The organism is Brachybacterium hainanense, assembly GCF_042434575.1.
In the GTDB taxonomy this organism is placed as follows: Bacteria; Actinomycetota; Actinomycetes; order Actinomycetales; family Dermabacteraceae; genus Brachybacterium; species Brachybacterium hainanense.
Genome location: NZ_JBHLSV010000010.1, coordinates 111,413 through 166,066 on the forward strand (window position 1 = coordinate 111,413; position 54,654 = coordinate 166,066).

Consider the following 54,654-nt stretch of genomic DNA (forward strand, 5'->3'; position numbering starts at 1 on the left):
GCTGCTCGCCCGCACCGTGCTGGTCCGTCGCGGCCTCGGGATCGGCAGCGGCATCGTGATCGCCGCGCTCTGGGTGGGCGTGGAGACCCTGCGCTCCCACACGCCCTGGGGCGGCCTCCCCTGGGGAGCGACCGCCTTCGCGCTCTCGCAGTCCCCGCTGCTGAACCTGGGGCCGTGGATCGGCACCGCCGGGCTGTCCTTCCTCTGCGCGCTGCTGGCCCTGCTCGTGCTGCGGGGCGTGCTCGCCCTCGCCAGCCGCAGCCGCACCGGCCTGGGCGGCATCGGCGGGCTCGCCCCGATCGCGGTCTCCGTCACCGTGGTCGCCGCCTGCCTCGTGGTGCCGCATCCGGCGAACCCGGCCCCCGAAGGCCGGCCCAGCATCCGGGTCGCCGGGATCCAGGGCAACATGGAGCCGATCGACCCGGTCGCCTTCACCATGCCCGAGGGCGTCTTCGAGAACCATCTGGCCGTGAGCCAGGAGGTGCTCGCCGAGGAGGGGCAGGGGCTGGACCTGATGGTCTGGCCCGAGGACTCCACGAGCGTCGACCCGCGCGAGGACCTGTGGCGCGGCGAGCAGCTGACACGGCTCGCGCAGGAGGCCGACGCCCCGATCATGGTCGGCACGCAGACGCCCACCCAGGACGGGCGCCGCTACAACTACTCGCTGCTGTGGTCGCCGGACGGGGGCGTCGCCTACCAGTACGCCAAGCGCCATCCCGTCCCCTTCGGCGAGTACATCCCCGCGCGCGACCTGTTCCGCCTGGTCACCGACAAGGTCGACCTCGTCTCCTCCGACATGATCGCGGGGGACGAGGTCGGGATCGCCGAGGTCGGCCCGACGCGGGCCGGAGTGCTGATCTGCTTCGAGATCGCCTACGAGTCCCTCGTCCAGGACGTCGTGGACGACGGGGCGGAGCTCATCGTCGTGCAGTCCAACAACGCCCTGTTCGGTGACTCCGACGAGGCGATCCAGCAGCTCGCGGAGGCGCGCGTGCTCGCCGTCGTCAGCGGCCGCAGCGTCGTGCATGTCTCGACGGTGGGGCACTCCGCGATCTACAGCCCCGAAGGGCGTCAGCTCGCCTACGCAGGGCATTGGGAGCAGGGCTCGGTCGTGGCCGACGTCCCGCTGCGCACGGGCCTCACCCCGGCCGTGCGCGCCGGATGGTGGATCCCGCTGGGGATCAGCGCGCTCGGGGCCGCCGGCCTCCTCGCCGCGCTGAGCCGCGGACGACGGGCGATCGCGCGGCGCCCCTGAGCGCCGTGGCGGACCGAGGGCGCCGCCGCATATCCTCGGGGAGCAGCCCTCGTCCCGCGTCCCCGATCCCGTCCTCGCATCCCGCTTCCCCGTGCCCGGGCCCATCCCGTCAGGAGAGACCCCTGTCCGTCCCCGCCCTCGGCCCCAGCCTGGTCATCATCCCCACCTACAACGAGATCGAGGCCCTTCCGGGCACGATCGCGCGTCTGCGCGCGGCCGTCCCCGAGGCCGACGTGCTCATCGCCGATGACCGTTCCCCGGACGGCACCGGCGAGCTCGCCGATCGTCTCGGCGTGCAGGACCCGCGGATCCACGTCCTGCACCGTGCCGGGAAGGAAGGCCTGGGCCCCGCCTACATCGCAGGCTTCCGCTGGGGCCTCGAGCGCGGCTACGAGGTGCTCGTGGAGATGGATGCCGACGCCTCGCATCGGCCCGAGCAGCTTCCGGAGCTGCTCGAGGCCGTGCGCCGCGGCGCGGACCTCGCGATCGGCTCGCGCTGGATCCGCGGGGGCGCCGTGCACGACTGGGCCCCGCACCGGGAGCTGCTCTCGCGCGGGGCGAACATGTACGCGCGGATGCTCATGGGCATCGGCGTGCACGACGCGACGGCAGGCTTCCGCGCCTACCGCGCCCCGCTGCTGCGACGCCTGCTCGAGGCCGATGTCGCGAGCCATGGCTACTGCTTCCAGGTCGACATGACCCGTCGCAGCCGGGATGCGGGAGCGGTGATCCGGGAGGTCCCCATCGACTTCGACGAGCGCCGCGAGGGGACCAGCAAGATGGACTCGTCGATCGTGGCGGAGGCCCTCGTCCGGGTGACACAGTGGGGCATCGCGCACCGGGCACGGCAGCTTGCCAGGGTGCTCGGCTACCGTAGGGGCTGACGGCCGTCGCGGCGGGCCGCACGGCAGGCAGGAGGGTGAGCCCATGACCACGCAGCAGCCCCGGACCCCATCGAGCCCCGGGAAGGGGCGATCGCGCCTGGCGACGCTCGTGCCCGTGGCGATCCTCGTGCTGGGCCTGGCGGAGATCGCCATCCTGGTCGCGATCGGCGTGAACAGCTCACTGTGGTGGTCGGTGCTGATCATCGCGATCGGCTGGGTCGTCGGCATCGCGCTCCTGGTCGCCGCCGGACAGCAGTCCTTCGTGCGCCTGCGCTCGCTCGTGCAGGCTGTGCGGGGCAGGGGCGATGTGCAGGACCATCTCAGCCGCCCGGCCTTCACCCTCCTCGCCGCGCTGCTCTTCTTCTTCCCCGGGCTGCTCACGGACGTGCTCGCGATCGTCCTGCTGCTCACGCCCGTGCAGCGCCGCGCCGTGAGGGCGGCGGGCCTGGGCAGCGGCTCCGAGGCGGCACAGAGGGTGCTCTACCGGCGCACGCGCGACGGCGTGCTGCAGGGCGAGATCGTCATCACCCCGGAGGACTCCGCATCCTCCCGGAAGGATCGCCCCGGCGGCCCCGACGGCGGGTCCGCCCCTCCCGTCATCACCCAGGGGTGAGATCCGCCCTCCGACAGGACGACGCGCCCCCGACCGTGGAGGTCGGGGGCGCGTCGTGTTCCCGCGGGGAACGGCTCAGAGGGTGCGGCTCGAGCTCTGGTGGAGCTTGCCCGAGCGCAGCAGCTCGAGGCGCTGATCGAGCAGGACCTGGAGGTCCTCCTCGCTGCGGCGCTCGAGCAGCATGTCCCAGTGGGTGCGCTGCGGCTTGCCGGGCTTCTCCTCCGGCTTCTCGTGGTCGCGCAGCACCGCGGTCGCACCGCAGCGGCACTCCCAGACGGCGGGGACATCGGCCTCGACGGAGAAGGGGAGCACGATGGTGTGCCCGTTGGGGCAGTCGTAGTTCGCCTCCTGCCGGGGCGCGGCGAGCACGCCGTCATCGGTCTCCATGCTGAGCGATCCCAGGCGGGTACCTCGCAGGCTTCGGCTGTTCATGTCTCTCGCTTCCTCCCGACGGTCGCTGTCAGCGCTCCCCGCACAGGGGCGAGGTGCGCACGATCGTTCACAACGCCGCATGCTCCAGCTCTGTTCCCGGACGTGACCGACCGCCGCCCTCGGGCGGGCAGACGCACCGCGGAGCGCTCGGCACGGCCGAGCATCAGTCACGGGGCGGGGCGGCGTCCTCCAGGAGCTCGGCGAGCACATCGACGCGATTGGTGATAATACCATCGACGCCCAGGTCGAGCAGAGCCCGCATGACATCGCGCTCGTCGATCGTCCAGACGTGCACCTCGCATCCGGCGCGATGCGCCGCGGCGACGGTCCGCGGCGTCACGACCGGGACTCCCCGGTACGAGACCGGCACCTGGAGCGCTCCGTAGGGGGAGAGGAGCCGGCGGACTGCGCGATCGGGCAGCTCGAGGGCACCCGCTGCGAGGAACGTGCCCAGGGCGATGCGCGAGGGGCTGCGCACCGGGGTGATCCCCGTGGTCACGCGCACTCCCGTGGCGGCCCTGCGGGCGACGGCATCGTCGAAGCTCGTCACGCACACCCGCCGCGCCGATCCGGTGCGCGCGATGGCCCGCACGGCCGGGCCCACGGCCGCTGCGTCCTTCACGTCGATGTTGATCGGCATATCGGGGAAGGTCCCGAGCACGTCCTCGAGGCGGGCGATCGGCTCGAGCCCGGCGATCCGGATCGCCGGGAGGTCGGTCGCCGCGAGCGAGTCGACCCGTCGCCGGTCCCCGGCGATGCGGCAGAGGTCCTCGTCGTGGAGAGCGAGGGCCACGCCGTCCGCCGTCGCCCGCGTGTCGGTCTCGAGCATGGTCGCGCCGGCGGCGACGGCGTCGTGGAAGGCGCGCAGCGTGTTCTCGGCGCCGTCCGGGGCGAAGCCGCGGTGGGCGATCCGGCGCGGGCGCAGGCCGGGAAGGAACCGGGAGCGGGGGCCGGGTCCTCGCCTCGGATCGGGTCCCGCGACGGGCCCGGCCCCCTCAGCGGTCGCGGTCGTCCAGGAGCGCATCCTCTTCCTCCTCGTCGAGCGAACGGGCGCGCCGATTGCGGCTCGCCTCAGGGCTGCGGCCCTCGGAGCCGCGGCGGGAGCGCCGCGGCGAGCGATCCGCGGACCCCAGGGCAGCAGACCCCGGGGACGGCGGATCTCCCGGACCGGCTCCGGGCCTCCCGGCGCCGCCTCCGTCCTCGGTCGGCGCCGGGCCGCGGGAGGCATCGGCCTCGGCCTGCGCGGCGCGCTCGTCACGGCGGGTCCGCCGAGCGCGGATGATCAGGGCCGCCGGGAAGAAGAGCGCGAAGATCCACCACTGGAAGGCGTAGGACAGATGGGGACCCAGGCTCGTGTCGGGCTCCTCGAGCGGCTGCGGACGCGCGACGTCGGCGGGGGACTCGGCGATCAGATCCCCGTAGACGCCGGTGTAGACCGGGCCCGCCACGGGCAGCTCGGCGGCGAACTGGACCGGGGCCACGGACTGCACCTGGCCGGGGGGATTGGAGCGGTCCTCCAGGACCTCCTCCGCGGGACGTAGATGCGCGGTCACCGTGATCTCTCCGGCGGGCACCTCGGGTTCGCTCACGGGCGCGGAATCGACCTCGTCGGAGTCGATCCATCCGCGCACGATCAGGAGCGTGCCGGCATCGGTCTCGAAGGGCACCAGCTGCCAGAAGCCCACGGATCCCCCGAGCGGACGGTTGCGCACGTACAGGACGCATCCGGGATCGGTGCAGTAGCTGCCCGTCAGCTCCACCGGCGTCCAGTCCCGGCTCGGGGGCAGGCTCCGATCAGGTCCGTCCAGGACCTGGTCCAGGGCGACGGGATCGGCGTCGATGTTCGCCCGCACGGTCGCGGCGATCTCGCGCCGGTTCTCGAAGCGGTGCCACTGCCACAGCCCCAGACCGATGCACAGGGCGGCGGCGAGGGTCACCGCGAGCACCGCGGTGACCAGATCGCGCGCGGCCGAGCGGGATGCGCCGTCGGGACGGCTCATCGAGAGGCGGCGGAGCCGGCGAGGGCCTCGGGGGCTGCGGAGGGCGGGGCTTCGCCCGCGGGAAGGACGGGAGCGGCGGCCGAGATCCAGCCGGTGGGGGCGCGCGCGGGGAGATCGTGCACGGCGAAGTCGGCGAGACGGACGAACAGCAGCGCGGTCGCCGCCGCCAGGAGGAAGCCGAGCGCGGTCACCGTGATGGTCACGCCCAGGCGCAGACGGGGGCGGGAGCGCCGCTCCTCCTCCGCGGGGAAGCCGTAGTCCTCCGCCTCGAGATGGTTCTGGGACCACATTCCGGGGTTGAGCACCGTGACAGGGTAGTCCTCGATCCTGGGGCGGGGCCGGGCGCCTGTGGCCGGGACCTCCTCGGAGTCGAGGAGCGGTCCGGCGACCGGGCTGACCTGCCCGGTCGGCACCCAGGTCCGCCATCCGGTGGGAACCGGGCCCCACCGGATGTCGGGCCGCCACCCGTCCGGTGGAACCCATCCGTCGTGCGGGGGCTCCGGCCAGGCGGGCGGCGGGTTGAAGACCTTCGTCACGCAGGCACGTCCCACGTGTACTGGTCGGTGAAGTTGTCGTAGACGACGACGAGGCCGCCGCTGCGCGAGACGTCGAAGAGGACCCGGATCGTGTACTCCTCGCCGGCCTTGAAGTCCGAGGGGGCGTCGATCTCGATCCCGGCGTCCGCGAGGCCGAAGGTCTCGACGGCGGAGTCCACGGTGCCGCCGTACGGGGTGCGCACGCTCAGGTTGTACGGGGCGAGGGTCATCGTGCCGTCGGTGACCGAGATCTTCGCGGTCACCACGAGGTACTCGGGGAACTCGCCCTTCTCGACGGTGCCGCCGTAGCTGCTGGGCAGCTTCTCCGCGGGAAGCCATTCCATGGACACCGTCAGGGTGCCCTTGCCCTCGCTCGAGGCGATGGCCACGGGCTTCGCGGCGGGATCGACCGTCGGCAGCACGGACGGCGTGACGACCTCGAGGGTCTCGTCCGTCGCCTCCTCCGTCGGGGTCTCCTCCTCCGTGGTGGTGCCGTCCTCGGTGGACTCGACGGCCGTGGGCGCCGTGGTCGGGTCCTCGGAACCGGATCCCCTGTTCAGGAGGATGATCCCCCCGATGAGAGCGACGACGAGCGCGGCGATGAGCGCCAGCACGATGCAGCCGACCCACCAGAAGCGGGCGACGATCCCCTTCTGCGGCGGCTGACCGTCCTGGCCGGCGCCCTGACCCGTCGCCCACTGGGATCCGGAGCCGCCGGTGGCGGGATCCGGCGCGGAACCCGGTCCGAAGGAGCTCGGCGACGGCTGCCCGTAGCCCTGGCCGTAGGCCGGCGAGGGGGAGCCCTGACCGTACGCCGGGGTCGGGGAGCCCTGGCCGTAGGCGGCGGCGGGGGAGGCCTGGCCGTAGCCCGGTGCGGGGGAGCCGTATCCCTCGCCGTAGACGGGAGCGGCGCTGTCGTGGCCGGAGGACGGGGCGGGCTCGGCGGACTCGTAGGGCGACGGAGCCGCCCCGGCGGGCGGGGACGCCTCGTCGCCGACGGCTGCGGCTCCTGCGGTGCCGGCTGCGGCGCCGTAGACCGGCGCGGCGGGGGCGTCGCCCGCGGGTGCGGCCTCGGAGGACTCGTAGGGCGTCGCCTGCTGCAGGTCGGCCTCGAGATCGGGGCCGCCGTACTCGGCGGTCTCGACGGCGCCCTCCGCGGAGAGCGCCGGTGCCGGCTCCGTGACGGGCAGCTCCGGCGCGGCAGGCTCGCCGGTCATCGGCTCCTCGGGCCCTGCCGATGCGGCAGCGGCGGCCTCGGCCTCCGGGCCCGCGACCGCCTCGGACTCCGCCGCCGCGGCGGGCTCGACCTCGGGGACCGCAGGCGCCGCCTCCGTGACGGCAGGGGCGTCGAGCGGCTCGGAGGACGGGGCACCCGGATCGCCCGCGATGGTCGGGGCCTCCGTGGCGGGCAGGGCGGGATCGTCGACGGACGCTGCGTGCGTGTGCACGGATTCCTCCGACGCCGGTGCGGGTTCCGGTGCCGACGCGGGCTCGGGGGCCGGAGCCGCGGGCGCGATCGGGGACAGGCGTGTCGCGTCGTCCGCAGGATCGGCGGAGGAGGCAGAGGCCCCGGCGACGTGGGTCGCATCAGGGTCCGGGTCCTCGGTCGGCGCGGGCTCGACAGCCGGCTGCGGCGAGGACGCCTCGACCGACGGGGAGGGTGCGGCCTCGTCCTCGACCCAGAAGTTCCAGCCTTCGGGAGCAGGACCCCAGGCCGGGTCGGGCTGCCAGCCGGGAGGGGGCGTCCATGCCGGGTCCTCGACGGGCCAGTTGGGCGGCGGGTTGAAGCGATAGGCCATGAGCCTGTTACCTTCCATCGTCTGTACAGGGCGATGCCGTGGACCCTCCAGGGCGCATCCCAGCGGCACAGCACTCGCCACGTATCGTAGAGCACAGCCTCCCGCCGCCCGCGCGGGACCCGCCATCCGGCGCGCCTGCCGACCGACCTCAAGGAGCATCACCATGGACACGACCGCCCCCGAGCCCCGCAGCGTGCTGATCACCGGCGGCAGCCGCGGAATCGGCCGCGCGATCGCCGAGGAGTTCGTCCGACGCGGGGACAAGGTGGCGGTCACCAGCCGCTCCGGCGAAGGAGGCCCCGAGGGGGCGCTCACCGTGGCCGCGGAGATCACCGACGGCGCCTCGCTCGATGCCGCCTTCGCCGAGGTCGAGAAGGCGCACGGCCCCGTCGAGGTGCTCGTCGCCAACGCCGGGATCACCGACGACCAGCTGCTGCTGCGCATGGACGACGCCTCCTTCGAGAACGTGGTGGACACGAACCTCACGGGCTCCTTCCGCACCGTCAAGCGGGCCATCAAGGGCATGATGCGCAAGAAGAAGGGGCGCATCGTCCTCATCAGCTCCGTCGTGGGCCTGTACGGCTCTCCGGGGCAGGTCAACTACGCGGCCTCGAAGTCGGGCCTCGTCGGGATCGCCCGCTCGCTGACACGGGAGCTGGGCAGCCGCGGCATCACCTCGAACGTGGTCGCTCCCGGCTACATCGCCACCGAGATGACCGACGGGCTTCCGGAGGAGCTGAAGGGCCAGTACCTCAAGGCGATCCCGGCCGCGCGCTTCGCGGAGCCGGCCGAGGTCGCCCGGGTCGTGGCGTTCCTCGCGAGCGACGACGCGGCCTACATCTCCGGTGCGGTGATCCCCGTCGACGGCGGCCTGGGCATGGGACACTGATCCCCGATCGGGGCGCCGCCGTGACGCCCCGGACCTCTGACCCCGACGAAGGTGTGATCACGCCGAATGGCATCCTCCGACCCCGACAGTCGCCTGCTGCTGCTCATGCGCCATGGCAAGGCCGAGACCGTCGCCGAGACCGACCACGATCGGCCGCTGGCCGAGAAGGGACGGGCCCAGGCCCGGCTGATCGGCGACTACCTCGAGTCCCAGGGGGTCCGTCCCTCCCGGGTCCTCGTCTCCGACGCCCGTCGCACACGTGAGACCTGGGAGTCGGTGCTCTCGGCGATGCCGGGCTTCGACGGCCGCGTCACCTTCCACGAGGACATCTACGACGGCGGTCCCGCGGAGGTGCTGCACCTGATCCGCACGCGCAAGGACAAGCATGCGGTGGTCATGGTGATCGGCCACGAGCCGACCATGTCGACGCTGAGCGCGCACCTGGCCGACGAGGAGTCCGATCCCTCGTCCCTGGCGCAGGCCCGCATCGGCCTGCCCACGGGGGCCATGAGCGTGCTGTCGGGCTCGCAGCCCGCGTGGACCGGGATCGACGAGGAGTCGATGACGCTGCACACCATCGTGCGCAGCTGAGAGCCTGAGAACGACGAGGCCCGCCCCGGAACCCCGGGGCGGGCCTCGTCGTCCGTGGGCACGTGGGTCAGCCCCGGCGCGCCGCGGCCTCGAGGTGGGGCCATGCCCCGAGGAGGCTGGGGCCCTCGAGCTCGACATCGGCCGCCTCTCGCAGCGCCGGCTTCGCCCGGAAGGCGATGCCGGTGCCGGCGGCGCGGACCATGAGGGCGTCGTTCGCGCCATCGCCCAGCGCGACGGTGTGTGCGAGCGGGACGTCGTGGAGGGACGCGAGCTCGCGCAGGACCTCCTCTTTGCGGGCGGCCGTCACGACCGGGCCCTCGACCCGCCCCGTGAGGCGGCCGTCCCGGACCTCGAAGCGGTTGGCGACCACGACGTCGATCCCGGCACGCTCCGCGAGCTCGTCGATCGCCTCGTGGAAGCCGCCCGAGACCAGCGCCGTCACCCAGCCGGCGGCACGGGCCCGAGCGATCAGCTCGATCGCTCCCGGCGTCGGCACGAGGGCGTCGCGGACCTGGGCGAGGACATCTGCCGACAGGCCCGCGAGGGTCGCGACCCGAGCATGGAGGGAGGCGGCGAAGTCGAGCTCCCCGCGCATGGCGCGGGCCGTGACCTCCTCCACCTCCTCCCGGGTCCCCGCGTGGTCCGCGACCAGCTCGATGACCTCCTGCGTCAGGAAGGTCGAGTCGACGTCGGAGACGAGGATCCCGGTGACCGGGCCGGTGCGGACCCGGCGGGGAGCGGTCTGTGCGCTGCTCATGCGAAGACTCATTCCGGTGCGATGACCATGCCCTTGCCGATCACGGTGATCCCGGACGGGGTCACGTGGAAGCCGCGGGCGCGATCCCGGTCGGCGTCCAGGCCGATCTGGGTGCGCGGCGGCACCACCACGTTCTTGTCGATGATGGCGCGATGGATCTGGCTGTGTCGTCCCACGATCACATTGTCCATGACGACGGAGTCGGAGACGTGCGACCACGAGTGGAGGCGGGTGCCCGGGGAGAGCACCGAGTTCGACACCTGCGCACCGGAGACCACCACGCCGGGGGAGACGATCGAATCGACCGCGGAGCCCACGCGGCCCGGTCCGGCGTGCACGAACTTCGCCGGCGGCACGTTCCGCAGCCCGGCGAAGGTGGGCCATTCCTCGTTGTAGAGGTTGAACACGGGATGGACCGAGATGAGATCCATATGCGCCTCGTAGAACGCGTCGATCGTGCCGACGTCGCGCCAGTAGTCGCGGTCCCGTTCCGTGGAGCCCGGAATCTCGTTGTGGATGAAGTCGTAGACGCCGGCGTCGTCCTGCTCCACGAAGTAGGGCACGATGTCGCCGCCCATGTCGTGCGAGGAGGTCTCGTCCTGGCCGTCCCGGCTGACCGCCTCGACGAGGGCGTCCGCGGTGAAGACGTAGTTGCCCATCGAGGCGAGGATCTGGGTGGGGTCGTCGGCGAGCCCCTGGGTCTGCTTCGGCTTCTCCACGAACCGGGCGATGGTGCGGGGATCGCCCTCCACGGTCTCGATGACCCCGAACTGGTCGGACTCCTCGATCGGCTGGCGGATCGCGGCGACGGTGCAGGCCTTCCCCGACTCGACGTGCGCGTCCACCATCTGCGAGAAGTCCATGCGGTAGATGTTGTCCGCCCCGACGACGACGACGTAGTCGGGCTTCTCGTCCTCGATGAGGTTCAGGGACTGGTAGATCGCATCGGCGCTGCCGCGGTACCAGTGCTTGCCCATGCGCTGCTGCGCCGGGACCGGGGCGACGTAGTTGCCCAGGAGCGAGCTCATACGCCACGTCTGCGCGATGTGCTTGTCCAAGGAGTGCGACTTGTACTGCGTGAGCACCACGATCCGGAGGAACCCGGAGTTCACGATGTTCGACAGGGCGAAGTCGATCAGACGATAGATACCGCCGAACGGAACGGCGGGCTTCGCCCGATCGAGGGTCAGCGGCATGAGGCGCTTCCCCTCTCCGCCGGCGAGGACGATGGCGAGGACCTTTTTCGACATGGATGAAGGATAATGCCTCTGTGGGACTGGTCACGTCACGGTCCACCACAGCGGACGGCCCTCCTCGTCAGGCGTCGCCCGCGCTCCATCACGACCCGATCCTGGAGGAAACATGCGCGTCGATCTGCTCACCAAGGAGTACCCGCCGGAGATCTACGGCGGCGCCGGCGTCCACGTCGCGGAGCTGACGCGGGTGCTGCGCCCGCTCATCGACGTGCAGGTCCGCTGCTTCGGCGCCGACCGGGACGAGGAGGGCGCGACCGCCTACCGGGCGCCGGCGGAGCTGGCGGGCGCGAACTCGGCGCTCGCGACCCTCGGCACGGATCTCCCCATGGCCGCGGACTGCGCGGGCGCCGACCTGGTGCACTCCCACACCTGGTACGCGAACTTCGCGGGGCACATCGCGTCCCTCCTGCACGGGATCCCGCATGTCCTCTCCGCGCACTCCCTCGAGCCGATGCGCCCGTGGAAGGCCGAGCAGCTGGGCGGCGGCTACGCGCTGAGCTCCTTCGCCGAGCGGACGGCGTACGAGGGCGCGGCCGGGATCATCGCGGTCTCCGGGGGGATGCGCGAGGACATCCTGCGCTCCTACCCGACCGTCGACCCCGCGCGGGTGCACGTGGTCCACAACGGGATCGACATCGACGAGTGGGCGCCGAACCCTGCCACCGACGTGCTCCGCGAGCGCGGCATCGACCCGGAGGCCCCGACGATCGTGTTCGTCGGCCGGATCACGCGCCAGAAGGGCCTTCCCTTCTTCCTCCGCGCCGTGCGCGAGCTGCCCGCCGGCGTCCAGGTCGTGCTGTGCGCGGGCGCGCCGGACACGCCGGAGATCGCGGCCGAGGTACAGGGACTCGTCACGGAGCTGCAGCGCACCCGCGAGGGGGTGCACCTGATCTCCGACATGCTGCCGCGCCATCAGCTCACCCAGATCCTCACGCATGCGACGACATTCGTGTGCCCCAGCATCTACGAGCCGCTGGGCATCGTGAACCTCGAGGCCATGGCCTGCGGGACGCCGGTGGTCGCCTCTGCCACCGGCGGCATCCCCGAGGTCGTCGTCGACGGGGAGACCGGGTACCTGGTCCCTCTCGAGCAGGCCGATGACGGCACCGGCACGCCGCTGCAGCCCGAGGCCTTCGTCGCGGACCTCGCCGCCGCGCTCACGAAGGCTGTCTCCGATCCGCAGCGGGCGGCGGAGATGGGCGAGGCCTCCCGGAGGCGGGCCGCCGAGCACTTCTCCTGGACCTCGATCGCGCAGCGCACCCTCGAGGTCTACCGCAGCGTGCTGGAGGGGTGAGCGCCGCGGCCGCCGCCGGGCTCAGCCGAGCTCGGCGGCGGCGAGCAGGTTGACCTGGTCCACGAGGGCCTCGCGGGCGGCATCGGCCAGATCCCGCAGCAGCTCCTCGCGGGCGAGCTCCCCGCTGAGGCCCGCGGCGGAGGATCCCTCCGCGAGCTCGGCGCGGGTCAGCAGGAGCGTCCGCGCGGCGAGGACGAGCAGATGCCGGGCCGGACCCGGCACGTGCCGCGGCACGCCCGCGGCGGTCCAGTCCGGAGGCAGCGATGCCTGCGGGATCGGCTCCTCGGGGACCAGGTCGAGGTGGGCGGCGCTGTCGGCCGCACGGCGCAGCGCCCGCAGCAGCTCCTCCCGGGCCCCGGCGGAGTACGCGGGCGGTGGGACCTGGGCCCCGGTTCCGGGGATCTGGGTCCAGGTCACCTCGACGCCCCGGGCCGCGTCGGCCCCGAGCACCTCGGTCTGCGGGACGAGGGTGTGCTCGGCCAGTCCCGCGGCGGTCACGACGACGGCCTGCTCCGCGAGGAGGGCGCGGGAGATCGCCGACGGCGGTCCGATGAGCCCGGCGATCCGCCCGGGCTGCGGGAGCACGAGCCGCGCCGAGACCAGCGGCAGCCGTCGCAGCTGCGTCATCCAGTCGAACAGGTCCGCACCGCCGCCCGCGCGGTGCCGGTGCCCGGCGCCCAGACCGATCTCGACGGCGTCATCGGGCCCCACGTCCCCGCGCAGGTAGGCGCTCGCCCACAGCAGCAGCGAGGCAGCGCGCGGGAGCGGCACGAGATCGCGGGGGATCTGCGGAGCCAGATCGGGAAAGGCGGCATCGGAGGCGGGGCTCATGCGGAGTGCGCCATCTCGAGCCGGGGCATCCGGCTGCCGGGGGCGCTCTCGCCCACCAGGAGCAGGATCTCCTCGCCGAGCGGTGCGCTCCCAGGCACCCAGGCGGTCACCGGCGGCTCGGCGAGCTGGACCTCGACGCGGGCCGGAGCGTTCTCCCCGGCCTCCCGCACCTCGATCACGGTCGCCGGCAGCTGCTCCCCGACGAATGCCCGCAGCGCCTCCGCCTCGAGCAGATCGATCGCCGACCGCTCGAGGGATCCGGCGCGGGCGACGGTCTCCTGCATGATCGGGGGGATCTGCGCGAGGGCGGCCAGGAGTTCGGGCTCCGGTGCCCTGCCCTGGGCATGGGCGTGGCACACCAGCAGGACGAAGCGGTCCACGAGCCGGCGCAGCGGCGCGGTCGCGTGCGCGTAGGGGGCGGCGATCGCGGCCTGACGCGGGTCCTCGGGGCGCTCCTCGGGCCGGGTGAAGGCCGCATAGGAGGCGCCGCGGAACAGGGAGGCGGCCTGATTCAGCAGGGCGAGATGCCGGCCCTCCCGCCAGTCGAGGGAGCGCAGCAGCCGCCCGTAGGGCATGTCCTCCGGCCAGGTGACGCCGAGGGCGGTGCACTGGCGGCGGAAGCGCTCGATCGCCGCGGGCTGCGCGGGCGGCATGATGCGCAGGATCCCGCTGCCGCCCTCGAGCATGAGGTCCGCCGCCGCCATGCCGGTGAGCAGGGACAGCTGGGCGTTCGCGTCCTCGACCGGCTGCGGGCGGCGCCAGTCGAGCCGCACGGCGCCCCCGTCCAGGCGCGCCTCCTGCTCCGGGACGCTGAGGCTCGCCCCGCCGCGCTCGGCCTCGCGGGCCGCGCGCAGGGCGCCGATCTCCTGCAGCAGCTGCATCTGCGGATGCCCGGACCCGGCGTCGAGGTCCCGCTGGACGCCCTCGTAGTCGAGCTTCTCCCGGGAGCGGACCAGAGCGCGCACGAGGTCGAGGGAGATGAGCTCGCCTCGCGCGTCCAGATGCATGTCCCAGACGAAGGCGGGGGCGTCCTGCCCGGGCAGGAGGGAGGCGGCGCCCTCGGACAGCACGGGCGGGTGCAGGGGGATGCGCCGGTCGGGCAGGTACAGCGTCGCGCCGCGGCGCCGCGCCTCGGCGTCCAGCACCCCGTCGAGCTCGACGAAGAGAGGGACGTCGGCGATCGCGTACCGCACGCGGAATCCGTCCTGCTCGCGGTGCAGATGCATCGCCTGGTCGAGGTCGGTCGAGGAGGCCGGGTCGAGGGTGACGAAGGGGATGTCCCGCAGGTCCGTGGCGGGCGCGGAGGCGCGGACGCGGCGGGCGGCATCCTCGGCGGCGGCGAGGACCTCCGGCGGGAACTGCGTGGGCACCTCGTCGCGGGCGGTGTCGAGGAGCTCGTCGATGGCGGAGCTGAGGGTCTCGGCGGCCACGGAGCCACGGGGGAGGTCCAGCGCAATCGGACGGTGCATGGGGGCTCCTTCGCGGCTGGGCGGATCAGGCCCAGTCTAGGCGGCGGCACGCCGTCGCCCCGGCCCGGGCGGGAGCGAGGAGCAGATAGGCTCGGGGCATGCCCGAAGCCGCCGCTGAACTCACCGATGTCGTCGTCCGCCGCGCCGGACGCCACCTGCTGGACTCCGTCTCCCTCCGGATCGAGGAGGGACAGCGCTGGGTGGTGCTGGGTCCCAACGGGGCCGGCAAGTCCACCCTCGTGCGACTGCTCGCCGCCCGCCTGCACCCCACCTCCGGGACCGTGGACCTGTTCGGGGCGCGGCTGGGCCGCACCGACATCTTCGAGATCCGTCCGCTGATCGGCCTGGCCTCCCAGGAGCTCGCCGAGACCGTTCCCGTCGAGGAGACGGCGCTGGACGTCGTGGTCACCGCCGGATACTCGATCGTGGGCCGCTGGCAGGAGCAGTACGAGGACGAGGACCTGGACCGGGCGCGGAGCCTGCTGGCCTCCTTCGGGGTCGCGCATCTGGCCGACCGCATGTTCGGGACCCTGTCCACGGGGGAGCGCAAGCGGGTGCTCTCCGCGCGCGCCCTCATGACCGACCCGGAGCTGCTGCTCCTGGACGAGCCCGCCTCCGGGCTGGACCTGGGCGGCCGCGAGGAGCTCGTGCGGAACCTGGGCCGCCTCGCGAAGGACCCCGCGACCCCGGTGACCGTGCTCGTCACCCACCATGTCGAGGAGATCCCGCCGGGCTACACGCACGCCCTGCTGCTGCGCGCGGGAGGGATCGTGGCGGCGGGCCCCATCGGCGAGACCCTCACCTCGCAGAACCTCACCCGCACCTTCGGCCTGCCGCTGGTGGTCGACACCCACGGCGAGCGGTTCTCCGCCCGCGCCGTGCAGCTGGGCTGAGCCGGTGGCGGTGATCCATCGGATCGAGGCGCTCGAGGATCCGCGGCTGGACGACTACCTCCGCATGACCGACGTGCGCCTGCGCTCGCGGCTCGAGCCGGAGCGCGGCCTGTTCATGGCAGAGAGCTACGAGGTCATCTCGCGGGCGCTGGATGCCGGGCACGCCCCGCGCTCCTTCCTCATGTCGCCGAAGTGGCTGGACCGCTTCGCCCCGCTGTTCGACCGCTTCGCCGAGGTCCCCGTCTTCGTGGGGGAGGAGACGATGCTCGAGCAGCTCACCGGCTTCCATCTGCACCGCGGGGCGCTCGCGGCGATGCAGCGACCGGAGCTGCGGCCCGTCCCCGAGCTGCTGGCGGAGGCGGGACGCTCACGGATCGCGATCATCGAGGACGTCGTCGACCACACCAACGTGGGTGCGATCTTCCGCTCCGCGGCGGCGCTGGGCGTGGACGCGGTGCTGGTGACGCCCCGGTGCGCCGACCCGCTGTATCGTCGCAGCATCCGCGTCTCGATGGGCACTGTCTTCCAGGTGCCCTGGACGCGCGTGGAGCCGTGGCCCGCCGGTGTCGAGGACCTCCGGGAGGCCGGATACGTGGTGGCGGGCATGACGCTGGGCGAGGGGGCGATCACGCTGGACGAGCTGGTCGCGGAGGACCACGAGCGCCTCGTCCTGGTGTTCGGCACGGAGGGACACGGGCTGACCGCGGCCGCCGACGCCCGGCTGGACCGGCGGGTCACGATCCCGATGATGCACGGGGTGGACTCGCTGAACGTGGCCGCGAGCTCGGCCGTGGCGTTCTACGCGACGAGGTAGGCCCCCGAGCGGCGGTGCCGACCGTCCCGGGCCGAGGATGATGGCCTGCTGCGGCCCGGTCGCGGGGGGCTCATGCCCCCGCATCATGATGCATGTGCGGCCCGGGGTCTGCCTCGTGCCCGCCCGGTACGCGGTCGAGGAGGCTCGGGGTCGTCTTCTCGACAGGAGTCCGATCGGCCCATGAGGCTGCGTGCCGAGGAATCGGGGCCCGCTCAGCCCGGCATCCCGGCGATCCGCTCCAGGAGCAGTCCCGCGCCCACCAGGAGCATGGCCGCCCCGGCGATCCGCGTGGTCAGCCGGGCGAGTCGGGGCCGCGCGCCGAGGACCCGGTCGGCGGCGTATCCGAGCGGGAGATAGACGACCGCGGTGATGAGGATGTAGACGGCTCCGAGCACGGCGAGCTGCGTCGGCAGCGGCCAGCCGCCGGGGGTCGTCCGCGCGAACTGCGGAAGGATCGCCAGGAGGATGAGGATCCCTTTGGGGTTGAGGCCGCTCACGGCCATGCCGCGCGCGAGGTGGCCGCGGGGTCTGCGGCCTGAATCGTGCTGCGCCGCCGTGGGGACCTGCCCGGCGCCGCGCAGGGTGCGCAGGCCGAGATGGAGCAGGTAGAGCGCCCCGGCGACGGTGATGGCGGCGAGCGCCGGCGGCCAGGCGAGGAGGAGGGGGCCGAGGCCCGCCACGACGGCTCCGGTGATGATCGCGTATCCGGCCAGGATGCCCGCGACGGCCGGGATCACGACATGGTCGCGTGCCCCGGAGACGAGGACGTAGGCCCAGTCCGGGCCGGGGACGGCGATGAGCGCGAGCGCGATCCCGGCGAAGCCGAGCACGGCGGTGATCTCCATGAGCATCTCCCTCTGTCAGAAGGGAACGCTACGCAGGATCGCCCGAAATGTGCTCCCCGATCTGCGGGTATTCGGCGTCATCTGTGGAAGGATCGTCGCCATGGACGGGATCGATCGGAAGATTCTTGCGGAGCTGCAGGTGGACGGGCGGCTGAGCGTCACGGAGCTGGGTGCACGGGTCGGGCTGACGGTGTCGCCGACGCATCGGCGGGTGCGCGATCTGGAGACTTCCGGGGCGATCACCGGCTATCGCGCGGTCGTGGATCCGCGGGCGCTCGGGCTGGGGTTCGAGGCGCTCGTGTTCGTGACGATGACGCAGGAGGACCGGACGACGCTGCTGGCCTTCGAGGAGGCGGTGGCCGCGGTTCCGAACGTCCTGCAGGGCCAGCGGCTGTTCGGCGATCCCGACTACCTGCTGCGGGTGCGGACTGCTGACCTGGATGCCTATGCCCGTCTCGAGGACGATGTGCTGTCCACCCTTCCCGGAGTGCAGCGTCTGAACTCGACGCTGGTGATGAAGAGCTTCGTGCTGGACCGCCCGTATCCGACCGATCTGCGCTGATGCGCTGCGACGTCCCGCCCGGGCTCCTCCCCGTCGAGGCCCGCGTCCTCCGCAGGCCCAGCCCGGTGATCGTGACGATCACGGTCGTGAGCAGCACGGGGGAGAATCCGGCTCCGATGAAGGCGACCGCGATCGGTGCGGCGAAGGAGCGCATGAGCATCGAGAGACCGGATTGCAGCGCGGCGACGGGGATGCTGGCGAGAGCGATGAGCAGGCTGATGAGGACGTATTCGACCGCCAGCGGTCCGGGGAGTCCGAAGACGAGCGTGCCGAGGGCGATCACCGCGACGAGCATGACGAGCTGCATGCACACGTCCGTGCACGACGCCATGCTCCCGGTCGGCAGCCGCCACCGGATCCGGTTCGACCCCCAGAAGCCTCAGCGTCGGTCGACGATCTTCTCGAGTGGAGCGGGGCATGAGGGCGCGTCGTGCAGCGGTCGGCCTGTCGCTCCTGGTGCTCGCTCTCGACTCCCTGGCGGGGTGCTCCCTGGTCCCTGCGCCGGTCACCGACTGCGAGCAGAGCACACCCTCAGCGACCTGCGACCGTCACGAGCGCTTCGAGCTCGCCGGGACGAGTATCATCTCGTCGACGAGCTCGAGAACGTCACGGAGACCGGCGACGAGGGCGGGGACCAGGCCCGCGTCGAGGCACAGCTCAGGCTCGAGGGCGAGCCTGTGGACTCGCTGCAGGTGCAGCTGCACGTCGTCGAGCCGCTGACCGAGGAGACGGTCGTCGCCTGGCCTGATACCTCACCGGTCGCGGGGGAGCAGACGCTCGCATTCGACGTCAGCGGGCAGGGCTACGCCCGGCGTATCCACGCCGGCACCTTCCCGCCCGACGTCGTCATCGTGTTCGATGACGGAGAACGCACGGTGACGGTGCCGGTCATGCAGGTCGAGTTCAGTCAGGAGACGGATGAGTCATGATCCCGGCGCTCCCACGTCCCGACGGCGGCTGGCCGCACCTGCTCCGGCAGGTCGTCGCCGTCGTCTTGCTCTGGGCGATCGCGGCCTTCCTGATCGCTGCAGCTGGCCTGCCGCTGATGGACCCGCAGTGCTACTCGGACTCGCCGAGTGGAGGAGAGGTCTGTCCGCTGGATCCCGACCCCGTGCTCACGCATCTGTTCGATGCCCGCTGGCCCGCGGTACCCGAACCGGTGACCGTGACCGTGAGCCTCGCTGCGGTGTTCGCGGGGATCGGGCTCGCGATCCACCTGGACACCTCCGAGCCATGGTCGGAGCGGGGAGACGCACCCACTGCTGCTGGGCTCATCGCCGGAGTGCTCGGTGCCGGCCTCGGCCTGCTCATCGCGGGTCCCGGCTTCCTCGATCCGCGTGTTGCGATCGGGATCACGGCCCTCGGCGCTCTCCTGCTCCTGCTGGGTCTGCTCGCCCTGCGCGCGTTCCTCCGTGCACTGCGCCGCCGCTACGCGCGTCATCTGCGCCGCGAGCATCTGCGGGGGCGCGGCACTCGCACGATCGCCACGATCACCGGGCTCGTCTGGACCGAGCGCTACCGACGATACGGCGGCCAGGAGGATGACGGCGATCCGATCTTCGCCGTGACCGCCCGGCTCGGTCGGGCCTCTGGCGCCCGGACGGTGGCCGAGGAGCTGGCGGTGCCGCGGGCAGACGCGCCTGTCGTCGGCGGCACCGTGATCGTGATCCATGACGACGAGCACGCCCACGAGACGGGCATCGACGTGCTTCTGGAGCCGGATCCGGACGGCCTGCGCGACCCCGACGCTCTGGTGAAGTACCCGCCCGCGCCGGAGAGCTCGCCGAGCTGAGGGACTCTGGACAGCCGAGAAAGGACACGAGAGACATGAGGACACTCGATCGACTCGCCGGATCATGGGCGTTCACGATGCAGCACTGCGCCGTCGCGGAACCGGTCACCGGCACCCAGACCTACCGCTGGGTGCTCGATGACGCGTTCCTCCAGCAGGACTGGGCCTACGACCGCCCGGACTTCCCCGACGCCGTCTCGATGCTCGCGGAGCATCGCCTGCACTACTTCGACGTGCGCGGCATCGTCCGGGTCTTCGAGCTCGAGCTCGAGGAATCCGGCTGGTCGATGATCCGCCGGGACGACGACTTCTGGCAGCGCTTGAACAGCCGCTTCATCGACGACGACACGATCGAGGGCTCAGGGGAGCTGTCCTACGACGAGGGCGCCACCTGGGAGCACGACTACTCGCTCGTGTGCCGACGTGTGGTGAGAGCGGGCAGGCTCTCCTCGCCGTATGACCCCACGCCGTAGAACGGGATATATGACGGCGCTCCGCCGTGGTGGTCCCGATCGCCGATACCAGGCCTGGTGATCAGGACGATGTCTGAAGCCTCCGTCGTTCGGTGTGCTGCATGGTCGTCTCGCCGACCAGGAACCGCACGGTCCGCTCTTCGTCCCGTGTCGCCGAGATAGCGGTGCTGGCCGAGCAGGATCCAGGCGTTCGCCGTCTCGACGCCCCGGGACGCGGCACTGCTCGCCAACCGCTCAAGGGCGTCCGGCCCGAGGCCACGGATCCTGGCGAGCTCCGCCAGCAGAGCTTCTGCCGGTCGTGCTGCTCGCGCCTTCGGTCCATGGTTTCCCCGGGAATCGCAGGGAAGGCGCATTTCCCAGGCGCTCGGGAAACCGTGTATTGCTGCATGGCGAGCACCCGATGAACCTCTGGTGCGGTGGCACGCAAGAAGGGGTGCCGGCGAGAACGCCACGTACCGTGGACGTATGAAGCGTGCCGAGATCATCACCGCGCTGGTCTGGGGCGTGCTCTCGGCCTGGCTCGGGATCTGGATGATCGAGAAGCTCTTCCTGCCCGATCAGAGCCGCAGCATCCTGCCGCTGCGCGATGACACCGATCTGATCGCGCCGCTCGTGATCGGCGTGCTCTGGGGCTTCACCTCGATGATCCTGGGTGTGCTCGCTGCGACCCGCCGCAACCGCGCCGGCCTGGAGGACGCGCAGCTCGCGCACGCGGTCGGCACCGTCGTCGAGACCCACGATCCGGGTATCTCGCACTGGGACTTCGACGACCGTTCGCACCCCGTCACCTTCCTCATCATCCAGATCGACGCTCGGGACGGAGGCCCGCTCCTCGGTCTCCTGCCCGTCGACGGCGACCTCCCGGACGTGGGCGACACCGTCCCGGTGCGGTATGCGCCCGGAGCGCCGGGCGTCCTGTATCCCGCGTACGAGCAGGTGCTGTGATGACCGGTCTGCTCGACATGCTGGTCTGGTTGATCGACCTGCCGGTCCGGCGCGGCGTCGTCTTCCTCGCCTGGGGATTCCTCGGCGGCCTCGGCGCGCTGCTCCTGCTCCGAGCCACCGGAGCCAGGTCCGACCTGTGGCGGCTGCCGGGCTCGACCCTCGGCAACCGCACGCTCACCGCCGCAGCAGGACCTGTGCTCGCGGCGGCGCGGGAGCGCGCCGGCCTCACGTCGGCCAGCGGCGCGGCGCCGACCCGCAGACGAAGCCCGGGAAGCAGCCTGGTCAGGATCGGCGCAGCAGCGCTGCTGGTCCTGCTCGGTGCGAGCGGTCTCCTCGGGCTCATCGGCATCACCGGGGTTCCGGTCACCCGCGCCTACATCGCAGCTCACGGCGAAGAGACCCCGGGGCAGGTTCGTGACGGCTGGGTCGTCTTCACCGCGTCGGATGGGCAGGAGCACATCCTGCGCAGCGATACGTTCCCTCCGATCACCTATCCGGGCGACGACGCGGTGCTGAGCGATCAGGGCGGACCCGTGACGGTCCGGTACCTCGCGAGCCACCCGCAGGCCTTCGTGATCCTCACCACCGATCGAGCAGCGACCAGCACCCGCTCGCACACTGCTGGGTGCCCGCTGAGCAGCTCGCGCGGCGAGCTGGTGACGCTGCAGCAGGGCGACGGGCCCGCCAGGTAGCGAGGGAACAGGAGCGCAGCAGACGTGTCAGGTGCCGGCCATGACCACGCGCCAGGGCCGGATGCGCACCGACAGCAGTCCCGAGACGACGGCCTCGTCGGCCCGCGCGAGCCTCTCCACCCCGTCGAGGCCGACCGAGGCGGGACAGCGCACCACCGTCATGCCCTCGCCGTCGGCATCGGCGAACGATCCGGCGGCGACGAGCCAGCCCTTCTCGTCCAGCGAGCGCAGGAATGCGAGGTGGTGGGCGAATCGCGGATCCCGGAACAGCGGTCCGGAGGCAGTGGGCCCGGGCGAATGGATCAGCGCGGCCCAGGCGCTGCCGGTGCCAGTGCTCTCGGACGTCATGGCAGGGACTCTATCGACCGCGAACCGTCCCGTACCACGACGGCGCAGCTCGCATCCTGCAGACGGTGCCGACCCTCGGCCTGGTACCACCCGGATCCCGCGGTGCACAGCAGGATCTGATCGCCGCCGCCGTTCTCGCCGTGGTGGACGTGCCAGTTGTCGCGACAGCCGGGCTCGAAGCTCACGTTCATCACGCCGCCGTTGCACGACGGGCGAGGCGGCCTCGGCATTGGGGGAGCGGGGTTCCCGAAAGGACCGTTGCTCGGGCCGCGAGGTGCGGGTGCGGGGACATCGCCGTCCGATGGCGGCCGGCCCGGACCGCACCGGGCAGGCCCGCGGGATTTGGTACGGTCGTACAGTCCCCGACCCCGACCCCCGAGGACAGCGATGACATCCCCCCGGGAGGGCCCCCGCGTCCCCGCCGTGGCCACGGCGGGCCTGGGCCTGCTCCTGGCCGTGGGCTGTTCGAGCCCGAGCATCGATCCGGCACCTCGGAGCGCGGGGCCGCCGCCGATCGAGGTCGTCTCGACGGCCGGCCATATCGGGCAGCCGATCGACCTCGACCTGCCCGTGCATCCGTCGGGGGCGTTCGAGTTCGACCAGTGGCCCTCGGCCTGCCAGCTCGTCGACCAGAAGGCGATCACGAGCGTGCTCCCCGGCGTCACCGAGACCGCGCAGGAGTCCCGGCCCGCCGAGATCTCGATCATCACCCTCATGGATCCCGACGCGGACACGGGCCCGTTCACGGTCCCGGAGGCCAGCTGCGGCACGAGCGCGGGCTTCGACGTGGACGGCCTGCGGCTCTCGGACGGGAACGTGGTCATGAACTTCCTCGTCGAGGTCACCGCTGCCGGCACGCCCGAGTACATCGAGCGCAACGCCGACCTGCCCAGCGGGGAGGAGGTGCAGCTCGGCGATGCGACGTGCGTGGCGAGCGAGCACCGCTACGACTGCGCGACGGACAGCTTCGCCTTCTCGGTCTCCCTCGACGCCCGTCCGTACGCGCAGTACGTGGACGGCGGCGACAGCATCTACAGGGTCGACGGCGAGGAGGTCGACTACAGCGACGACGTCGACGGATTCCTGGCCATGACGGACGAGAAGATCCTGCTGCCGGTGGTCACCTCGGCCGCGGAACGGCTCTCGGCATGATCATCTGGCGAGGATGGGGAGGCCTCGCGGTCCCGTACATCGGGCTGTGCGTGCTGCTGTTCGGACTGGTCATCGGCACGAACCTGCCGATCGAGGGCATCGACGTCCCTCTCATCGGGGTCGGGATGATGGCCGGCGGCGTGCTCTGCATCGTCCATGGCTGGTATCTGAACCAGATCCTGCCGCGTCGACGGGCCGATGCCTGGGAGGCGCAGCGGCGTCCTGGGCTCGAGGCGGCCGCAGCGGAGGGGCGCCTCGCGGTCGACGGGATCCCGCCGAAGGATCCTGCGGAGGCCGAGGCGATGACCGCGCATCTGATCGCGCAGGGCAGGCGGCAGGCCGCTCGCGCGAACCAGCACACCCTGTTCTTCATCCCGCTGGAGTTCGTCGGCGTCATGGTCCTCCCACTCGGCGCGATCATCGCGTTCACCAACGGCATGGCGCTGCTGGGCGGCTGAGCCGCACGGCCTGCCTGGACCGAGGGGATCATCCGCCGGACGGTGCGGAGCCCGATCCGAGGACACGCAGCTGCGCCCCCGCTCCGCCCCCGCCTCAGCTCCGGCGCAGGTCCTGCGCGAGCATCACGAGGATCCCGCTCGGACCGCGCAGGTACGTGAGGCGGTAGATGCCCTCGTACTCCGCCGCCCCCCGCAGGGGGAGGCACCCGTGCCGCGCCGCGATCTCGAGCGCCGCATCGAGATCGTCGACGGAGAAGGCCACACGGTGCATCCCGATCTCATGGGGGAGGGTCGGCTCGGTCTCGATGGCCGCGGGGTGGATGTACTCGAAGAGCTCGATGCGGCCATGTCCGTCGGGCGTCTGCAGCAGGGCGATCCGCGCATGGTTCCCGTCCAGGCCCACCGCCGTGTCCGCCCAGCTGCCGCTGACCGTGTCGCGGCCCAGCACCGCGAGTCCCAGGTCCGTGAAGAAGGCGATCGCCTCCTCCAGGTCGCGGACCGCGATACCGATGTTCTGCAGAGCGATCGTCATCCTCGAGAGGATAGCGCGGCCCCGTCGCCGGGCCCGCCGGAGCGGCGCCGATCAGCCCTTGTGCAGCTGGAAGGTGACCGGCACGCCGGCACGGCCGGCGACGTCCACCCGCACCCGCACCGCACCATCCTGGCGGCTCATGCTCACGCCCTCGCCGGAGACCCGGGTCCACGGCGCATCGGCGAGCTCGAGGGTCAGCTGCTCCGCCGTCTGCGTGGGGTCGGAGATCGCGACCGCCGCCATCCCCGGCGTACGTCGGGCGAGAACGCAGGCCGGACCGTCCACCGTCATCCCGGCCGCCGCCCCGGCGCGCCAGAAGCTCGCCGCCGTGACCTTCCCGCTCGTGACCGCCTGGACCTGCTCCGTGTTCGCCTCGACCACCACGCCCGGATCCGCCGCCCGCCTCCGCGTCGCATCCGCCGAGGCTCCCGGCTCGACGAGATACGCGTACGAGCCGCTGCCCTCGCCCGGGTGCAGCACCTCGAGAGTCGCATAGTGCCGACGCAGCTCCTGCTCGGATCCTCCGGTGTTCACCCGCCTCCAGGTCCCGCTGCGCTCGGCGACCGACGCAGCGAGCACGACGGGCTCGAGGAACACGTAGCCGGCGGTGCCCTCCAGATGCGCCCACCGGGGATGCTCGAGGCGCTCGCGCTCGCCGATCTCGCGGGAGTCCACCAGAAGGCGTCCCGCGGCGGTGCCGGTGCTGCGATGCTCGACCACGGACTTGGTGCGCCCGTCGGCGGAGCTCGACTCCGTGACCGCGAGGAACGGTGCCGTCGCCTCTCCCGACTCCCGCGAACGGATCTCGATCGAGAGCCCCTGCGCCCGTCCCGCCGCGAGATCCTGGGTGATCGCCAGGGTCACGCCCTGTCCGGCCAGGAGCTGCTCGCGCAGATGCTCGGTCAGGTCCGCCTGGCGCCATGCGTGGCTGCCGGAGACCGTCACCTCGGCGAGCAGCTCGCCGATCGCCGGACGGGTGCTCCAGGTCAGGGTGGCCTCCTCGAAGTCCTCGGTCCGATGCACCGCGATCGTGTCCGAGGTGCCGCCGCCGTCGTTCACCCCGGCATACAGGTTCAGGACGATGCGGTCGAAGCCGTCCTCGACCGCTGTCGGCTCGAAGCGCAGATAGGTCTGCCGCGTGTACCCGGAGTCCGCGGTGCGCACCGTCTTGACCAGCAGGGTCTTCGCCGACCCGGCGTTGGTGTCGGCCTTGGGCCCGTCGTTGACATGGGCATCGGCCGCCGCGACGAAGCGCTCCCGCTCCTGCGGGACGGGGATCGCGGAGATGTCCGCTCCCAGACAGACGTAGACGTCGGGGCCCGCGAACCACGTCTTACGGGCGTGCAGCCCGGTGCTCCCGGGGCCGATGAGGTGCTGGCCCGCGAGCGACCAGTCCTCGAGCACCGAGCCGCCGGTCCACTCGTTCTGCGGACAGCGGGCGCCCCATTGGCCCTCGACCCTCGGCGGCAGCGGGATCGTGTCGACGGTGGTGCCGGGCGGCGCGGCGAGATCGGAGGTGGGCCAGAACTCGTCGTCGAAGTGCTGGTCCGCGCTCGCCTGGTAGAGGTAGGTCATGCCGGAGCTGGTCTGAGCGCCCAGGTCGTTCTCGCCGTTGCCGCACTCGTACCAGGTGATGCGGCGCGAGCACATGGCGAGCGTGAGCGCCCAGGCGTTGTCCCTTCCGCGATGCACCAGCCGGTCCATGCCCGGGAACAGGCGTCCCGCTCCGGCATCGGGGCGGGCGGCGACCTCGGAGGTCATCAGGGCGTGGACGAGGGCGGTGCGCACGATGCTCGCGTCCTGGAGGATGTCGTGGGCGGCGGCGCCCTCCCGCGCGGCCTCGATCCACTGGCGGCACAGGCCCCTCCAACGCTCGGCCCGTTCCGCGTCGACGGCGAGCGCCAGGCGCAGGATGGCCTCGATCGCGCCGTCCCCGTCGTCGTAGCTGCGCTCGTCCTCGCGCGAGACGGCACGTCCCCGCACCGCGTCCATCATCTGTCCCCGGAACACGAGCGGGGCGTAGGAGCTCTCGACGGCGTCGTCGATGATCGCGCGGCTCGGGTCGGTCACGTCCTGGCCGGTCCCGGCGAGAAGGGCGAACAGCTTCGAGAGCCCTCCCAGCAGGACGAGCCCGTAGGTGCCCGTGTAGCCGATGGTGGAGTGCTGGATGAAGGACCCGTCGCGGAAGAAGCCGTCGCCGCTGGTGACGTACTGCCAGGTGGTGGAGAGGCCCTCGACGGCATGGCGCATGCGCTGCTCGTCCCCGGTCACGAGGGAGCGGATGATGATCGCCATGCACAGGTCGACGCGGTTTGCGCCGGTGGAGACGACGGGCGTGCGCGGCGGTGCGAACTGCTTCCACGGGTCCGGGACGAAGCGGTCGATCGCGGCGCAGTAGGCCTCGAGGTCCTCGGGCGCGATGTGATCCCGCACGAGGGCCATCGTGTTCGCGAGTGCCCGAGAGGCTCCGATCTCCCAGGACCACCAGTTGCCGAACTCGGACTGGTCGGCGTTGTAGACCAGGCGGTGCAGATCCTGCAGGCCGGCGAGGATCGCCTCCAGCAGCGAGGCGGACTGCTCGTGCCGCGATCCCGGCGTCGCCCAGGCCTGGGCGAGGGTCGCCAGCCGCGTGTAGTCCGTCGCCATGAACGAGTCGTTGCTCAGCGGATGGTCCACGAAGACGCGTGTGCGATCCGGGGACGTGTCGAGCTTGTCGAGCAGTTCGTCGACGACGCCGTCGAGGCTCTCGAGGGCGGCGGTGAACACGGGCGAGCCGGGGTCGATCTGGTCCCGGCCGGTGAGGAGGTCGACCCAGCGGCTTCGCAGCAGCTCCCAGTCGCCGCCCTCGAGAGGCGGCGCGGCCTGCGCCCAGGTGCCGAAGGTGCTGCTGACGGCGGCGGCGATGCCGAGCGTCCCGAGCCCGGCGAGGAGGCTGCGGCGGGAGAGATCATGCATGGGGGAGCCCTTTCGATCCGGGGCCACGTCGACCCGGGGATGTGCTGCGCCCACCCTCCGGTGCAGCGCCCGGACGACCTGCGGTGTTGCCGCCCGTTGCCACGCGGAGCCTGCTGCTCCGCGGCGTTCACCCGCGACGGACCGCGAGGAGCCGCGCCAGCAGCTCCGTGACGCCCGGGGCCGCGAGATCCGGCGGAGCGCCGTCGGACCGCTCCCAGCTCCGGCCATGGGAGACCCATCCCGTGCGCAGGCCCGCGGCCCTGCCTCCGCCGATGTCCGCGTGCGGGGAGTCTCCGAGCATCCAGCTCTCCTCGCCGACGCGGCCGCCCTGGAGAGCTCGGGCGAAGATCGCGGGATCCGGTTTCGCGCAGCCCGCCTCCTCCGAGATCACGACCGCGTCGACCAGCACGTCCAGTCCGGTGCGGGCGATCTTGGCCCGCTGCTGCGCGGACGGGCCGTTGGTCAGCACGATGATCCGCGCGCCGAGCGCCCTGGCCCGGCGCAGCTGCTCGTCCACGCCGGGGAACAGCGCGATGCGATCCACGTGCCCCATCAGCAGGAGCGCGAGCAGATCCGCATCGGGGGCGTCCGAGCGCAGCACCTCCCGCAGCACCGGGAGGACCTGCTCGCGCGGCGCGAGACCGTGCGCATCGGCCCGCAGGAGCCGGTCCCGGTCCCGCGGGCTCCCGCCCGCGGCGGCGACCTCCGCGGCGGCCCAGCAGGAGAACGCCGCCGCACGGTCGACGAGGGTGCCGTCCAGATCCAGGACCAGGAGCATCGGCAGGCTCAGCCGCGCCGCGCCAGCAGGCTGATCGTGTTGGGAAGGCGGCCGTCCCAGGCGGCGGCCGGATCCTCGTCCTCCGGCATCCAGAACGGCTCCGGGTGCTCTGCCAGGTGCAGGAGCTCGAAGCCTGCGTCGAGGACGCACATGACGAGCTGGGCGAGGGTGCGCTGATGCTCTGTCGCGCCGCCGGCCGGGAAGGTGTCGTTGACATGGGAGGCGGCGAAGTAGCTGCGGTCCCGGCGCACCCGTGCCTCGGCCGGGTCCCAGTCCCACAGCGGGATCAGCGGGTGGGCCTCGAGCAGGAAGAGATGCCCGCCCGGACGCAGCAGCCGGTGCATCTCCGCGGCCCAGGCGGGGAGGTCCTCCAGCCAGATCAACGCGCCCTTGCCGGTGTACACGAGATCCGCGCCGCCTGCGGGCAGGCCCGTCGCCGGGAGCTCCGCGACCTCATACGTGCAGGCGGCGCCGAGCTCCTGCGCGCGCCGGGCGGCCGCCCCGACCGCGGTGGGGCTGTAGTCCAGACCGTGCACCGAGGCCGCGCCGAGGCGCAGCAGGGCGTGGTCGTCGAGTCCGTGCCCGCTCTGCGGATGGAGCACCCGCGCCCCGCTCAGGAGCGGCATGAGAAGGCTCTCCTCGACGGGCAGCAGTCGAGCGGTCCGGGCCTCCTCGAGCAGCGCCGCGTCCTCGCGGACATGCTTGCGGTTCGCCTCGTCCCAGGCGCGACGGGTGTCCTCATGGGTGCTCATCCTGCGAGCCTACCGACCGCACCGTCGCAGGACCCGGGAGATCAGAAGGCGACGGCGACCCCGAGCGTCGCGACGACGACCGCCGATCCCAGCAGCGTGATCGCCCAGGGCGAGACGCGGCTGCGGCGGAACGTCATCGACGTCGAGTACAGGGAGATCATGCCGGCGAGGAACAGCGCCGCCGCCACGACCAGCAGGACGGGACCGAGGGGATTCACGCGGACCTCCGGGGCCAGGGGCGGGATCGTCGAGCAGATCCTCCCATGGGCGGCGGTGCGGGGACCGGGACGATCGTCCTGCCGGTCAGCACGTCGACCATCGTGCCGTCGTCTCCGCGACGGTGGTGCGTCGCGCCTGGCGATCCTCGACGAGCTGCTCGAGCACCTGCTCGGCATGCTCGGGCAGCTCGTCTGCGACGGCATCGGCGACGACGCTGGCGCGGATGTTGCTGGCGTAGGCGTCGCGGGCGGTCTGTGCGATGCAGGCACGGGTCGAGACGCCGGCGATGACGACGTGCTCGACGCCGAGGTTGTGCACGCGCAGGAGCAGATCCGTCCCGAACCAGGCGCTGTCCCGGGTCTTCTCGACCCGGGTCATCCCGGCGGTGTCGAGCTCATGGAGGACCTCGGTTCCCGGATCCCCGGAGAACAGGAATCCCTCGTCGTCCTCGAGCATGGACAGGGTCCAGGTCGACCGATCGCGACTGTGGACGGTGGAGATCAGCAGGATCGGCACTCCGGCGTCCCGCGCGGCGCGGCTGAGCCGCGTGACGGCCTCGACGAGGGCCCGCCGCTCCGTGCGCAGGCCCGGAGCATCGAAGAAGGCCTCCTGCAGATCGACGATCAGCAGGGCATCGGGATGTGCAGCGGGCATGGCGGCGGCGCTCCTCGGAACGGGCTGACGGGTCGGCCACCATCCTCTCAAGGCGAGGCCGCGAGCACCCCGGCGGATCGCGGCGACGCGCCCGATCCGCCGCCTCGGCCCCGCACGGCGCGTGGTGCTGGAGCCCGGCTCCGGCGAGGCCCGGTCGACGGTGCCCAGGCCTCAGATCGGGAGCGTCACCTCGCTGCGCAGCCGACTCGCGACCGGTGCCCAGGTGAGCTCGGCGAGCCCGGGCAGCGCATGCAGCGTGTCCTCGACGAGCTGCTCGCACGTGGAGCGGCTGGTCGTGCGCACGTGCAGCAGATAGTCGATGTCCCCGCCCAGACGCTCCGCCTGCACGATGTGGGGGATCGAGAAGACGGCTCGCTCGAAGGCGCGCACGGACAGCTCGTCATCGGCGGCGAGCACGGCGAAGGCTCGCGCCTCGAACCGCAGCCCGAGGGCTTCCGGGCACAGCACCGCGGTGTAGCGCTCGATCGCCCCGGACGCCTCGAGCCTACGCAGCCGGCGGTGGCTCTGCGCCTGGCTCAGGCCCAGCCGGGTCCGGATGCGATGGGGATTGAGGATCCCCTCCTCCTGGATCAGGGCGAGGATCCGTCGATCATCGGCGTCGAGGTCCATGGGACGGTGGTTCTCCTTCATCGGGTCGAGGTGCCCTCCGGGCGGGGAGCGGGGGCGGGGAGGTCGGACGCGCGCTGGTCTCGCGCCGGACCGTGAGGAGGCCGATCGCCGCGTCCACGGCGAGGAAGGCCATAAGGGTCCATCCGACGAGCGGGAGCAGCAGGCCGACGGCGATCGCGACGGCGCCGGCCGCGGGCAGGGCCCACCACGGGGCGCCGCGAAGAGCGCCCCGTCTCGGCGGTCTGCCGGGGACGGGACGCGGAGCGCCGCGCGGGCGCCGGGACCACCACAGGACGTATCCGAGCACGACCATCGTCGCGATCCCGAGCGCGACCGCGGCGACGGCGAGCTGGTTCACGAGTCCGAACATGGTGCCCATGTGGATGTCCACTCCCCATCGCGCGAGCTTGGCCATGAGCGGGTAGTCAGCGAAGTCGGCGCGGTCGAGGACATGACCGGTCGCCCCGTCGATCGCGACGGCATCGACCTGCGTCGGATAGGACCGCTGGATCTCCTGGACGACCCAGGCCGAGCCCGGCTGCGCCGGCGGGAGGATCTCGACGGCCCCGGCGTCGACGCCGGCGTCGCGGGCTGCGAGCAGCACCTGCTCGACAGCCTCCGGCGAGACCCGGTCGCCCGGCATGTCCATCATCCCGGCGTGATGCGCGTGGGCGGGTGCCGCCGCCGGATCCGGTCCGGTGGCCACCGTCGGCGTGGCCCAGCCGAGCTCCTCTCGCAGCTCGGTGACGGTGCTTCCCGCGTGCTGCGACCATGTGATCCCGGTGGCGGAGAGGAAGAAGGCTCCGAGCAGCACGCAGGCGCCGAGGACGGTGTGCGTCCGCAGGAGCCTGCGGTAGCCGGTGGGCCGCGGACGGCTCCGGCCTGTGCGTCTGGTCCCGCGCGCCCCGAGGCCGCGCCGGAGCCAGAGCACGAGGCCCGCTCCGGCCACGATCCAGAGCCAGGACGCCGCGAGCTCGCTGTAGAGCCTGCCCACATCACCCAGGTGGAGGCTCCGATGGAGCTGATCGATCCATGCCCGCAGCGGCAGCGATCCGCTCGTGCCGTAGACCGTGAGATCACCGCGGATCTCTCCGGTGCCGGGGTCGATGAAGACCGCACGCGACTCGCTCTCGCCGAGCCCGTCTGCGGCATACATGACGCGGGTGGTCGCACCGGGCTCGGGTGCGGGGCGGACGGCGGTCAGGGCGGAGCCGTCCCCGACATGGGAATCCGCGATCGCGACCTGTTCCGCCAGGGAGAGGTCCTGCGCTGCCGGGGCCACGCGCAGCTCGTGCGCGTAGACGACCCGCTCGACCGGGGCGGAGAGCGCGTAGAGGGCGCCGCTCACCGCGGCGACGAGGACGAACGGACCCACGAGGATGCCTGCGTAGAAGTGCAGACGCAGCAGGAGCGAGGTGAGCCAGCCTCTGCCGGGTGCGCGGGAGGGGACGGAGGAGGAGAGCATGCGGGGTCCCTGGGAGGAGCGGGTCGGGCGAGGGATGGGGAGCGCCGGGGGTGGGGCCGATGACATCGACCCCACCCCCGGTCACCCGCGCCGTCAGGCAGCGGGAATCATGGTCCCGTGCTCAGCAGGGGTCGATCGCCCCCGTGAGCGGATCCGCCGCAGGATCGGCGGTGACGACCGAGAGCGTGAACCCGCCGTCCTCGAGAGCGGCGATCTGCTCATCGCTCAGCTCGAACGAGCCGGCCGCGCCGCCGCTGGTCCCGCCCGTGGTCTCGAGCTGCAGCTGCCCGGCACCGGTGTCGACCGTGATCTCGCTGACCTCAGCCGGCAGCCCTGCGTAGACGCAGGTGACCGACAGGGTGCTGCCGCTGAGCGAGCCCTGGCACTGGGCCGCGCCGGCGCTGCCGCCCAGCAGCGCGGTGTACTTCGATGCGCTCGTGGCCCCGTCCTCGCCGCCGAGGAGGCCGCCTCCGCCGAGCAGACCACCGACACCGTCGCCGCCGAGGAGATCGCCGATCCCGCCGTCGCCGAGGAGACCGCCGACAGCATCGTCGCCCACGAGGCCCGACGTGGCGTCCTCGCCGAGGAGCCCGCCCACGCCGTCCGGTCCCAGCAGGCCCGTGGTCCCCGTCTCGCCGAGCAGATCGGAGACTCCGCCCTCGCCGAGGAGTCCGGAGGCGGCATCCCCGCCGAGCGGTCCGGAGAGAGACTCGAGGGTATGGATGTTGTCCGTGATCTGCAGGACGTCCAGGACACCTGTCGGATTGCCGCTGGCGACATCGTCCACGGCGGTCTCCCAGAGGAGGCGCCAGGCATCGATGTGGTCGCCGGCGAAGCCCGTGTACTCGTCCATATCGGTGAGAGTCTCGAGATCCACGCGCTCGAGGATGTCGGACGCGTCGGTCGTCTTCCAGAGGTAGGTGGGATCGGTGAGCATCTCCGGGGAGGGAAGTCCGGGCATGATCAGGTCCGACATGTCTGCGAGCTCCTCGACGGAGCCGACGTCGAGAGCTGTGAGGTCGTTCGAGTCCAGCGGGATGCCGACGCCTCCGCAGGAGGTCAGGAGCGTGACGTAGTCGGTGCCGTGCCCCTTCACGTGGGAGGGGTTGAAGACCGGGATCCAGCCGAGCGGACCACCGTAGATGTCGATGACCGGCATCTCCGAGTTTCCGATCGCGCCGCTCGCCAGAGACAGGACGAGATTGTCATACGTGGGATCCGTGTGGAACTCGTTCAGGTGCGAGGCACTTCCGAGAAGGGGAATGCCATCTTCGTTCGACCACATGTGGTCGAGGAAGAAGGTGCAGGCATCGCCACCTCCGGAATCACCATGACCCCCGCCATGACCGCCTTCCGCAAATGCAAGAGGTGCGCTGGCGAAGGCGAGCGCCGCGGTCGCCGCGGCAACCGCTGCCTTCTTCCACCAGCTCCGACCGTTCTGGATTGACATGACTTCGACCTTTCCGTCGCGTTCGAGCGCCAGGAGATAGCCTGCGGGTGCCGGGGAGCACGAATGAGACTGCAGGGAACCTGGGGAGGTCCTGACGCCACGCTGAACCTACGTGACGTGCGACACGAGGGTCAAGGGGGTCCTATGGGAGGTTTTCACGGGGGTCATCGGGGGGTCATGGGGAGGTGGCATCGACCGCCTCCGCGACACGCACCCCGGGCGGTCCGGGCGCACTGCCTGGGGATACGGTCGGCCTCGGCCAGATCAAGAGGATCACAGCAGGTCAGGCTGGACTCGCGGCGGACATCGACCCCGGCGCGCCCGACGGCGCCCGCGCGGCATGCATCCCGTTGCGCGCGAGGCGCTCTCCATGCAGAGCTCGCGTTCCGGGCTCCGATTGACATTCCGGCCCCGTGTCCAAAATGACCCGATCCGATCATCTGGAAATCCCGTACCCGTGTCCATAATATTGATCCGTCGGTGTCCATAACCCATCCTGCGCCGCCGACGCCGTGCGCAGGAATGTCCACAGATATCTCTCCACCTGCGCGGAGAACCATCACCTCCTCACGAAGGATCGGAGCCCAGATATTCATTCCCCAGATGAGGTGAACGGCCGCCGGTCACCCAGGAGAAGAGGCATCGGGAGCACCCGTCCGCTCGCTCCAGGACGCCGATCATGATTCATGCGGAATCGTCGCTCACGGCCATGGAGCGGTGACCGTCGTCGGCGGCCCCACGATCGCGGGCCTCCGGCGTCCGGCGCCGGTCGGCCGCTCCCCGGTCCGGTCGTTCACCGCGGCGCGACCGCCTGCGCGGCCCGGATGACGGCATCCGTCGTCGCCGCGAGCACCGATCCCGCCCGCCCTGCGGACCATCCGATGCCGCGGTCGCTGCGATGCTCGAGCAGCGTGAGCGCCTCGCTGTCGCTGCCCGCACGGATGCTCTGCTGATGCAGGTCGAGGACCTCGAGGTCGAGGCCGCAGGAGGACAGCATCGAGACGAGGGCCTCCACGGGTCCCATCCCGACCCGCTCGCCGATGTGCTCGATCCCGTCCACCCGCAGCCGGATCCGGCTGCGCTGCTCACCTGCGACCTGGCTCGTCGCATGCTCGAGGAGCTGGACGCGGTCCGGCTCCGCCGGGCTGAGATAGACATCCTCGAAGATCTGCCACAGCTCGTCGACCGTGATCTCGAGACCGGAGTCGTCGGCGCGGGCCTGCACATGTCCGGCGAGGTCGATCTGCAGGCGACGCGGCAGGGACAGTCCGCGGCCGGTCTCCAGCAGATGCGCGATGCCGCCCTTCCCGGACTGCGAGTTCACGCGGATCACCGCGTCGTAGCCGCGGCCGATGTCGGCCGGGTCGATCGGCAGGTACGGGACCTGCCAGGCGGCCTCGGACTCCGGGACTCCCGCGATGCCGGCACGGCTGCGGTGCTCCGCGAGGCCCTTGCGGATCGCGTCCTGATGGGTCCCGCTGAAAGCGGTGTGGACCAGATCCCCGACATAGGGGTGACGCGGCGGCACCTCCATCCGGGTGCAGTGCTCGACCACGCGACGGATCCCGTCGATGTCGGAGAAGTCGATCATCGGATCGACTCCTTGCGCGTGCAGGTTCAGCGCGAGCGTCGCGATGTCGACGTTGCCGGTGCGCTCCCCGTTGCCGAAGATGCATCCTTCGACGCGCTGCGCCCCGGCGAGGACGGCCAGCTCGGCGCAGGCGATGCCGGTGCCGCGGTCGTTGTGGGGATGGACCGAGAGGATCACGGCGTCGCGCCGGGGGAGGCTGCGGTGCATGTACTCGATCTGATCGGCGTAGACGTTCGGGGTCGCGACCTCGACGGTGGCCGGCAGGTTCAGGGTCACCGGCCGGTCGGGGCAGGCGTCCCACAGCTCGATGACGGCATCGCAGACCTCGAGGACGTAGTCGGGCTCGGTGAGGTTGAAGACCTCGGGGCTGAACTGGAACCGCACGTTCGGCATGTCGCCGGCCGCATCCCGCACGGAGCGGGCCCCCTCGAGGATCAGCTCCTTCAGCGCCGCCCGGTCCCGACCCAGCACGACGTCGCGCCAGATCGGAGCGGTCGCGGTGTACATGTGGATCACCACAGGGTTGGTGATGTCGCGGACCGATGCGACCGTCCGAGCGATCAGATCGCTGCGCGCTGGGGTGAACACGACGATCGTCACGTGCTCGGGGGCGAGATCGGACTCGGCCAGCAGTCGCACGAAGTCGTGGTCGGTCTGCGATGCGGAGGGGTAGCCGACCTCGATCTCGGTGTACCCCATGGCGACCATGAGCTCGAAGAAGCGTCGCTTGCGGGCGGGATCCATGGGCTCGGGGAGCGCCTGGTTGCCGTCGCGCAGGTCGACGGGCACCCAGAGGGGCGCGCTCGTCAGGCGGCGGTCGGGCCATCGACGATCCAGGCGGGGGATCTCGACGCGGGAATGGGCGTCTCGGTAGCGGTGCGAGGGCATCGACGAGGGCCGCTGGCGGTTCCAGGCAGAGGCGAGGGTGGTGATGGTCATGCGGGTCCAGCTCCTTCATGCGGGTCGGGTGACCGGCGCAGCATGCGGCTCCACGACGGGGAGCCGGTCGTATCAGGCCCCGCCGTGGCGGCGAAGAAGGAGGTGGTCCATGGAGAACATGGCTAGAATGTAGCACGACTCCGCAGACAAGCAGACAGGAATGACGCCATGGCACAGCTCCGACGCACCTCGATGGCTGATCAGGCCGCGGATGCGCTGCTCGAGCGGCTGCACGCGGGGGAGTGGCAGCTCGGGGCGAAGCTCCCGGGAGAGACCACGCTCGCCCGGCAGCTGGGCGTGGGCCGCACCACCGTGCGCGAGGCGATCCGCCAGCTCGCGGGACGTGGCGTGCTCACGTCCCGCCAGGGCGCCGGCGTGTTCGTGACGGCTCTCGACGTGCGCGAGGACTGGGGAGAGGTCCTGGACGGGGCGGACATCGCCGCGGTCCTCGAGGCGAGGATCGCGATCGAGACCGAGGCCGCCGCCCTCGCCGCGCGCCGACGCACCCCGGTGCAGCTGCGGGCCATCCGTCGCGCTCTCGAGGGACGCGTCCGCCATGACCTCGACATCGAGCAGCACGTCGATGCCGACACCACCTTCCACCGCGCGATCGTCCTCGCCGCAGGGAACCCGGTCCTGCTGGAGCTGTTCGACGGATTCACCCCCCGTCTGCGACAGGCCATGATCGACCTGCTGCGCATGCGCGCCGAGTTCGGGTCGGCGGATGACCAGCAGGCACACACCGGCCTCGCCGACGCGATCGCCGACCACGACCCCGCGGCTGCCGGGGAGCGCAGCCGCATCCACCTGACCGGCCTCCTGGAGGAGCTGGGCTGAGGTGACACATGCCCGCTCCTGATCGGGCGCCATCAATTGTCATGACAGGCGCACGGGTCCCCCGGCACGATGGAGCCATGGATCAGCGCACGCAGGACGTCCAGATCGTCGTCGCCCACAGCCAGCGGGCGACGCTGCGCGTGGGCGAGACGTTCCTGAAGATCGACGGGGACCCGGAGCACGCCGAGGTCGAGGCGGAGGCGATGGCCCTCGCACCCGTCCCGACCCCGCTCGTGCTCTGGCGGGAGCCGCCGGTCCTCGCCATCGCAGCGGTGCCCGGTCGGGCGATCGCGACCCTCGGCGAGCCCTCGACGTCTCCGCCGGAGGCGTGGAGGGCGGCCGGGACGGCGATCCGGACGCTGCACGATGCGCCGCTGCCGCCGTGGCCGGGGCGACGCCTCGAGGACGTCCGGGCGGAGCTCGACCAGGAGTGCGCCTGGCTGCTCGGGAACGGGGTGCTGCCGCCCGAGGTCGTCCGCCGGAACAGGGACATCGCCGAGGGAGCGCTGCGGCCGTGGACGCCGGCCTTCATCCACGGCGATCTGCAGTGCGCGCACGTGTTCATCGAAGACGGCGGGGTCACCGGGATCATCGACTGGTCCGAGGCCGCGTGCGGCGACCCGATGTTCGACCTCGCGATCCTGACGCTCGGCCATGAGGAGCACCTCGAGGACGTGCTCGCCGGCTACGGGCAGGATGCGGATCGCGAGGTCATCCGCGCCTGGTGGTCGCTCCGGAGCCTCCAGGCCTCCCGATGGCTGATCGAGCACGGCTTCGACCCGGACGCGCCGGGCTGCGAGTTCGACGTCCTCCGAGCGCGCATGCGCGATCCGCTCCCCTGAGTCGGGGGCTGGTCCCGTCCGACCGCCGCTGCGGCGTCATCGTCCCCGGGCGGCGCGCAGCCAGCGCGTGCCGTACCCCTCGACCTGGACTGCCGTCCCCGGGCGAGGACCCGGGCGCGAGCGCTCCAGCAGATCCAGGAACCGGGTGTCCTTGCCCATGCCGTTCTCCTCGGCCGCGGGCAGGCGCACAGTGCGGGGCTCGGGCCCCAGATTGTGCACCGCGATCAGCACTGCCTCCGTCGAGGACATCTGGTGGACCAGGACCGAGGGATGCTCCGTCTCCAGGACGCGGAGCGCGCCCCACGCGATCTCCGGGCATTCCCGGTATCGGCGTGCCAGGAGCTGGAGGAAGCTCAGGAGCGAGGAGGGGTCATCCTGCTGATCCCGCACGTTGACGCGCTCGGGGCCGAAGCGTCCGGTCGTCAGCGGTGCGGTCAGCTCCTCGGGCGAGGCCGTCGAGAAGCCTCCGCCCGGCGAGGGATCCCACTGCATCGGCGTGCGCATCCCGTCGCGGTCGGTGGTCGTCTCCGGCTCGGCCATGCCGATCTCCTCGCCGTACAGGAGCAGCGGCGCTCCCGGGAGGGTGAACAGGATGCTGTAGGCCAGCCGGATCCGGCGCTCGTCGCCGTCGAGCATGGACGCGAGCCTGCGGACGATCCCTCGGCCGTGCACCCGGCGTCGAGGATCGGGGGCGAAGGCGGCGAAGACCTCGTCCCTCTCGTCCTCCTCGAGGAGCTCGAGGCTCAGCTCGTCGTGGCTGCGCAGGAACATCGCCCAGCCCTGGGCGGCGTCGACACAGGGGCGGGCACGGAGCACCGAGATCAGCGGCCTCGCGTCCTCCCGGGCGAGGGCGAGGAAGAGGGTCTGGGCCGTGAGGAAGTCGAGCTGCAGGTCCAGCTCCACGCCTCCGTCCCCGAAGTACGGCATCTGATCCTCATGCCCGAGCCCGACCTCGCCGAGCAGCACCGCACCCCCGGAACGGCGGCGCACGAATCGATGCATCTCCCGCAGGAAGGCATGATGGTCCGTGCCGGGAGGCGCCCCCGGGCCGTCGATCAGGAACGGGACCGCATCGAGCCGGAATCCGTCCACGCCGAGCGCGAGCCAGAACCCGAGGATCCGTGAGATCTCCTCGCGCACCGCAGGGTTCGCGAGGTTCAGGTCGGGCTGATGGCGGTAGAAGTTGTGGAGATAGAACGCCTCGGCCTGGTCATCCCACTCCCAGATGCCGTCCTCCTCGTCGGGGAACACGCTGTTGCCGGGGTCATCGGGCACGTCCTCCTGCCAGACGTAGAAGTCCCGGAAGCGGCTGTCCCGGCTGCGACGGGCGGATCGAAACCAGGGATGCTGGTCGGAGGTGTGATTGACGACCAGGTCGATGATGACCCGGATCCCGCGGTCATGGGCGACGCGCAGCAGCTCGACGAAGCGGCCCGGATCCCCGAGTCGCGGATCGATCGCGCAGTGGTCGGTGACGTCGTACCCGTCGTCCAGATCCGCCGTGGCCTGGAACGGCATGAGCCACAGGCACGTCACCCCGAGCTGTGCGAGGTGGTCGATCCGGCTGAGGAGACCCTCGATGTCGCCGATGCCGTCCCCGTCGGAGTCCTGGTACGTCTCGATGTCCAGGCAGCAGATCACCGCCGTCCTCCACCAGAGATCGCTGCGATCGGCGGCACGCACGGTCCGCTGCACGGGATCGGTCATGACGGCCCCTCCCGACCTGCGGGCGTCCCGTCGGCACGCCCGTCCTCCGCGATCCGGGGGAGACGGGCGCGCAGCAGCCGCAGCAGCTCGGGGCACCGGTCGAGGAACCTCTCCTGGTCCGTGCCCACGTGATGGAGGTGGACCTCGTCATAGCCTGCCGCCGCCGGGACCACGCGCTCGACCAGCTCGGCGACGGAGCCGGCAAGAGCGACGGCTTCGGCGAGGCTTCCTGGATCATCGGTCGCCCGGGAGTCGAAGTCCTCCGGCTGCTGGAGATCCCACATCAGCGCCGGCGGCACGGTCGCCTGCCTCCACTGCTCACGGGCGATGCATCCGGCTGCGACGGCGCTGTCCGCGAGAGCCAGATGCACCTGCAGGACCAGCGGGCCCCGACCGCCCCGGCTCCGGTACGCGCGGCGCACCGCCCCGGTGGTCCGCGGATCGCAGCCCGTGGTGATCAGGCCGTCGGCCCAGGAGGCCGCCCATCCGGCGGTACGGGTGCTCACCGCGGCGGCGAGGGTCGGCGGGATCGCTGCGGGTCGGCTCCAGACCCGGGCACGATGGACGCGGACCGGACCGTCGGCATCGACCTCCTCGCCGGCGAGGAGGCGTCGGATCACGTCGACGGAGGCGAGCAGCCGATCATCACGCGCCTCGTGGTCCGGCCAGGGATCGCCGGTCACGTGCTCGTTGAGCGCCTCCCCGCTGCCGCAGGCGGCCCAGAACCGGCCCGGGAACATGCGTCCCAGCGTCCCGATCGCCTGGGCGAGGACGGCCGGGTGGTATCGCTGGCCGGGCGCGGTGACCACGCCGATCGGGAAGCCTGTCGAGGCGAGGGCCGCTCCCAGCCACGTCCAGGCGTGGCCGGAGCTCCCCTGGGCGATGCCCCAGGGGGCCAGGTGGTCCGAGCACATCGCCCCGTCGAAGCCGACGGCCTCGGCGCGGACCACGAGGCGCAGCAGCTCCTCCGGCGGGATCTGCTCATGGGACGCATGGAATCCGATCCTCGTGCGCCCGGCCGGTCGATCCGCCCGGGGCGGATGCGACCCCGCGGTCGGGGAGAGCCAGGCGCGGTGAGGATGCTCCCGCGTCCCCGCGCGCCGCGGGTCCCCGTTCACCACGTTCACGACGTCGCTCCCGTCCCCGGCTCCAGGACGACCTTGACGCATCCGTCCTGCTTGCGCTGGAAGAGCTCATAGGCCGCCGGCGCCTCCTCGAGCGGCAGGCGATGCGTGACCAGATCGTCGAGCCCGAGGGGGTCGGCGGGATCGGCGGCGAGCGGCAGGAGGGTGCTGGTCCATGCGCGGACGTTCGCCTGGCCCGTCCTCATCGTGATCTGCTTGTCGAACATCGTCATGAGCGGCATCGGGCTCATCGCCCCGCCGTACACGCCGCTCACGGAAACGGTCCCGCCCCGCCGCACCAGCTCGATCGCGCTGTGGAGCGCCGCGGCCCGGTCCACTCCCGCGTGCTCGAGCGCGCGGCGGGCCATCCCGCCCGGCAGCGCCCCGACGGCATGCTGCGCGGCCTGGGCGAGAGGGCTGCCGTGCGCCTCCATCCCGACGGCGTCGAGGACGGCATCCGGTCCCCGTCCGCCGGTGGCCTCGCGGATCCGGGCGACGTGGTCCTCCGCCGTGTCGTGCACCTCCACCCCGTGCCGTGCCGCCATCGCGCGCCTCGCAGCGATCGGATCGGCAGCCAGGACGCGCAGGCCGCGATGGACGCCGATCCTCGCGGCGAGGTGCCCGACCGGGCCGAGCCCCAGGACGGCGAGCGTGCCGCCCTCCGGGACGGAGGCGTACTCGACCCCCTGCCACGCGGTGGGCAGGATGTCGCTCAGGAACAGGTAGCGGTGGTCGGGGAGGGCCTCGCCGACCGGCATGAGGCCGTGATCGGCGTGCGGGACGCGAAGCCTCTCGGCCTGGGCTCCGGGGACCTGTCCGTAGAGCGCCGAGTATCCCAGCAGCGCCGCGCCGGTCCCGTGCGCGCGGACCTGGGTGGTCTCGCACTGGGAGTCCAGTCCCGCCGTGCAGGCCGGGCACCGTCCGCAGGAGATCGTGAACGGGACCACGACCCGGTCCCCGGGCTGGACATGGGTGACCGCCGCGCCCACCTCCTCGACGATGCCCATCGACTCGTGCCCCAGGACTTCGCCCGGTCGCATGTAGGGGCCGAGGATCTCGTAGAGGTGGAGGTCGGAGCCGCAGATCGCCGTGGAGGTCACGCGGATGACCGCGTCCTCGGGCCGGAGGACGCGCGGATCCGGGACGTCCTCGACGCTGATGTGACGTCGTCCCTGCCAGGTGACTGCTCGCATGGTCGTGCTCTCCTGTCTCGTGGGCGGCTCGTCCGCGCCGGTCTCTCAGGGGCGGTTCTGCCCCTGGACCCGCTTGTCGGCCTGCTCCGGGGTGCGCGCATCCGGCAGATGGTCGCCGCGGCTCGCGCGGTAGGCGCGCCAGCCGAACGCGAGCAGGGCCGCACCGAGGATCGCGGGGATGACGGAGAGCCAGGAGAAGGCGTGCGCCGCGGAGGTCGCCAGGGTCCCTCCGGTGACCAGACGGAAGATCGCTGCTCCGATGAGGGACCCGAGGACGCCGAGCACGATCGTGCTCACCCAGCCCCCGCGTGCTCGTCGGCCGAACATGTTCTTGGCGAGGGCTCCGACGAAGAGCCCGATGATGATCCAGACGAGGACGATCATGGCCTGCCTCCTTGGCGGGTCGGCGAACACGGACGGCACGTGCCCCGAAGGGGTGCCGGTCCCCCCATCAAGGCACCGGCAGGAACCGTTGGGAAGCTCCCGAGAACCGCCGTCCGCCCGGAGGCATCACGTCGAGCCTGGTCACGGGGCTGATCTGCGAGGGTCCCCGGATCCGCTACCGCGTGGTCGGCGGGGGAGGACGGGATCATCGGTCCGCGGGGAACGCCTGCGTCGGAGGGATCTCCTGCACGGGCGCCACCACCACGTCATGGATCTTCCAGTCGATCTCGTGCAGGGCGGCGCGGAGGTCCTCGCAGCGCTGCGCCGTGATCGCTCCGCCCTCGGGGACGACGAACATCTCGACGTGCAGGACATGGCCCTCGTCCCGCACCCGGGCCGCCGCCTGCGCGATCCAGTCCTCGGCGCGAGCCCGCTCCTCGACCTCGGCGATGAGGGGATGGGGCTCGGCGTCGTCGAAGGTGCGCGCCCGGCCGTCGGTCAGCCCCCGCAGCGCCGCCCGGAGGTTCTTGACGCCGTCGTGGAGGATCGACAGCGAGATCAGGATCGCGGCCACCGGGTCGAGCCACCACAGTCCCAGACCGATCCCGAGGACGCCGACGATGCTGGTCGCGGTCGAGGACCAGTCGGCGGTGTTCATGTCGGCGTCGGCGTAGAGCACCTTGTCGTGCAGCGGCTCGGCGAGCTTCTTCTTGCGGCGTCCCAGGAGGATCGGCGGGATGAGCGCGAGCACGAGGATCCCGATCATCGACCAGCCGGCCCAGAACGCGTGCCCGGCCAGGACCGTGAGGCCCACGGTGGGCCGCTCCGCGCGCACGAGCGTCGTCCCGGAGTCGATGAGCAGGAACAGGCCCATGGACAGCAGGGCGACGGAGGCGACGAGGTGGGCGACCCCGATGGAGCGGTGATGGCCGTAGGGGAACTCCGCGTGCGGGGCGCGCCGGATCCTGCGGGAGGCCACCAGGAAGGCGATCGGAGGGAGCATGGCGAGGGAGTCCTCGATCCAGGCGGCCTTCATGGCCTGGGACTGCCCGGCGAGCATGACCTGGAGCGCGACGGCCACCGCGGCGCACACGAGGGAGACCTGCTCGAGCCGGACCGCGCGCGCGAGCATCGTGCGCTGGGCTTCGGGCAGGGCGTCGTGCCCGGATCCGGCGCCTGCTTCCGGGGCCGGATCTCCACCGCTCGACGCGCTTCGCCGGGGCGTCACAGCTCGCCCCCTGCTCGGCGAGGTATCGCTCGAGGGAGACCATGAGGGCGTTCTCCCCCGGGGCGACCCCCATCACGATCTTCAGCCGCTCGCCGTCCGGTCCCCGTGACTCGGCGTACGGGCGGGTGGCGCTGATCTGCGAGGTCCAGGGCATGTCCTCGGTCAGGCCCCCGATCACGAGGTCCAGCTCCTGCGCGGCCATGGCACGGGCGAGCTCGCTCTCCGAGCCCACGGTCCAGGCGATCCGGGCGTCGATGCTGCGCGCGTACCCCTCGACCAGGTCGATCTCTGTGCCGCCGAACGTTCCGTCGGCGGAGGCCTCGGTCCAGGGCGGGTTCTCGGTGAGGCCGACCCGGAGCTCGCCGCCTGCTGCTCGGGCGAGCGTGCCCTCGGCGTCCCGGGGGATCGAGGAGCAGCCGGAGGGGAGCAGGACGACGGCGGAGAGCAGGGCCAGGAGCCGGCGACGGTCCAGGAGCTCACGAGGGACCGGGACGCCGCGAGGGCGGAGGCGGGCCTCGCGCACTGCGCTGTTGCGGGAGAAGGACATCGGGGGCCTCCTGTCGCACGGACGGTTCGCGGTTCGCACGGACGGTCGCGAAGATGCGAGCCGAATGTACCGGGACCGGCGCCGGCGGCGCCGACCACGCGGTCGGAGCTCCGGCCGATGCCGACCTGTGCTGGTCAGACGGACTCTTCGACGATCACCGACCGCGTGCACGGTGCGGATCCCGCGGCGCCGTGCCTACCGTGATCGGACTTCGCGGCGCAGGGGCCGAGCGCCCGGCGAACCCCGCCATCGCGCAGCGGACGAACCTGAGGAGGGACGAAGGATGACCAGCACCGACGCCACCACCGACCAGCTCACCTTCTGCGACCCCGTCCACCGCTTCCCGGCGATCCGCCCGCCGGTGCAGGACCAGCCCGAGCCCGGCCTCGACGCGGAGCTGATCCCCGCGAGCGACCGCGGAGAGCACACGTACCGGGGAACCGGCCGCCTGGAAGGACGACATGCCCTCATCACGGGCGCCGACTCCGGGATCGGTGCAGCGGTCGCGATCGCCTTCGCCCGGGAGGGCGCGGACGTCGCGATGAGCTACCTGCCTGCGGAGGAGGAGGACGCCCAGCACATCGCCGGCGTGATCCGGGAGGCGGGGCGCAGGGCGATCCTGATCCCGGTCGACCTGGCCGACCCCGCCGCCCGGACGCAGCTCGTGGCGAGGGCCGTGGAGGAGCTCGGCGCGCTCGACGCTCTCGTGAACAACGCGGGGAAGCAGATCGCCGTGGAGCGCTTCGAGGACCTCAGCGACGAGCAGTGGCTCGAGACCTACGACGTCAACATCACCGCCATGGCGCGGATCGTGCGCGATGCCCTGCCACATCTGGCCCCGGGGTCCACCATCGTGAACACGACCTCGATCCAGGCGTACTCGCCCTCGCCGCACCTGGTGGACTACGCCTCCACGAAGGCGGCCATCAACAACTTCACCAAGGGCCTCGCCCAGCAGCTCGCGCCGCGGGGGATCCGGGTGAACGCGGTCGCCCCCGGCCCGATCTGGACCCCGCTGCAGGTCTCCGACGGCCAGCCCAAGGAGGCCCTCCCGGAGTTCGGGACGTCCACCCCGCTAGGCCGCGCGGGACAGCCCACCGAGCTGGCACCCGCCTACGTCTTCCTCACCTCCGCAGAGTCCAGCTACGTCGTCGGGGCCACGATCGCGGTCACCGGCGGATCTCCCACCCCGTGACACCGGCCCGAGAGCCGTTTGGAAAGGAGCACGCATGTCCTCCGACGATCCCCGCACCCCCACCCCGCCACCCACCCCGGAGCAGCCGGACCCGATCCGGCGCAGCGGCGGCGCGCTGACGACGTCGCAGGGCCTGCGCCTGCGCGACACCGATCACTCGCTCCGCGCCGGTCTTCGCGGACCGGTGCTGCTGCAGGATCACCATCTGCGGGAGAAGATCACGCACTTCGACCACGAGCGGATCCCGGAGAGGGTCGTCCATGCGCGCGGCGCGGGCGCCTACGGCACCTTCGTGAGCTACGGGACGGCCTCGTCGCTGACCGTCGCGGACTTCCTGGCCCCAGGGCGGCGCACTCCGGTGTTCACGCGCTTCTCGACGGTCGTGGGCTCCCGGGGCTCCGCCGACACCGTGCGCGACACCCGCGGCTTCGCGACGAAGTTCTACACCCGGGAGGGCACCTACGACCTCGTCGCCAACAACATCCCGGTGTTCTTCATCCAGGACGCGATCAAGTTCCCGGACATCATCCATGCGGCGAAGCCTCACCCGGACCGCGAGATCCCGCAGGCGCAGAGCGCCCATGACACCTTCTGGGACTTCGTCTCGCTGCACACCGAGGCCCAGCACCATGCCATCTGGCAGATGTCCGACCGGGCGATCCCGCGGTCGTACCGGATGATGGAGGGGTTCGGCGTCCACACCTTCCGCCTCGTCGATGCGGAGGGCACCACCTCGCTGGTCAAGCTCCATTGGAAACCCGACCTGGGCGTGCACTCCCTCACGTGGGACGAGGCGCAGATGCTCGGGGGAGCCGATCCCGACTTCCACCGCCGGGACCTCGCCGATGCGATCGACGCCGGTCACCTCCCCAGCTGGGAGCTGGGGATGCAGGTGCTGCCCGATGCCCCGGAGCAGATGTTCGACGGGATCGACCTGCTGGATCCCACGAAGCTGGTGCCCGAGGAGCTCGCCCCCGTCCATCCGGTGGGTCGCCTCACCCTGGATCGCAACCCCACCAACTTCTTCGCGGAGACGGAGCAGGTCGCCTTCCACCCCGGGAACCTCCCTCCCGGCATCGACGTCACCGATGATCCGCTGCTGCAGGGGCGGCTGTTCTCGTACATCGACACGCAGATCACCCGCCTCGGCGGACCGAACTTCGCGCAGCTGCCGGTCAACCGGCCGCACGCACCGGTCGACGACATGCTGCGCGACGGGTTCGGCCAGCAGGCGGTCCATGACGGTATCGCGCCCTACCAGCCGAACTCGCAGGGCGGCGGCTGCCCGGTCGTCGCCGGAGGGGATCCCCGTGCGTTCCTCGACGTCCCCGCGGAGGTCGCGGGCGGGGCGAAGGAGCGTCGGCACCCGGTCTCCTTCGAGGACCATTTCAGCCAGGCCGGGCTGTTCTGGAGATCGCTCAGCGATCTCGAGCGGGATCACGTCGTGGCGGCGTACTCCTTCGAGCTCGGACGGTGCACGGACCCGGCGGTCCGCGAGCGGCAGGTGCAGTGCCTCGCCTTCATCGACTCCCAGCTGTGCGCGCGCGTCGCGTCCGCGCTCGGCCTGCCCGCACCCGATGCCGGGGCCGCCGCGAGCGGACCGGAAGGATCCGCGCATGCGGCACGCACCGTCGAGCACTCGGCGGCGCTGTCCCAGCTGGGAGGGCACTGGCCGGTGGACGGGCGCGTCGTGGGGGTCGTGGTGGACCGCGAGGTCCCGCCCGCCGATCTCCCGGCGGTGCTCGACCGCCTCGTCGAGCTGCGGATCCGGCCGATCCTCATCGCGGCGGCGGGCGGTTCCGTCGCCGGCCGCGCCGTGGACCGGACCTTCGCGACCGCCCGCTCCCTCGAGCTGGACGCGCTCCTGCTCGCGGGGGCGCCGGCGCGCGGCGCCGATGCGATCCCCAGCCTCGATGCGCGGGTCGGAGACCTCGACGGCGTCGTCGACCCGCGGGCCGCGATCCTGGCCGAGGAATGCTGGCGGCACGGCAAGCCGATCGGCGCCTGGGGTGACGGGGAGCATCTGCTGCGGGGCTGTGCGGCGACCGCGCCGCTGACGGGGATCGATGCGGGGTCCGCCCCGGGTCCCGGCGCGGGGGTGGTGCTGGCCCCTGACGGCGCGGCCGCGGCCGAGGCCGTGGGCCGCTTCCTGGCGGAGCACCGGGTCTGGGACCGGTTCCGCGTCGACAGCCGCTGAGGGGAGGACCCGGAGAGCGGGAAGCGGCGAACCCGCTCTCGGAAAATGTCAGGAGAAGACAGGGAGATCATCTCAGAATCGTCCTGACGAGTTCCCCTGTCACGGCGTCCCACCGGAATCGTCGGCCCGGGCGCCGTCCGCCCGGATGCGGACGAATCCTCTCCCATCATCCGCCCGGCGGGTCGACCGAGCATTCACACCCGGGACCTGCCGCTGAGAATTCCGGAGGCGGCTAGTACTCTCGCCCATCCGAATCCTCGGCGCATTCCTCCTCGTTGCCGCATCAATCACGGGAAAGGGCGGGCGCCGACGCGATGCGTCGACGCCCGCCCGCTCAGTCTCGGGGAACCACCGGGTCAGCGATCACCGTCGTGGCTGTGGAGACCGCCCTCGCGCTTCGCCTCCGTCGGCTGAGCCTCGGCTCCGCGTCGACCCGCCTCGGCGGGGTCGGCGGAGTTCTCCTCGCCGAAGCTGCCCGAGGAGGCCTGCCCGCCTTCGCGCCCCGCCTCCCGGGGGTCCGCGGCGTTCTGCTCGCCGAAGCTGCCCGAGGACTCCTCGCCGCCCTTGCGAGCCTGCTCCTCCGTGTCCTCGCGGTTCCCGAACTGCCCAGGGTTGTTCCTGTCGGCCATGTGATCAGATCCTCTCTTCAGATTGGTCGATCTCTTTCGGTGGAGCATCTGCTCCGTCTCCAGATTATGCATCGAGAGGGCGTCGCGACACCCCACCCCGGAAACCCCTCCTATATCGGACGAGAAAGCGTCCATGCCGTGCACGGATGACCCGCCGACCGCCTGGTCGGAATCGCCGTCCATTTCTTTGCCAAGGTCGCCGGGCTCCGCCTCCGCCCGCCCTTCCCCTCCTCGCCGATCACCCGTAGCGTGGGGGCACGGGCCTCGCGGTCCGGACCGGATCCCTGCGATCGAGGAAGGCACCATGATCTCCGTTCCCGCTCCGCCGAGCACATCCCCCTCCGCCCCGATCGACGAGGAGCTGCATGCCCTCCACGCCTGGTGGAGGGCCGCCAACTACCTGTCCGTGGGACAGATCTACCTCATGGACAACCCTCTCCTGCGCCGGCCGCTCGAGGCCGAGCACGTCAAGCCCCGGCTGCTGGGGCACTGGGGGACGACCCCGGGCCTCACCTTCCTGTACGCGCACGTCAACCGGGCGATCCGGCAGCGCTCGCTGCGATCCCTCTTCGTGACGGGACCGGGGCACGGCGGCCCCGGCCTGGTCGCGGCGAGCTACCTCGAGGGCACCTACACGGAGACCTATCCGGCGATCTCCCGGGACGAGGCGGGGCTCCGGCGGCTGTTCACCCAGTTCTCCTTCCCCGGCGGCATCCCCTCCCACGTCGCCCCGGAGACGCCGGGCTCGATCCACGAGGGCGGGGAGCTCGGGTACTCGCTGTCCCACGCCTACGGAGCCGTGTTCGACAACCCCGACCAGCTGGCCGTCACCGTCGTCGGCGACGGCGAGGCCGAGACCGGACCGCTCGCGACCTCCTGGCACGGCACGGCGTTCGTGAACCCGGCGCGGGACGGGGTCGTGCTGCCGATCCTCCATCTCAACGGCTACAAGATCGCGAACCCCACGGTGCTGGCGCGCATCGGCGAGGAGGAGCTCACCGCCCTCATGCGCGGATACGGGCACGAACCGCACCTCTTCACCGCCGGCTTCGACGAGGAGGACCCCCTCGAGTTCCATCGGCGCTTCGCCGTCCTCCTGGACGAGGTGCTGGATCGCATCGCCGAGATCAAGGCCGCCGCGCGAGCGGAGGTCGAGGCGGGGCGCGAGCCCGAGCGTCCGCGCTGGCCCATGATCGTCCTGCGCACCCCCAAGGGGTGGACCGGGCCGAAGGAGGTCGACGGGCAGCGGACCGAAGGCTCCTGGCGCTCCCACCAGGTGCCCCTCACCAGCGCCCGCGACACCGCGGAGCATCTCGCGCAGCTGGAGGCCTGGATGCGCTCCTACCGGCCCGAGGAGCTGTTCGACGAGGAGGGACGGCTGTGCCCGCAGATCGCGGAGGCCTCACCCCGCGGCGAGCTGCGCATGTCCGCGAACCCGACCACCAACGGGGGAACGATCCTGGAGCCGCTGCGGCTGCCCGACTTCCGGGAGTACGCGGTCGAGGTGCCCGCTCCCGGAGCCACCCTCGCTGAGCCGACCCGCGTCCTCGGCACCTGGCTGCGGGACGTGATCGCGCAGAATCCCACGACCTTCCGTCTCTTCGGACCCGATGAGACGGCCTCCAACCGGCTGCAGGCCGTCTACGAGGTCACCGACAAGCAGTGGAACGCCGACTTCGTCCCCGAGGACCGCGCGGAGCACCTCGCCCGGGCCGGCCGGGTGATGGAGGTGCTCTCCGAGCATCAGTGCCAGGGATGGCTCGAGGGCTATCTCCTCACGGGCCGCCACGGGGTGCTCTCCTCCTACGAGGCGTTCATCCACATCGTCGACTCGATGGTGAACCAGCACGCCAAATGGCTCAAGGTCACGAACGAGATCGAGTGGCGACGCCCGATCGCCTCGCTGAACTACCTCCTGAGCTCCCACGTCTGGCGCCAGGACCACAACGGGTTCAGCCATCAGGACCCCGGCTTCATCGACCATGTCGTCAACAAGAAGGCGGAGATCGTCCGCGTCTACCTCCCGCCGGACGCGAACACCCTGCTGTCGACGTTCGACCACTGCCTGCGCTCGCGCCAGTACGTGAACGTCGTGGTCGCCGGGAAGCAGCCCGGTCCCAGCTGGCTGAGCATGGACGAGGCCGTGCTCCACTGCACACGGGGCCTCGGGATCTGGGAATGGGCCGGCACCGAGAGCGCGGGGGAGGAGCCGGACGTCGTCCTCGCCTGCGCCGGCGACATCCCCACCATCGAGACCCTCGCCGCCGCCGAGCTGCTGGCCGCGCAGATCCCCGAGCTGCGCATCCGAGTCGTCAACGTCGTGGACCTCATGCGGCTCCAGGAGGACACGGAGCACCCGCACGGGCTCTCGCGGAGCGCCTTCGACGGGATCTTCGGGCGGGACGTCCCGGTGGTGTTCGCCTACCACGGCTACCCGTGGCTGATCCATCGGCTGGCCTACCGCCATGACCGCGGCTCCCGCATCCACGTGCGCGGCTACAAGGAGGAGGGCACCACCACGACCCCCTTCGACATGCTCATGCGCAACGACGTGGACCGCTTCCACCTCGTGATGGACGTCATCGACCGGGTCGGCGACCTCGCCACCCGCTACGCGGGGCTGCGCCAGCGGATGGCCGACGAACGGACGCGGGCCCGGGCGTACGCCTACTCCCACGGCGAGGACCTCCCCGAGATCGCATCCTGGCAGTGGGGCGACGGAGGGGATGCCGCCGCAGCGCCGGCCGACACCGGAGGCGACAACGCCTGAGGTCCGCCGCAGCCCGGGCGCCCGCCGCCGTTGCGGCAGGGCGCCCGGGGACCGCTCACTCGCGCAGGAACAGCTCGAGCGCCCGGCGCAGCTCGGCGCGCGGGGCATCGCCGTGGACGTCGTCCTGCATGGTGCGCACCGTCCGCTCCCGCGTCGCGTAGCCCATGACCAGGGAGAGGAAGGCGCGCGCGGCGAAGGCGGGGGAGTGGCGGGGGCGCACGCCCCCGTCCTCCGCCAGCTGCGCGAGCCGACGCTCGATGATGTGCTCGTGCACGCGGCGCAGCCGGGCGCTGCGCATGCGCTCGGGATACTCGGAGCTGACCCCTTCGCTGTCGAGCGTCGCGAGCAGCTGGATGAGATGCGACCCGGGATCGTAGAAGTCGACGATCCCCCGGATGGTCTCGTCACGTCCCGGCATGGCGTCCAGGTCCTCGTCGAGCGCGCTCTGAGCCCGATCCTCGAGCCGGTCGATGACCGCGCTGAGGATGGAGGTCTTCGTGGGGAAGTGGTGCAGGAGGCCCGGGTGGCTGATGCCGATCGTCGAGGCGAGCGTGCGGACGCTCACCCCGTGATAGCCGTGCTCGGCGAAGGCCGCGGCGGCCGCATCCAGGATCTGCTCACGCCGGGCGAGAGCGAACATCCGCGAGGGCGAGGTGTCCTCGGCGTCCTCCGGGACGTCGGGCGTCGCAGGGGAGCCGTCCGCGGTGAGGTACTTCCTCTCCGGGTGCACGGCGGGCCGTCGATGGGCGAGCGTACGTGGGGACATGGGAGAGCTCCTTCACTGCGGTGCGGAGCCCTCTGCTGGACCTGCCTTGACGTTACCGTTCCGTGATCCGGGACGCAAGCATCCCGCTCAGCTCCCGTTCAGCTCCGGCTCCGGTCGGGGATGTCCCCCAGGGCCGTGACGTCCTCGGCGATCTCGTGGAGCTTGCGGTTCATCTGGTTGCTCGCGGAGCGCAGCAGGCGGAAGGCCTCGTCCTGGGTGATCCCGTGCGCGCGCATCAGGATCCCGATGGCTGCCCCGATCTGTCGGCTCGTCGAGAGCGCGTTCCCGAGCGTCTGCGCCCGCTGCTCGCTGTCCGCGTGGGCCATGAGGGTCGCGGCATGGATGGCGAAGACGGCGCCGGTCGCGATCGCCTCGTCCCCGAGCCCGTGCGGGGAGGCGGAGTAGAGGTTCAGCGCCGTCGGGACCGGCTCGTCGAGCAGATGGAAGGCGAGCACGCTCCTCACCCTGCCGTCCTCCCGGGCGAGGGCGCAGAACTGCGGCCACCGGGTCTCCTCGGCCAGGTCCTCGCTCCACATGGGCTGACGCGTCCGTGCGGCCTCGAGGCACGGACCGTCCTCGACGTCGTACTGGAGGCGGTCGATCTCCCGGGCCACGTCATCGGTCGCGCCGGCGGTCCAGGCGGAGGCGTTCGTCGGGCGCATGGTGATGCACGCCCAGTCGCATCCCTCGATCATGGTTCGGGCGAGGTGGACCACGCGCAGGCGCGCGGCACCTGGTGAGCCGCCCTCGTGAAGGAATCTGCTGAGGGCGAGGAACTCTTGTGCGAGTCGGTGGTGGGGGATCCCGGACATCGAACGCCATCTCTCCTGACGTGAGCTCGGATGACACCCAGGTTCTACCGCATGGTCGGCTCCGGGGCAAGACGGAGCCGCCGCGGTGCGGTCGCCGCACGGGGATGCGGGCCGGCCCGGAGGCCGACCGCATGGTCGGCGGCACCCTCGTCCGCGAGCGCCTGTCCTACGGTGGCCGGATGCCGACCTCCCCACCTGCGCCTTCGTCGCGACCGCGCCGTGCCTCCACGGGCCGCATCCCGACCGATGCCCTGCACCAGGACGCGGTGCCCGATGCCGGGGCGTCCCTCTCGGTCCTCGTCGTCGCGGATCCCGGCCTGCCCACCCGCAGATTCCTCGACGTGGAGCCTCTCGTGCACGAGCGCCTGGGGGAGCGGCTCGGGGTCGATCCGGCGATCGAGGTGCGATCAGCCCTCGTGGAGACACGGCCGGACGGCTCCCTCCTCCTGGCCGAGACGGCGAGCACCCGTGCGAGCGGCCGCTTCTCGGCGACCGTCGTCCTCACCGAGATGCCCCGCTGCATCCATGGCGAGCTCCTCGTCGCCGAGGTGTTCCCGCAAGAGCGGCTCGCGGCGCTGTTCTGGCCCACGCTGGGGATCATCGCCCGCCGCACGCGGATCGCCGAGGTCGCCGCGGACAGCATCGTGCACGCCCTGGACGGCGATGCTCCCGACCGTGCGGGGATGCCCCGCCGCCGGTCCGCCTGGGCGGAGGACCCCGAGCGCGATGCGCTCCTGCTGCATGCCCGGCGCCTCACGGGGCCCGTGCGGACCGTGATCGGCATGGTCGTGACGAACGCCCCCTGGCGCACGGCCCGGAAGCTGTCGAGCGCTCTGGCCGCGGCCTCGGCGGCGGGAGCCTTCGGCATCTTCTACAACTCGATCTGGCAGATGGCCGCCGCCCTGTCCACCGCCCGTCTGCTCGTCATCGGTCTTCTCTCCATGACTGTGATGGTCCTCTGGCTCGTGCTCCGCAACGGGCTCTGGGACCGCGCGGGACCGGAACGGGGACCAGGCGTGGCGATGCTGTACAACCTCTCGACGCTGGCGACCCTCTTCCTGTGCGTCCTGGCCCTGTACGTCGTGCTCGTGGTGCTCATCCTCATCAGCGGGGCGATCGTCATCGACCCGTCCTTCATGTCCGACGTCCTCGGTCAGCCTGCGAGGTTCTCGCACTACATGGGCATCGCGTGGCTGAGCGCCGCGATGGGCGTCGTCGCGGGCGGGATCGGATCGAGCTTCGACCCCGAGACCGACGTCCGTCAGCTCACGCACGGGATGCGCGAGCGGCAGCGGACCAGCGACGAGCACCGCTGATCCGCGCCCGTCCTCGGCCCTGCCGTCCAGGCGGTCGACAGCCTTGGGCGCGCCCCCGCCGCTCGCCTACCGTCGACATGCCATCCGTCCGAGGAGCCTCCGCTCCCGCCGGACCGGTCACGGATCCGGACAGCAGACGCAGCCGCCCGCCCGACACCCGCACCGAGGTCACGTCGTCGTGGCCGGAGGAGGCCCGCCATGCCGCACACGCTGTCCATCGTCGTCCGCGCCGACATCGCCCTGGACACGATCACCCTCGAGGTCTCCGGCTGCCTGACGCGCGATACCGCGTGGCCGCTGGAGCAGCAGATCCGGCGCGCCCGCGCCGTGGATCCCGAGGCCCCCGTGGAGGTGGATCTCACGAACCTCTCCCATGCCGATGCCGACGCCCTCGAGTACGTCCGGGCGCTCGCGGAGGCGCTCACCGACCCCGCCTACGTGCAGCGGGCGCACGTCACCCTGGTCGGAGGATCGGTCATCGACCGCTGCTCCCTCACGACCGGCGTGGACGGGGCTCCCACCCCCTCCTCATGATCCACGGCGGCCCGCCGGACCGGTGGGAGAGGGCGGACGCGGCGACCTGAGAGACTGAGGGCGATCCACGCCGCGGCCCGACCGATGCCGAGGCCTGAGGAGGACCGCCATGCTCACAGAATTTCTCCGCGACCAGGCGTTCGCGATCGCGTGGCTCGCGGTCATGGGAGCCGGATGGTTCGGGTGGGCGCAGGAGGATCCGCGCCCCGGGCTGCGACCGCTGTGGGGAGCGGGATCGGTGCTCGGTCTGCTGCTCGGAACCGGGTTCGGGCTCCTGGTGTGGCGCAACTGGGCGACGGCGACGGCGCTCGACGGACGCTACGGGGTCTTCGCGGCCGTCGTGGTCGCCGAGGTCGTGCTGATCGGAGGCGGATGCCTGCTGCTCGCCCGGAGGAGGCTGACCCGCTGGTACGGCTGGTGGATCGGCCTCTGCGTGGCGCTGCACTTCGTCCCGCTCGCCTGGGTGTTCTCGGACTGGTCGTACCTCCTGCTCACCGCCGTCCAGGTCCTCGGCCTGCTCGCGATGCTCCCGGTGATGCGCCGGACCGAGCATGCGACGAGCCGCTGGGCATGCCCATGGATCGCCGGGACCTTCCTGCTCTACGCCGCGCTCTCGGCGGGTCTGTTCCTCGCGGAGCACGGCTACCCGTTCTGACCGGGGGCCCTTCCCGCCTCCACCTCCGCACCGAGGAGGTCCGGGAAGCACAGCCCCTCCCAGAAGCAGGCCGCCTCCTCCCCGGCTTCCAGCCGGTCCGTCACGACGAGCCATGCGGTGATGACCATGCCATGCGCAGCGATGACCAGGTCTCCGTCGCATCCCGCGAGATGCTCGCGCACGGCCTGGTCGAAACGTGTCCCGGCCGCGGAGAGGCTCTCCCATCCGCGGTGCCGCGCATCCGGGGTCCCGCCGACCCAGGCCCGACGCCGTGCGCGGACCTGGGAGTCGAAGGGCTCGCCCGGACGACGGACCTCACCGAAGCGGTCGTCGAGGACCGGTGCGGCACCGGTGGCGAGCTGGGCCGTCTCGA

The 54,654-nt window shown here is 71.8% G+C and carries 55 protein-coding genes and 1 pseudogene (2 of these 56 only partly in view); 24 read left to right on the plus strand and 32 right to left on the minus strand.

The window, feature by feature from the left end:
- The 3 genes from lnt to ACFFF6_RS10085 all read left to right on the plus strand — a co-directional run.
- Positions 1-1,255: the 3' portion of an apolipoprotein N-acyltransferase gene (gene lnt / locus ACFFF6_RS10075; protein ID WP_376980257.1), read on the plus strand. It extends 371 nt beyond the left edge of the window; only the last 1,255 of its 1,626 coding nucleotides appear in the window; the start codon falls outside the window, past its left edge; the stop codon is at positions 1,253-1,255.
- Positions 1,256-1,377: 122 nt separating this feature from the next.
- Entirely contained in the window at positions 1,378-2,139 is a 762-nt protein-coding gene (locus ACFFF6_RS10080; protein WP_376980387.1) for a polyprenol monophosphomannose synthase, read from the plus strand.
- Positions 2,140-2,182: 43 nt separating this feature from the next.
- Positions 2,183-2,752, plus strand: coding sequence for an FxsA family protein (locus ACFFF6_RS10085; protein ID WP_376980259.1), 570 nt, complete (start codon positions 2,183-2,185; stop codon positions 2,750-2,752).
- A gap of 75 nt (positions 2,753-2,827) precedes the next feature.
- On the opposite strand, the gene ACFFF6_RS10090 is transcribed toward ACFFF6_RS10085, so the two are convergent.
- The 5 genes from ACFFF6_RS10090 to ACFFF6_RS10110 form a co-directional block, all read right to left on the minus strand.
- The gene (locus ACFFF6_RS10090) at positions 2,828-3,184 is read right to left on the minus strand and encodes an RNA polymerase-binding protein RbpA (protein WP_376980261.1); all 357 of its coding nucleotides are present in this window, start codon (positions 3,182-3,184) and stop codon (positions 2,828-2,830) included.
- A gap of 163 nt (positions 3,185-3,347) precedes the next feature.
- Positions 3,348-4,208 (minus strand): glycerophosphodiester phosphodiesterase family protein, encoded by an 861-nt coding sequence (locus tag ACFFF6_RS10095; RefSeq protein ID WP_376980263.1) that lies wholly within the window; start codon positions 4,206-4,208, stop codon positions 3,348-3,350.
- Positions 4,180-5,184, minus strand: a complete 1,005-nt coding sequence (locus tag ACFFF6_RS10100) for an SURF1 family cytochrome oxidase biogenesis protein (RefSeq protein WP_376980265.1) — start codon at positions 5,182-5,184, stop codon at positions 4,180-4,182. The genes ACFFF6_RS10095 and ACFFF6_RS10100 overlap by 29 nt, the downstream gene beginning before the upstream one ends.
- Entirely contained in the window at positions 5,181-5,489 is a 309-nt protein-coding gene (locus ACFFF6_RS10105; RefSeq protein WP_376980267.1) for a hypothetical protein, read from the minus strand. Before ACFFF6_RS10105 ends, ACFFF6_RS10100 begins: the two co-directional genes overlap by 4 nt.
- A 227-nt stretch (positions 5,490-5,716) precedes the next feature.
- Positions 5,717-7,519 carry a hypothetical protein gene (locus tag ACFFF6_RS10110; protein WP_376980269.1) on the minus strand — a complete coding sequence of 601 codons (1,803 nt, stop codon included), beginning with the start codon at positions 7,517-7,519 and terminating at the stop codon, positions 5,717-5,719.
- Positions 7,520-7,682: 163 nt separating this feature from the next.
- Here ACFFF6_RS10110 and fabG point away from each other — a divergent pair, with 163 nt between their 5' ends.
- Complete coding sequence (gene fabG, locus ACFFF6_RS10115) at positions 7,683-8,408, plus strand: 3-oxoacyl-ACP reductase FabG (RefSeq protein ID WP_376980271.1); 726 nt, start codon at positions 7,683-7,685, stop codon at positions 8,406-8,408.
- A gap of 66 nt (positions 8,409-8,474) precedes the next feature.
- Positions 8,475-8,999 carry a SixA phosphatase family protein gene (locus ACFFF6_RS10120; protein ID WP_376980273.1) on the plus strand — a complete coding sequence of 175 codons (525 nt, stop codon included), beginning with the start codon at positions 8,475-8,477 and terminating at the stop codon, positions 8,997-8,999.
- 67 nt (positions 9,000-9,066) lie between these two features.
- Here the strand turns inward: ACFFF6_RS10120 and serB are convergent, their stop codons facing one another.
- Positions 9,067-9,756, minus strand: coding sequence for a phosphoserine phosphatase SerB (gene serB, locus ACFFF6_RS10125; protein ID WP_376980275.1), 690 nt, complete (start codon positions 9,754-9,756; stop codon positions 9,067-9,069).
- A gap of 8 nt (positions 9,757-9,764) precedes the next feature.
- A complete protein-coding gene (glgC, locus tag ACFFF6_RS10130; RefSeq protein ID WP_376980277.1) occupies positions 9,765-11,006 on the minus strand; it encodes a glucose-1-phosphate adenylyltransferase in 1,242 nt (413 codons plus the stop codon).
- Positions 11,007-11,118: 112 nt separating this feature from the next.
- On the opposite strand from glgC, the gene glgA reads away from it, so the two are divergent.
- Complete coding sequence (gene glgA, locus ACFFF6_RS10135; protein ID WP_376980279.1) at positions 11,119-12,306, plus strand: glycogen synthase; 1,188 nt, start codon at positions 11,119-11,121, stop codon at positions 12,304-12,306.
- A 21-nt stretch (positions 12,307-12,327) separates the two neighbouring features.
- On the opposite strand, the gene ACFFF6_RS10140 is transcribed toward glgA, so the two are convergent.
- Positions 12,328-13,137, minus strand: coding sequence for an Rv1486c family protein (locus tag ACFFF6_RS10140; protein ID WP_376980281.1), 810 nt, complete (start codon positions 13,135-13,137; stop codon positions 12,328-12,330).
- A complete protein-coding gene (locus tag ACFFF6_RS10145; RefSeq protein ID WP_376980282.1) occupies positions 13,134-14,606 on the minus strand; it encodes an RNB domain-containing ribonuclease in 1,473 nt (490 codons plus the stop codon). The genes ACFFF6_RS10140 and ACFFF6_RS10145 overlap by 4 nt, the downstream gene beginning before the upstream one ends.
- A gap of 98 nt (positions 14,607-14,704) precedes the next feature.
- Between ACFFF6_RS10145 and ACFFF6_RS10150 the strand changes: the two genes are divergently transcribed.
- Both ACFFF6_RS10150 and ACFFF6_RS10155 read left to right on the plus strand, forming a co-directional pair.
- Complete coding sequence (locus ACFFF6_RS10150) at positions 14,705-15,499, plus strand: ABC transporter ATP-binding protein (RefSeq protein WP_376980283.1); 795 nt, start codon at positions 14,705-14,707, stop codon at positions 15,497-15,499.
- Between the two features lie 64 nt (positions 15,500-15,563).
- The gene (locus ACFFF6_RS10155) at positions 15,564-16,313 is read left to right on the plus strand and encodes a TrmH family RNA methyltransferase (protein ID WP_376980389.1); all 750 of its coding nucleotides are present in this window, start codon (positions 15,564-15,566) and stop codon (positions 16,311-16,313) included.
- A gap of 212 nt (positions 16,314-16,525) precedes the next feature.
- On the opposite strand, the gene ACFFF6_RS10160 is transcribed toward ACFFF6_RS10155, so the two are convergent.
- A complete protein-coding gene (locus ACFFF6_RS10160; protein ID WP_376980284.1) occupies positions 16,526-17,158 on the minus strand; it encodes a LysE family translocator in 633 nt (210 codons plus the stop codon).
- 100 nt (positions 17,159-17,258) lie between these two features.
- On the opposite strand from ACFFF6_RS10160, the gene ACFFF6_RS10165 reads away from it, so the two are divergent.
- The 6 genes from ACFFF6_RS10165 (at position 17,259) to ACFFF6_RS10190 (ending at position 21,622) form a co-directional block, all read left to right on the plus strand.
- Positions 17,259-17,720, plus strand: coding sequence for an Lrp/AsnC family transcriptional regulator (locus ACFFF6_RS10165; protein WP_376980286.1), 462 nt, complete (start codon positions 17,259-17,261; stop codon positions 17,718-17,720).
- A gap of 116 nt (positions 17,721-17,836) precedes the next feature.
- A complete protein-coding gene (locus ACFFF6_RS10170) occupies positions 17,837-18,649 on the plus strand; it encodes a hypothetical protein (RefSeq protein ID WP_376980288.1) in 813 nt (270 codons plus the stop codon).
- Positions 18,646-19,512, plus strand: coding sequence for a hypothetical protein (locus ACFFF6_RS10175; protein WP_376980290.1), 867 nt, complete (start codon positions 18,646-18,648; stop codon positions 19,510-19,512). Before ACFFF6_RS10170 ends, ACFFF6_RS10175 begins: the two co-directional genes overlap by 4 nt.
- Positions 19,513-19,547: 35 nt before the next feature.
- Positions 19,548-19,985 carry a hypothetical protein gene (locus tag ACFFF6_RS10180; RefSeq protein ID WP_376980292.1) on the plus strand — a complete coding sequence of 146 codons (438 nt, stop codon included), beginning with the start codon at positions 19,548-19,550 and terminating at the stop codon, positions 19,983-19,985.
- Positions 19,986-20,450: 465 nt separating this feature from the next.
- Positions 20,451-20,930 carry a hypothetical protein gene (locus ACFFF6_RS10185; RefSeq protein WP_376980294.1) on the plus strand — a complete coding sequence of 160 codons (480 nt, stop codon included), beginning with the start codon at positions 20,451-20,453 and terminating at the stop codon, positions 20,928-20,930.
- Complete coding sequence (locus ACFFF6_RS10190) at positions 20,930-21,622, plus strand: response regulator (protein WP_376980296.1); 693 nt, start codon at positions 20,930-20,932, stop codon at positions 21,620-21,622. The genes ACFFF6_RS10185 and ACFFF6_RS10190 overlap by 1 nt, the downstream gene beginning before the upstream one ends.
- Before the next feature lie 27 nt (positions 21,623-21,649).
- Here ACFFF6_RS10190 and ACFFF6_RS10195 read toward each other — a convergent pair whose 3' ends face one another.
- A complete protein-coding gene (locus ACFFF6_RS10195) occupies positions 21,650-21,970 on the minus strand; it encodes a YciI family protein (RefSeq protein WP_376980297.1) in 321 nt (106 codons plus the stop codon).
- Entirely contained in the window at positions 21,967-22,161 is a 195-nt protein-coding gene (locus tag ACFFF6_RS10200) for a cupin domain-containing protein (RefSeq protein ID WP_376980299.1), read from the minus strand. The genes ACFFF6_RS10195 and ACFFF6_RS10200 overlap by 4 nt, the downstream gene beginning before the upstream one ends.
- Before the next feature lie 196 nt (positions 22,162-22,357).
- On the opposite strand from ACFFF6_RS10200, the gene ACFFF6_RS10205 reads away from it, so the two are divergent.
- On the plus strand, positions 22,358-23,122 hold the full coding sequence (locus tag ACFFF6_RS10205) for a hypothetical protein (RefSeq protein ID WP_376980301.1): 765 nt from the start codon (positions 22,358-22,360) through the stop codon (positions 23,120-23,122).
- Complete coding sequence (locus tag ACFFF6_RS10210) at positions 23,119-23,580, plus strand: hypothetical protein (RefSeq protein WP_376980303.1); 462 nt, start codon at positions 23,119-23,121, stop codon at positions 23,578-23,580. Before ACFFF6_RS10205 ends, ACFFF6_RS10210 begins: the two co-directional genes overlap by 4 nt.
- A gap of 94 nt (positions 23,581-23,674) precedes the next feature.
- Here ACFFF6_RS10210 and ACFFF6_RS10215 read toward each other — a convergent pair whose 3' ends face one another.
- The 10 genes from ACFFF6_RS10215 to ACFFF6_RS10260 form a co-directional block, all read right to left on the minus strand.
- On the minus strand, positions 23,675-24,112 hold the full coding sequence (locus tag ACFFF6_RS10215; RefSeq protein WP_376980305.1) for a VOC family protein: 438 nt from the start codon (positions 24,110-24,112) through the stop codon (positions 23,675-23,677).
- Positions 24,113-24,163: 51 nt separating this feature from the next.
- Positions 24,164-27,067, minus strand: a complete 2,904-nt coding sequence (locus ACFFF6_RS10220; RefSeq protein ID WP_376980307.1) for a polysaccharide lyase family 8 super-sandwich domain-containing protein — start codon at positions 27,065-27,067, stop codon at positions 24,164-24,166.
- A gap of 127 nt (positions 27,068-27,194) precedes the next feature.
- Positions 27,195-27,845: an HAD family hydrolase gene (locus ACFFF6_RS10225; RefSeq protein WP_376980309.1), complete on the minus strand. Its 651-nt coding sequence runs from the start codon at positions 27,843-27,845 to the stop codon at positions 27,195-27,197.
- An 8-nt stretch (positions 27,846-27,853) separates the two neighbouring features.
- Complete coding sequence (locus ACFFF6_RS10230) at positions 27,854-28,597, minus strand: class I SAM-dependent methyltransferase (protein WP_376980311.1); 744 nt, start codon at positions 28,595-28,597, stop codon at positions 27,854-27,856.
- A 41-nt stretch (positions 28,598-28,638) separates the two neighbouring features.
- The gene (locus ACFFF6_RS10235) at positions 28,639-28,815 is read right to left on the minus strand and encodes a hypothetical protein (protein WP_376980313.1); all 177 of its coding nucleotides are present in this window, start codon (positions 28,813-28,815) and stop codon (positions 28,639-28,641) included.
- An 85-nt stretch (positions 28,816-28,900) separates the two neighbouring features.
- Positions 28,901-29,470, minus strand: coding sequence for a cysteine hydrolase family protein (locus ACFFF6_RS10240; protein ID WP_376980315.1), 570 nt, complete (start codon positions 29,468-29,470; stop codon positions 28,901-28,903).
- Positions 29,471-29,641: 171 nt separating this feature from the next.
- Positions 29,642-30,100, minus strand: coding sequence for an Lrp/AsnC family transcriptional regulator (locus tag ACFFF6_RS10245; RefSeq protein WP_376980317.1), 459 nt, complete (start codon positions 30,098-30,100; stop codon positions 29,642-29,644).
- On the minus strand, positions 30,081-31,565 hold the full coding sequence (locus ACFFF6_RS10250; protein WP_376980319.1) for a PepSY-associated TM helix domain-containing protein: 1,485 nt from the start codon (positions 31,563-31,565) through the stop codon (positions 30,081-30,083). Before ACFFF6_RS10250 ends, ACFFF6_RS10245 begins: the two co-directional genes overlap by 20 nt.
- Positions 31,566-31,686: 121 nt before the next feature.
- Complete coding sequence (locus tag ACFFF6_RS10255; protein WP_376980321.1) at positions 31,687-32,724, minus strand: hypothetical protein; 1,038 nt, start codon at positions 32,722-32,724, stop codon at positions 31,687-31,689.
- 1,084 nt (positions 32,725-33,808) lie between these two features.
- Entirely contained in the window at positions 33,809-35,545 is a 1,737-nt protein-coding gene (locus ACFFF6_RS10260; protein WP_376980323.1) for a 2-isopropylmalate synthase, read from the minus strand.
- Positions 35,546-35,713: 168 nt separating this feature from the next.
- Between ACFFF6_RS10260 and ACFFF6_RS10265 the strand changes: the two genes are divergently transcribed.
- Both ACFFF6_RS10265 and ACFFF6_RS10270 read left to right on the plus strand, forming a co-directional pair.
- Positions 35,714-36,382, plus strand: a complete 669-nt coding sequence (locus ACFFF6_RS10265; protein WP_376980325.1) for a FadR/GntR family transcriptional regulator — start codon at positions 35,714-35,716, stop codon at positions 36,380-36,382.
- A gap of 77 nt (positions 36,383-36,459) precedes the next feature.
- Positions 36,460-37,224 (plus strand): phosphotransferase family protein, encoded by a 765-nt coding sequence (locus ACFFF6_RS10270; protein WP_376980327.1) that lies wholly within the window; start codon positions 36,460-36,462, stop codon positions 37,222-37,224.
- Positions 37,225-37,260: 36 nt separating this feature from the next.
- On the opposite strand, the gene ACFFF6_RS10275 is transcribed toward ACFFF6_RS10270, so the two are convergent.
- The 6 genes and pseudogenes from ACFFF6_RS10275 to ACFFF6_RS10300 form a co-directional block, all read right to left on the minus strand.
- A complete protein-coding gene (locus ACFFF6_RS10275; RefSeq protein WP_376980329.1) occupies positions 37,261-38,931 on the minus strand; it encodes an alpha-amylase family glycosyl hydrolase in 1,671 nt (556 codons plus the stop codon).
- Positions 38,928-40,058: an LLM class flavin-dependent oxidoreductase gene (locus ACFFF6_RS10280; protein WP_376980331.1), complete on the minus strand. Its 1,131-nt coding sequence runs from the start codon at positions 40,056-40,058 to the stop codon at positions 38,928-38,930. Before ACFFF6_RS10280 ends, ACFFF6_RS10275 begins: the two co-directional genes overlap by 4 nt.
- Positions 40,055-41,248, minus strand: a complete 1,194-nt coding sequence (locus ACFFF6_RS10285) for an alcohol dehydrogenase catalytic domain-containing protein (protein WP_376980333.1) — start codon at positions 41,246-41,248, stop codon at positions 40,055-40,057. The genes ACFFF6_RS10280 and ACFFF6_RS10285 overlap by 4 nt, the downstream gene beginning before the upstream one ends.
- Positions 41,249-41,293: 45 nt before the next feature.
- Positions 41,294-41,632: a GlsB/YeaQ/YmgE family stress response membrane protein gene (locus ACFFF6_RS10290; protein ID WP_376980335.1), complete on the minus strand. Its 339-nt coding sequence runs from the start codon at positions 41,630-41,632 to the stop codon at positions 41,294-41,296.
- Between the two features lie 205 nt (positions 41,633-41,837).
- The gene (locus ACFFF6_RS10295; protein ID WP_376980337.1) at positions 41,838-42,764 is read right to left on the minus strand and encodes a cation diffusion facilitator family transporter; all 927 of its coding nucleotides are present in this window, start codon (positions 42,762-42,764) and stop codon (positions 41,838-41,840) included.
- A 217-nt stretch (positions 42,765-42,981) separates the two neighbouring features.
- A pseudogene (locus ACFFF6_RS10300) lies at positions 42,982-43,407 on the minus strand (hypothetical protein); the annotation flags it as partial.
- 283 nt (positions 43,408-43,690) lie between these two features.
- Between ACFFF6_RS10300 and ACFFF6_RS10305 the strand changes: the two are divergent.
- A complete protein-coding gene (locus ACFFF6_RS10305; RefSeq protein ID WP_376980339.1) occupies positions 43,691-44,602 on the plus strand; it encodes an SDR family oxidoreductase in 912 nt (303 codons plus the stop codon).
- Positions 44,603-44,636: 34 nt separating this feature from the next.
- A complete protein-coding gene (locus ACFFF6_RS10310) occupies positions 44,637-46,799 on the plus strand; it encodes a catalase (protein WP_376980341.1) in 2,163 nt (720 codons plus the stop codon).
- Between the two features lie 356 nt (positions 46,800-47,155).
- Here ACFFF6_RS10310 and ACFFF6_RS10315 read toward each other — a convergent pair whose 3' ends face one another.
- Entirely contained in the window at positions 47,156-47,428 is a 273-nt protein-coding gene (locus ACFFF6_RS10315) for a stress protein (RefSeq protein ID WP_376980343.1), read from the minus strand.
- Positions 47,429-47,732: 304 nt separating this feature from the next.
- On the opposite strand from ACFFF6_RS10315, the gene ACFFF6_RS10320 reads away from it, so the two are divergent.
- Positions 47,733-50,198, plus strand: coding sequence for a phosphoketolase family protein (locus ACFFF6_RS10320; RefSeq protein ID WP_376980344.1), 2,466 nt, complete (start codon positions 47,733-47,735; stop codon positions 50,196-50,198).
- A gap of 55 nt (positions 50,199-50,253) precedes the next feature.
- Here the strand turns inward: ACFFF6_RS10320 and ACFFF6_RS10325 are convergent, their stop codons facing one another.
- Together ACFFF6_RS10325 and ACFFF6_RS10330 are read right to left on the minus strand one after the other, a co-directional pair.
- On the minus strand, positions 50,254-50,964 hold the full coding sequence (locus ACFFF6_RS10325) for a TetR/AcrR family transcriptional regulator (protein WP_376980346.1): 711 nt from the start codon (positions 50,962-50,964) through the stop codon (positions 50,254-50,256).
- 98 nt (positions 50,965-51,062) lie between these two features.
- Positions 51,063-51,776 carry a GAF and ANTAR domain-containing protein gene (locus ACFFF6_RS10330; RefSeq protein ID WP_376980348.1) on the minus strand — a complete coding sequence of 238 codons (714 nt, stop codon included), beginning with the start codon at positions 51,774-51,776 and terminating at the stop codon, positions 51,063-51,065.
- 179 nt (positions 51,777-51,955) lie between these two features.
- Between ACFFF6_RS10330 and ACFFF6_RS10335 the strand changes: the two genes are divergently transcribed.
- The 3 genes from ACFFF6_RS10335 (at position 51,956) to ACFFF6_RS10345 (ending at position 54,281) form a co-directional block, all read left to right on the plus strand.
- Entirely contained in the window at positions 51,956-53,092 is a 1,137-nt protein-coding gene (locus tag ACFFF6_RS10335) for a hypothetical protein (RefSeq protein WP_376980350.1), read from the plus strand.
- Positions 53,093-53,290: 198 nt separating this feature from the next.
- Positions 53,291-53,626: a hypothetical protein gene (locus tag ACFFF6_RS10340; protein WP_376980352.1), complete on the plus strand. Its 336-nt coding sequence runs from the start codon at positions 53,291-53,293 to the stop codon at positions 53,624-53,626.
- Positions 53,627-53,735: 109 nt separating this feature from the next.
- Entirely contained in the window at positions 53,736-54,281 is a 546-nt protein-coding gene (locus ACFFF6_RS10345) for a hypothetical protein (RefSeq protein WP_376980354.1), read from the plus strand.
- Here the strand turns inward: ACFFF6_RS10345 and ACFFF6_RS10350 are convergent.
- Positions 54,269-54,654 carry the 3' portion of a histidine phosphatase family protein gene (locus tag ACFFF6_RS10350; RefSeq protein ID WP_376980356.1) on the minus strand. It continues 127 nt past the right edge of the window, so 386 of the gene's 513 nt are visible here — the last part of the coding sequence; its start codon lies off the right edge, out of view; the stop codon is at positions 54,269-54,271. The genes ACFFF6_RS10345 and ACFFF6_RS10350 overlap by 13 nt on opposite strands.

Bases quoted from the DNA above. Each gene is read 5' to 3' on its own strand.
- ACFFF6_RS10085 (WP_376980259.1), top strand. From the start codon at position 2,183: ATGACCACGCAGCAGCCCCGGACCCCATCGAGCCCCGGGAAGGGGCGA.
- ACFFF6_RS10090 (WP_376980261.1), bottom strand. From the start codon at position 3,184: ATGAACAGCCGAAGCCTGCGAGGTACCCGCCTGGGATCGCTCAGCATG.
- ACFFF6_RS10095 (WP_376980263.1), bottom strand. From the start codon at position 4,208: ATGCGCTCCTGGACGACCGCGACCGCTGAGGGGGCCGGGCCCGTCGCG.
- ACFFF6_RS10100 (WP_376980265.1), bottom strand. From the start codon at position 5,184: ATGAGCCGTCCCGACGGCGCATCCCGCTCGGCCGCGCGCGATCTGGTC.
- ACFFF6_RS10110 (WP_376980269.1), bottom strand. From the start codon at position 7,519: ATGGCCTATCGCTTCAACCCGCCGCCCAACTGGCCCGTCGAGGACCCG.
- fabG (WP_376980271.1), top strand. From the start codon at position 7,683: ATGGACACGACCGCCCCCGAGCCCCGCAGCGTGCTGATCACCGGCGGC.
- ACFFF6_RS10120 (WP_376980273.1), top strand. From the start codon at position 8,475: ATGGCATCCTCCGACCCCGACAGTCGCCTGCTGCTGCTCATGCGCCAT.
- serB (WP_376980275.1), bottom strand. From the start codon at position 9,756: ATGAGCAGCGCACAGACCGCTCCCCGCCGGGTCCGCACCGGCCCGGTC.
- glgC (WP_376980277.1), bottom strand. From the start codon at position 11,006: ATGTCGAAAAAGGTCCTCGCCATCGTCCTCGCCGGCGGAGAGGGGAAG.
- glgA (WP_376980279.1), top strand. From the start codon at position 11,119: ATGCGCGTCGATCTGCTCACCAAGGAGTACCCGCCGGAGATCTACGGC.
- ACFFF6_RS10140 (WP_376980281.1), bottom strand. From the start codon at position 13,137: ATGAGCCCCGCCTCCGATGCCGCCTTTCCCGATCTGGCTCCGCAGATC.
- ACFFF6_RS10145 (WP_376980282.1), bottom strand. From the start codon at position 14,606: ATGCACCGTCCGATTGCGCTGGACCTCCCCCGTGGCTCCGTGGCCGCC.
- ACFFF6_RS10150 (WP_376980283.1), top strand. From the start codon at position 14,705: ATGCCCGAAGCCGCCGCTGAACTCACCGATGTCGTCGTCCGCCGCGCC.
- ACFFF6_RS10155 (WP_376980389.1), top strand. From the start codon at position 15,564: ATGACCGACGTGCGCCTGCGCTCGCGGCTCGAGCCGGAGCGCGGCCTG.
- ACFFF6_RS10160 (WP_376980284.1), bottom strand. From the start codon at position 17,158: ATGGAGATCACCGCCGTGCTCGGCTTCGCCGGGATCGCGCTCGCGCTC.
- ACFFF6_RS10165 (WP_376980286.1), top strand. From the start codon at position 17,259: ATGGACGGGATCGATCGGAAGATTCTTGCGGAGCTGCAGGTGGACGGG.
- ACFFF6_RS10170 (WP_376980288.1), top strand. From the start codon at position 17,837: ATGAAGGCGACCGCGATCGGTGCGGCGAAGGAGCGCATGAGCATCGAG.
- ACFFF6_RS10175 (WP_376980290.1), top strand. From the start codon at position 18,646: ATGATCCCGGCGCTCCCACGTCCCGACGGCGGCTGGCCGCACCTGCTC.
- ACFFF6_RS10180 (WP_376980292.1), top strand. From the start codon at position 19,548: ATGAGGACACTCGATCGACTCGCCGGATCATGGGCGTTCACGATGCAG.
- ACFFF6_RS10185 (WP_376980294.1), top strand. From the start codon at position 20,451: ATGAAGCGTGCCGAGATCATCACCGCGCTGGTCTGGGGCGTGCTCTCG.
- ACFFF6_RS10190 (WP_376980296.1), top strand. From the start codon at position 20,930: ATGACCGGTCTGCTCGACATGCTGGTCTGGTTGATCGACCTGCCGGTC.
- ACFFF6_RS10195 (WP_376980297.1), bottom strand. From the start codon at position 21,970: ATGACGTCCGAGAGCACTGGCACCGGCAGCGCCTGGGCCGCGCTGATC.
- ACFFF6_RS10200 (WP_376980299.1), bottom strand. From the start codon at position 22,161: ATGAACGTGAGCTTCGAGCCCGGCTGTCGCGACAACTGGCACGTCCAC.
- ACFFF6_RS10205 (WP_376980301.1), top strand. From the start codon at position 22,358: ATGACATCCCCCCGGGAGGGCCCCCGCGTCCCCGCCGTGGCCACGGCG.
- ACFFF6_RS10210 (WP_376980303.1), top strand. From the start codon at position 23,119: ATGATCATCTGGCGAGGATGGGGAGGCCTCGCGGTCCCGTACATCGGG.
- ACFFF6_RS10215 (WP_376980305.1), bottom strand. From the start codon at position 24,112: ATGACGATCGCTCTGCAGAACATCGGTATCGCGGTCCGCGACCTGGAG.
- ACFFF6_RS10220 (WP_376980307.1), bottom strand. From the start codon at position 27,067: ATGCATGATCTCTCCCGCCGCAGCCTCCTCGCCGGGCTCGGGACGCTC.
- ACFFF6_RS10225 (WP_376980309.1), bottom strand. From the start codon at position 27,845: ATGCTCCTGGTCCTGGATCTGGACGGCACCCTCGTCGACCGTGCGGCG.
- ACFFF6_RS10230 (WP_376980311.1), bottom strand. From the start codon at position 28,597: ATGAGCACCCATGAGGACACCCGTCGCGCCTGGGACGAGGCGAACCGC.
- ACFFF6_RS10240 (WP_376980315.1), bottom strand. From the start codon at position 29,470: ATGCCCGCTGCACATCCCGATGCCCTGCTGATCGTCGATCTGCAGGAG.
- ACFFF6_RS10245 (WP_376980317.1), bottom strand. From the start codon at position 30,100: ATGGACCTCGACGCCGATGATCGACGGATCCTCGCCCTGATCCAGGAG.
- ACFFF6_RS10250 (WP_376980319.1), bottom strand. From the start codon at position 31,565: ATGCTCTCCTCCTCCGTCCCCTCCCGCGCACCCGGCAGAGGCTGGCTC.
- ACFFF6_RS10255 (WP_376980321.1), bottom strand. From the start codon at position 32,724: ATGCCGGTCATCGACATCTACGGTGGTCCGCTCGGCTGGATCCCGGTC.
- ACFFF6_RS10260 (WP_376980323.1), bottom strand. From the start codon at position 35,545: ATGACCATCACCACCCTCGCCTCTGCCTGGAACCGCCAGCGGCCCTCG.
- ACFFF6_RS10265 (WP_376980325.1), top strand. From the start codon at position 35,714: ATGGCACAGCTCCGACGCACCTCGATGGCTGATCAGGCCGCGGATGCG.
- ACFFF6_RS10270 (WP_376980327.1), top strand. From the start codon at position 36,460: ATGGATCAGCGCACGCAGGACGTCCAGATCGTCGTCGCCCACAGCCAG.
- ACFFF6_RS10275 (WP_376980329.1), bottom strand. From the start codon at position 38,931: ATGACCGATCCCGTGCAGCGGACCGTGCGTGCCGCCGATCGCAGCGAT.
- ACFFF6_RS10285 (WP_376980333.1), bottom strand. From the start codon at position 41,248: ATGCGAGCAGTCACCTGGCAGGGACGACGTCACATCAGCGTCGAGGAC.
- ACFFF6_RS10290 (WP_376980335.1), bottom strand. From the start codon at position 41,632: ATGATCGTCCTCGTCTGGATCATCATCGGGCTCTTCGTCGGAGCCCTC.
- ACFFF6_RS10295 (WP_376980337.1), bottom strand. From the start codon at position 42,764: ATGCTCGCGCGCGCGGTCCGGCTCGAGCAGGTCTCCCTCGTGTGCGCC.
- ACFFF6_RS10305 (WP_376980339.1), top strand. From the start codon at position 43,691: ATGACCAGCACCGACGCCACCACCGACCAGCTCACCTTCTGCGACCCC.
- ACFFF6_RS10310 (WP_376980341.1), top strand. From the start codon at position 44,637: ATGTCCTCCGACGATCCCCGCACCCCCACCCCGCCACCCACCCCGGAG.
- ACFFF6_RS10315 (WP_376980343.1), bottom strand. From the start codon at position 47,428: ATGGCCGACAGGAACAACCCTGGGCAGTTCGGGAACCGCGAGGACACG.
- ACFFF6_RS10320 (WP_376980344.1), top strand. From the start codon at position 47,733: ATGATCTCCGTTCCCGCTCCGCCGAGCACATCCCCCTCCGCCCCGATC.
- ACFFF6_RS10325 (WP_376980346.1), bottom strand. From the start codon at position 50,964: ATGTCCCCACGTACGCTCGCCCATCGACGGCCCGCCGTGCACCCGGAG.
- ACFFF6_RS10330 (WP_376980348.1), bottom strand. From the start codon at position 51,776: ATGTCCGGGATCCCCCACCACCGACTCGCACAAGAGTTCCTCGCCCTC.
- ACFFF6_RS10335 (WP_376980350.1), top strand. From the start codon at position 51,956: ATGCCGACCTCCCCACCTGCGCCTTCGTCGCGACCGCGCCGTGCCTCC.
- ACFFF6_RS10340 (WP_376980352.1), top strand. From the start codon at position 53,291: ATGCCGCACACGCTGTCCATCGTCGTCCGCGCCGACATCGCCCTGGAC.
- ACFFF6_RS10345 (WP_376980354.1), top strand. From the start codon at position 53,736: ATGCTCACAGAATTTCTCCGCGACCAGGCGTTCGCGATCGCGTGGCTC.